We start from the raw sequence: 57,671 nt of genomic DNA on the forward strand, positions 1-57,671 counted from the left end.
CGCCACCAACGATGATTACTTTCTTTTTCATTTTCATTTCCTCCTTACGAGAAAGATCGTATTCGAATGAATAGACTATTCAGCCATTCATTGTGTCCATTTTGTCCGACTTCAAACAAATTAGGCATGAAATTATTCACACAAAACATCCAATACTGATGAATGAAGGTATCACCTTTACCGAAAATGGTTAAAATGTCGATAATAATCAAAAGATTTGAGGGTGAAAAAATGTATATTTGGTTAGGATCTGTTATACTTACCGTTTTCCTTTTTACTAGAATCCCTACAGTCAAAAAGTCCATTCATGTAAGGAATAGTTTTCTCGTAAAAAAATGCTCCATCATCATTCCTGCCAGAAATGAAGAACAGACGATTGGAAATCTATTATCAAGTATTCAGAAGCAATTTATTCAGCCGGTTGAAGTGATCGTTGTAAATGATGGATCGAAGGATCGGACGAAGGCTATAGCCGAAGAATTTGGAGCAACAGTCATAGATACTCCTCCTCTTCCAAATGGATGGAACGGAAAGTCTTGGGCTTGTTGGAATGGGGCGGAAGCTTCAAAGGGGGAATTCTTACTGTTTGTTGACTCAGATACATGGTTCGAGCAAGCAGGACTTCTTAGAATATGCGAGACTTATCAACGACAGCAATGTCAGGGGGTTCTGAGCATTCATCCCTATCATAAGATGAATAATGGATATGAAACATTATCCATGATGTTTCATTTAATCGTATTCGCCGCAACAAGTGTCACCCATCTCCTTTCAGGGTTGGTCAAACCTTCGGGTGGGTTTGGCCAGTGCTTCCTGTGTTCAAGAGATGTATATCGGCGAATCGGTGGGCACGAAGCAATCAAAGGAAATATGGTGGAGCATTTTGCTTTAAGTCAACGTGCAAAAAAGTGTGGAGAATTAGTAGAAGCAGTCAGCGGAAGCAATGCCATATCCATGAGAATGTATGGGAACGGGTTAAGCGAGTTATTCCACGGGTGGTCGAAGAGTTTCGCTTCCGGGGCAAAATCCACAAACATCATCCTTTTGGGATTATCTTCTTTGTGGATTACCTCTCTCACTTCTTTTGTTATACATTCGCCGGTAATGGTATGGACAGACCCCTATATTTATTTGTTTCAGTACTTGTTTTTAAGTGTTTACTTGTATTTCATCCTTAGTAGGATTGGAAATTTCACCATTTTTGAAACGCTCCTATTTCCAGTCCATATTCTATTTTTCGTGATGACCTTTTCCCACTCGGTGTTTACAACGTTTTTTACGAAAGACACAAAGTGGAAGGATCGATACGTTTATATAGAGAAAGGGAAGGATGAAAAGATGAAATGATCATCCATTCGAACCATTTTACAAATAGTGAATAAATTTTTAAAAATTAGACCATTTTAATGATAAGAACCGAGGAAGTCCTCCACTTCAATAGCCATACATCACCTGATTTGCTCGGTTCCCTCTTGTAGTTCCCTCCTTCTTTCATTTACCCACTATGCAGATATTTGTCGAACAAATAAGTCTCTTCTTTTTCTCATCATTATGCTAAACTTATGGCATCAATAATGAGGAGGAAATAACATGCAAAAAACGTTCAAAACACTTTCACCATTTCAAGGAGGAGTGAACGTTTAAGTTCCATATACATGAAACGACGCTCCTTCTTCCGGGACAAATAGTACAATAACAGGAAGTAGGAGACATATATGAACAAACGAACGATTGCATCCCATAATATACGGATGCTATTTTGGATTTCTTTTTTTGGTACGATCAGTTTTCTTCAACCAGTCTTGACTTTATTCTATTTTGAGAGAGGATTAACTTCTTCTCAAATTTTGATTCTACTCATGTTTTGGAGTGGAGCTGTTTTAATTGGAGAAGTTCCAACCGGAATGTTTGCTGATCGGTTTGGGGCAAAGTATTCCTTTTTATTTGGATCTGTGCTTAAGATCCTAAGTATTGCGCTTCTTTTATTTGCCTATGAGCCTTGGTTGTTTTTCTTATACAGCTTTATAAATGGGTTTAGCGTGACTTTTTTTTCCGGGGCGGATGAGGCACTTATCTATGACTCTCTCAAAGAATCCAATGAAGAAAATCGCATGGATCATGCAATGGGAAAAATTCAATCTGCTACTTTTATCAGTATGTTGATTGCGGTTATATTCGGTTCTTATTTAGCTCAAGATTTAGCTGACAGCCAATTTAATCTACTTATTATCTTAGGCTTGGCATTTCATTTAATAGAGGTATTCTTCGTCCTTAAAATTAAGCAGCCCTCTATGGACTCCTTCACAAAAGAGAATCCTTTTTCTCAACTTAAAAGTGGTCTGCGAGTGATTCGTCAAGCACCGGAGCTTTTGCTGATGTTTCTAAACGTAACATTGGTCTTCATTCCAGCAGGAGCTGTTTATCAATACTTTGATCAGCCATTGATGAAGGAGGCTGGATTGCCTGTTTATTTAATTGGTGTTTTTTATGCGATTTCGGCAGTCATCGGTTATTTCGCTTCTAATTCCATCGGATGGATGACTGAAAGGGTTTCGAGGGTGAAGCTGATGAGTGTATCTGGTTTGTTAGCCGTAATAGGTTTACTATTATCCGCTTTATTTGGTTCATCATTATGGATCGTGCTGGGATCTTTTTTCGTATTAAGACTCGTTCGAGCCATCCGTTATCCGATATACGCTCAATTAAGCAATGATTTGATTCCATCCGGGATCAGGGCAACAACCATCTCCTTGCTATCGATTGTAGATTCTGGCCTGGACCTTATGGTGTTCGGAGTGTTGTCCATTATGGCAGTGACAGGATATTCATCTGTATTGATCGGATGTGCTTTCATCGCATTTATCGGCACGCTCCTGCCTATTAAATCCGTAAGTATACAGAAAGGCCAGCAAAATGTGAGACAAATAGAATCATAATACAAAAGAGTGCTGACAGTCATGGTCAGCACTCTTTTATATGTTTAAGGATAGGGAGGGTCCACTCTCTCAGGGGGAGCCTCCTCGCTATTTTCATTACTTTTTCAAGTATGTCCAGCCCTCTTCTTGATAAACCCGGTCTTCCTTCATGAGTTTTCCAAGAGCCCGTTTAAAGGAAGCTTTGCTCATATTAAAGCGATCTTTAATTTCATCCGGTTGGCTCTTATCCCAAAAAGGAATAGCTCCATTTCTTTCTGCAAGATACTCAAGAATGACCTCCGCATCGTCCAGCATTTTGTCCTGCTTTAACGGTAAGAACGAAACATTTAAGTTCCCATCATCCTTAACGTCGATTACTCTCCCTTCAACCAGCTCTCCCAGTCTTGGCTCCGCTTTGCGTTCATTCTCGTGAACGAAGCACCGATATCCTTGTTCGGATAGGAAGAAGGTTCCGACTCTAAGAAGCCGATACACTCGTCCTTGCACTTTTGCGTTCATCATTTCTGTAGATGCTCTTCTAGAGACTTGTTCAATGATATTTTCAGTGGCTAATCTTCCGTATAAGCGGTCCTGCTTATCACGATTAAGTGTTAAAAACAACTGATCACCCGGGTTTGGCCAAAGTTCCAGGAATTTTGGAAGATCATCTGCTGAGACTAAAATATCCTTAGGAAGGCCAATGTTAACGAAAACGCCCAAATCCTCCCGTTTATCCACTACTTCAGCCCATCCGTAAGCACCGACTTGTACTTTAGGGATACGCATTGTGGCCGTAAGGCGAACATCCTTATCATGATAAAGAAACACCTTCACAGTATCTCCTTCTTGAACTTCTTCTGTTATCTCAGAATGGTGCAATAGCACACGATCTATTTCATTCGTTAGAAAGAAACCATAAGGTACTTCATGATCAACGAATAAATCCACTACCGTACCTGGTTTTAAAGAAGACATTATTCTATTTCCTCCTATTTCATTTAAGTATTAACTTAAGTTCTCTCTACTCAAGTTTTGTATTCACTAAATATAGCTTTTTTCAATGGTTATGTATAGTCCATGAGGCGATTTTAATAATAAACCACCAATTTAGAAAATAATGAATTCATGAATATTTATTGCTTCCATTGACCTGATGAAAGTGACTTGATATGATGCTTCTAATTCAATTATAACAAAATCTCATACACCTTGTATAAGTTCAAGAATACGGCTTGAACGTTTCTACCAGCTACCTTAAATGGCTTGTCTACAAGAATAAAGTAATTCTTTAACAATTATTTTATCCTGTAGATATAACTCTGGTTGCTTTTGAACCAGAGTTTTTTTATTTTATCTTCTTGGAGGGTTATAATACATGAAAACATTCTTTCAATTTGCTGAAAGAGAAACAACTTATAGAAAAGAAACTTTAGCAGGGGTAACGACCTTCCTTTCAATGGCCTATATTCTTGTCGTCAATCCAATCATTCTAAGTCAGGCGGGGATGGATAAAGGCGCTTTATTTACAGCTACTGCCCTGTCGGCGATTGTAGGTTCCCTTTTAATTGGGATACTTGCAAACTTCCCGATAGGTATTGCCCCCAGCATGGGACTTAACTCTTTCTTCACCTTTTCAGTTTGCATAGGAATGGGCGTTCCTTGGGAAATTGCACTGACAGGAGTATTTGTTGCAGGCATCATCTTTATGATCTTAAGTGTCATGAAAATACGCGAGAAAATCATCAATGTCATTCCACAGGATTTAAAGTATGCGATTGCAGGTGGAATTGGATTCTTCGTAGCGTTTATAGGTTTTAAAAATGCCGGACTTGTGGTTGCCAATCCAGAAACCTTTGTCTCAATCGGAAATCTTTCTTCTCCCACTACACTTCTTGCAGTCTTCGGGTTCGTCATTACATTGATGATGTTAGTTAGAGGCATTCGAGGCGGAATATTTTACGGAATGGTCGCAACCACCGTCCTTGGTATGGTTAGTGGGAAGATCGACGTGCCACACTCAATTATTGGCAAGGTTCCTAGTTTAGAGCCTACATTTGGAGTTGTTTTTACTCATTTAGGTGACATTTTCACCCTTGAAATTATGGCGGTGATCTTCACATTCCTATTTGTAGCATTCTTTGACACTGCAGGGGCATTGATTGCTGTTGCCAGTCAAGCGGGTATAATGAAAGATAATAAGATTCCGAATGCAGGTAGAGCTTTGTTAGCTGATTCCGCTTCAGGAGTGGCAGGAGCGATCTTTGGGACTTCAACGACAGCCTCATTTGTAGAATCCTCTGCAGGAGTAGCCGTTGGAGGCAGAACGGGATTCACTTCTATAGTGATTGCATTCTGTTTCTCTATTGCTCTCTTCTTTTCACCAATATTATCTGTTATTACTCCTGAGGTGACAGCCCCGGCATTGATTATAGTCGGTGCTTTAATGGCTACTGAAGTGAGGCATATTAACTGGAGTCGTTTGGAAATCGTCATTCCTACTTTTGTAACAATCATTATGATGCCCTTAACCTTCAGTGTTGCAACCGGGATTGCCTTAGGGTTTGTCCTTTATCCATTAGCGATGATCTCGTTAAAAAAATGGAAAGACGTTCATCCAATCATGTACATCCTTTGTGCATTATTCATTGTTTACTTTGCTTTTTCTTAAAAGCTCATGTCGTAAATTTTTGTTGCTATTGTAGAGGAGAAAGCAGTAGTTGATTTCCGCTCCAGGATGCTCCAATCAACATTCTGAGGATGTATCCTTAATCGAAAACAATTAACACAAGCTTTTTAACAAACAATTTCATTTAAGGTAAGTAAAGATTGATTGTGTTAGGAAGATGAATTACTTCTGGTACACCTTGAAGCTCTGTCACAAAGATCCTGTTAAAGATGGTGAGGGGAACTGCGCAGACTCCGGCGGATTTTGGGCGTGCCGATACCCCGTTCGTCTAAGCTGAGGAGGCTCGGTCGAACGATAGCTGCAAGCGGAGCAGTTCCCCTCACCATCCAGCATAAACTGGTTGACAGAGCCTTGGCATATTTTATTTTAGAAAACAACAATCTTTGCGAAAAGATCCCTTTAAAAAGAGAGAGTGATTGCCTGATTATCACCTTTGCAATCACTCTCTTTTTTTCTATGGAAGTTTATGAAAACTTCTCACCTTTTCGTCGGAAGGAAGCAGAAACGTCATCATCCCCAGTAGTGGGAGAAAGCTGCAAAGTATCATGACGAAACGAATGGTGTATAGATCTGCGAGTCCCCCGAAGATGACTGCACCTACAGCTCCCATTCCAAAGGCAAGTCCAACGGTTAGTCCCGACACCATTCCAATTTTTTGTGGCAAAAGCTCTTGTGCATACACAACGATTACACTAAAACTTGAAGACAAAATAAACCCGATGCAAAAGATAAATGGATAAACAATACTTAAAGATAAGTAAGGTAAAGCAAGGGTTAACGGGGCAGCCCCCAACATTGAAAAAAATATGATATTCCTTTTTCCAAAGCGGTCTGAAAGCGGCCCTCCCAAGAAGGTTCCCAGTACTCCCGCAAACATAAATACAAAAATATATGCTTGCGCTTCTTTAATGGAAAGACCGTAATCGTCAATTAAATAAAACTGATAGTAATTGGATAACCCGGCTCCGTACCACGAACGGGCAAACACTAAAAATACCACTAATACCATTGCCCACTTAATTCTTGGATGAATCGGATTTTTCTTCACGTTTGTCTTGTTATGTCGGTTCATCTTTTCATTCGAACGTAATTGTTCCGAATACCAATTAGATACATGATATAAAACAATGACCCCCAGGATAGCTACAATGGAAAACCATAATGCCCCTTTTTGACCGAATGGGACAAAAATAAAGGCCGTAATCAATGGGGCAAGTGACTGCCCGGTATTCCCACCTACCTGATAAATCGATTGAGCCAGGCCCCTGCGGTTTCCGGCTGCCATATATGCTACCCTTGAACCTTCGGGATGAAAGATGGCAGAGCCGAATCCGATGAATAACACAGATAAGATTATCCATAAAAAATGACCGGATAATGCAAAGCCCACTAAACCGATTAAGCTTGAAAGCATTCCTAATGGAAGTAGATAAGGTTTTGATCGTATATCCGCATAATAACCGAATACCGGTTGCAACAATGAAGAAGTCATATTGAGCGCAAATGCGATCCAGCCAATTTGGGTATAACTCAACTGCAAGGACTTCTCAATGATCGGAAACATGGCCGGAACAACTGCCTGTAACGTATCATTGATAAAATGACCGGAACTGATGGCTAATAAAATACCGTAAATGGTAGGATTCTGTTTGGGCAGGGTTTTCACAGCAGGTTGCGTCAAACATTGTCACTCCTCCCTATTATTTCGTTACTCTAAATAGTATACTGAATTCCCTGTCCATTTCCTACAGGCAAATAAAAAAAGCCGAAGCAATGTTCGACTTTTCACCATTAGGATTATCCTCTGTTCGGAAATACTCGTTTCAGCATATCAGTAATTTCTTCTCCCAGACCCTCAATCGGTTTCCCATTCTCTGCTTTGTTCGCATAATCCCTCATGCGATCAGTGAAATCAGGATTAGTTGAAATATAAACATTATTTATATTTCCGTTTTGACTTTTCACTTGATCCGAGATCTTTTTCTCCAGGTCCTTTGAGACCTTTCCATTCATATTATCTTCAAGTACCGCCGCTACATACGCGTTTTGATCTGTTGTCAATACATATGCGCTTTTTACTTCATTAAGACTGACCACTTTATTTGCCTCTTTTTCGGCCAGTGAATAATTCTCTCTCCTTGTTCCGTCATTTACATACTCACGATTATTCACATAATCACGATTAGCCTGATTGTTTTTGTAGTTCACTTTTTCCAAATTACGGTTATTCATTTCTTGTCCTTCTTCATTCATGTCATTCCCCATGCCGCAACCTGTTGCAATGCTCATGAACATTAATCCCAATAGGGATATCAATAGATATTTTTTCAAATTTACTACCTCCTAATTATTATTCATCCTTACTATCCCCACAGCACTTTAAAACTATTCAAGGACTGATTTAGCGTTTAATTCCACTCACAATTAGGGAAAACTCATTATGTAGAATGTTTACGGAGGTGGAGAAATGTTCCAGGCTGCTTTATGGGGAGGGATTGTTAGTTTATCCCTCCTAATCGGTGCTGTTATGGGGATTTATTTGGACATATCAAAACGAATAGTCGCTTATATCATGGCATTGGGAACCGGGTTGATCATAGGTTCTGCCACCTTTGATTTACTAAGTGATGCAGAAGGGAAAGCGGACCTGCTCCACCTCACATCTATGTTCTTACTAGGGGCGCTCTTATTCACTCTTTTCGAAATCTTCATTTCAAAGAAAGGTGGAAGTGAAAGAAAGAGGTCAAAGAAGAATCCCCATGGTCACTCAGGATTAGCTATTTATGTAGGAACGATAATGGATGCAATACCCGAATCCATCATTATTGGAGTCAGCTTTATAGGAGACCAACCTATACAATGGGTGTTTATCATCGCCATTTTCATCAGTAACTTACCTGAATCATTATCAAGCAGTATCGGTTTCAAGCTTGATCAATATAGTACAAGTAAAATTCTTACCCTATGGGGAAGCGTAGTCGTTCTCTCATCCCTTAGCTCCTTGCTCGGGTATATACTCTTACAGGATGCGGCAGAGAGCATATCTTACATAATCGGAGCGTTCGGGGCAGGCGGATTATTAGCCATGGTATCCTCTACGATGCTGCCAGAGGCGTTTGAAGAAGGAGGTCCCATTGTCGGATTTCTGTCTTCATTAGGTATCATACTTTCTTATATACTGACAAACTTGTCGTAAACCATTTCCTTTTAATCCCTTTGGTATCGTAAAAACGTCCTTAAGCGATTGCTTAAGGACGTTTATTTTGTTTATTCGTCATGATCTATGGTTAAACCTTCAACAAATCGTTTTCCCATCAGCTTATCTTTTTTCCGGTTTTCTTTACTGTTAAAAATAATATCAAAATCATAACCATCAGGATATAGCTCTTTCGCCGAAACATAAAGATCCAGACGTTTATGATTAATTATTCTTTTTTCACTTTTAATTTGCACGGTGTAATCACCTCTATCATCAGGTCCTTCGTATACAATCCCGAATTCTCCACTCGTTGAAATCTTAACATTATCTCCTTTATTAAATAATGGACCTCCACTCTCCCCCTTTGAGGAAGATTTACTATGGTTCCTTTTTTTATATTTGTTTACGATAACCTGCTTTTCCAACTCCTTCTTGGCATGATAATCGATTTCTCCCAGGTCATAGCATTTCTTTTCCCTATACGTAATTTCATGGGCTTTTTCAATGATTTCAGGGTGCATTCCCAGCTTTAATGCAATGGCAAATGCTTGACTATCGCCTCCCTTACCCACTATGAGCTTATAAGTAGGTTGTAATGTATCAATATTGAATTCCATACTCCCGTTCACGAAGCCTTCATGCTCTTCTGCGAAATGCTTTATTTCACTGTAATGGGTAGTTGCGAGTATCGTGGCTCCTTTTTCATATAATTGATCCAGGATGGCTGTGGCCAGCCCCATTCCTTCTAGGGGATCCGTACCGGAACCAAGCTCATCTAACAGAACCAAGGTTCGATCATTTGTATTCTTTAATATATCGATAATATTTTTAATATGGGAGCTGAATGTGCTTAAATTTTGCTGAAGGCTTTGACCATCCCCAATATCTAAAAGAATATCTTGATAAATACTGACTTCACTACCCTTTTCTGCCGGAATATGAAGACCGCATTGGGTCATGAGGGTGAGTAGGCCCACCGTTTTAATGGCGACTGTTTTACCTCCAGTATTCGGGCCGGTTATGACTAACGCATGAAAATCCTCACCCATCTGAATGGATAATGGCACTGCCTGTTTTCCAAGCAGGGGATGAACCGCATTTGTTAAATGTATTTGATGATTTTCATTTACAAGTGCGCTCACACCATCAATGGAGCGGCTATATTTAGCCTTTGCAAATAGGACGTCGTAATGCACCATCGTTTCAATCGCCAGCTTTAATTGTGGTTCGTACGTTTGAACCAGCCCTGTTAGCATCCAGAGGATGTTCTCAACTTCACGATCTTCCTCAAGCTTATAGTATAGAAGCTGATCTTGCTGAATGCTTAATTCCTCAGGCTCAATATAGAGAGTCGACCCTGAAGCAGATGAATCCAAAACGGACCCTTTCATTTTCCCTTTATATTCTTTCTTGATAGGGAGAACATACCTGCCATTTCTCTGACTAACAATCGATTCTTGTAGGAATGATTTATATTTAGCTGACTTTACAATCGATTGAATTTTATCCTTTAACCGATCCTCTTGAATCCCCATTTGTTTTCTGATCCTTAACAACTCTTTACTGGCGTGATCGTCCACTCTCCCATTACGGATGCATCGATTGATTTCTTCCCCAATTTCAGGGATCTCTTCAATCGAATAAACATATGAAGATACCCTTGGAGCCACCCACTGTTTATCCTCCATGAATTTCTTAATTTTTTTACACGCATCCAGAAAATAATAGAGGCTGGTAAATTGATCTGGTTTCAATGGCACCCCTTTATTCAGGTTTGCTACAATGTTTTCCACGCCATCCAAAGCATGAATCGGTATACTCGCACTTTTCTCCAGGATTCTTACGGCTTCCGCTACTTCACCTAAACGCATTTCAATTTGGCGTTTATTGATTGATGGCATTATTTTCATCAATTCCTTTTTCCCTTCTTCTGTAAGGGCATACCGTGACAGTTCTTCCTTGACTTTGTTAAATTCTAATGTTTGAAATGTCTTTTCGTTCAATGTTTTCTCCTCCATATAAAAAAATAGACCACAACGAACAATGTCCATTGTGGTCTTACTCACTCGTATACTGACTTGCCAATAATAATCGCATGTGTCTACGTAAAACGTGAATCGTTCATAACCAGAAGCTAGAAACGACTTCACAGATTTCCCGATTCATGTACACAAAAAGAGCTGTGCACAAAGACACAGCTCTCCTATTAAAGGGTTGAGTATGCTATGACCATTGTTCTTAACTACACTTTGTAGGCAAAGCTAAATAAGCTTATTCAATAACCTGTTTTTAAGGCTATTGCCTGCAAAATGTCCGTATTCATTTCACGGTTAGTTAAGAACGACACCTAACATAGAACATACTCCCTTTGTATACATTAATTAAATTCATGAATAGTTTACAATGTATGAGATTCATTGTCAATAGGCTACTGTAAAGACCTTTTATATTGGAACCTTTTCCATTGAAAACGGATAAAACAACCGATACAGAATCCCCCAAGCGCGACGGTCGCTGCTAGGAATACCATTCCTGAGAAAAGGTAGAATCCTGTACTCCATCCAGCCAGAGCACTCATGATCGCTGCTCCTAAGCAAATCACGGCAATCATGTTGTTAAATCGCTGCTGATCAGCGTCTTCAGGAGGATACGATGAAAGCTCTTTCTTTAAGAATTTCCTCCCTGCCTTTATGACGGGATTGAACTTAAATATCATAGCCGATAACCCCACCATTAATGGAAGCAATATGAAGAATTCTATTTGAAACACCCATGAAATGGCTACAGTAGAAACGATGAACCACTGATTTAATTGAACTAAAGGTTTCGGTATTGAATTGAGTGAAGGTGAACCCACTTTTAATTCCCACCTTTCTGATTGGAATTTATGTAATTATAGTGTAGTGGATTCATCAGAAAAAATCAAAAGAAAAAACCGAAAGCAGCCGCCCATTTTTTGGCTGCTTTCAGTTCTCATCATTTATAGGTTCCTTAGTATTTCTGCATGACGCTGTTCATCATATGCAGCCCTCATAAATCTCCGTTTGGCTCTTGGCTCGGTAAGTCTGTTGGAAATAGACAAATAAAAGGATACCGTTTCACTTTCATCTTTAATACTTTCTCTTATCCCTTGCCGGTAATTTGAAGGCAGGTCTCTTGGATTGACTAAATTAATGGGTGGGTATCTACCTGTTAGTTGCAAGTACGATTGTGTAAATCCATTAAAGTGACGGATCTCGTCCTGCCTTATTCCCAAGATTGCTAGCTTGGCTGTATCATTCGGGGCAAGCTCTGCCAGTTGTGTATAGTAAGATATAGCTAAAAATTCATCATTAATGGCTTTTTGTATATCTCTTCTCAGTTGTCGATCGATTTGACGGTCATCCTGATTTTCAAAGTAATGTGGATATTGATCGTACATCAAACATCTCCTCCTAAAGCATAGCCTTTTACAGACTATGCCTGAAGCCCATCCATAGTGATGCTCTGCATCATTTCATTAGCTCGTATCGATGCCGTACTATTCAGGAGTCATCTTCATTATAAGCTGAAGAATTTCTCACTGTTCCGGCTAACACTCTATCTTTTTAGCATACTCGCGTGTTATAATCTTTTAGATTGAGTATTAGGAGGTATATCACACATGATTCAAGTATCAGATGTAAGCTTACGTTTTGGTGATAGGAAGCTATTCGAAGACGTGAATATAAAGTTTAATCCAGGGAATTGCTACGGACTTATCGGAGCAAACGGTGCTGGTAAATCAACATTTTTAAAGATTCTTTCAGGAGAAATCGAAGCTCAGACCGGCCACGTATCAATGGGTTCAGGAGAGCGACTTGCTGTATTAAAGCAGGACCACTTCGAATATGAAGAATATGAAGTGCTGAAAGTTGTCATTATGGGGCATACCCGTTTATATGAAGTCATGCAAGAAAAAGATGCCATCTACATGAAAGAAGATTTCTCTGATGAAGACGGCATGAGAGCTGCAGAATTAGAAGGTGAATTCGCCGAGCTTAACGGGTGGGAAGCTGAATCAGAAGCTGCGATCCTGTTAAAAGGCTTAGGAATCAACGAAGATCTTCACACGAAACAAATGTCCGAACTAACAGGTGGAGAAAAAGTAAAAGTATTATTGGCACAAGCACTATTCGGCAAGCCAGATGTTCTTTTACTGGATGAGCCTACCAATCACTTGGACATTCAAGCGATTCAGTGGTTAGAAGACTTTTTAATTAACTTTGAGAACACAGTCATCGTAGTATCACATGACCGTCACTTCTTAAACAAAGTATGTACACATATTGCTGACCTTGACTTTGGAAAGCTCCAAGTTTATGTCGGGAACTATGATTTCTGGTATGAGTCCAGTCAATTAGCACTTAAAATGGCTCAAGATCAGAATAAGAAGAAAGAAGAAAAAATCAAAGAGCTTCAGGCATTCGTTGCCCGATTTAGTGCAAATGCATCTAAGTCGAAACAAGCCACTTCTCGTAAAAAATCGTTAGAAAAAATCTCATTGGATGATATCAAGCCAAGCTCACGTCGTTATCCTTATGTACAATTCAAGCCTGAGCGTGAAATCGGAAACGATGTTCTACGTGTAGAAGGTCTTACAAAAACGATTGATGGAGTAAAGGTCTTAAACAACGTGAACTTTATCCTGAATAAAGAAGACAAAATCGCACTTGTCGGAGCCAACGAAATTGCTAAAACGACTCTTTTCAAAATCCTTGCAGGTGAGATGGAGCCGGACAGCGGCACATTCAAGTGGGGAGTGACGACAACTCAAGCTTACTTCCCGAATGAAAACTCCAAGTACTTTGAAGGAAATGAACCTTCCCTTGTAGACTGGTTACGTCAATACTCACCGGAAGATGAGAGTGAAACTTTCCTTCGCGGATTCTTGGGTCGCATGCTTTTCTCAGGGGAAGAAGTATTGAAGAAGCCGAGTGTTCTTTCAGGGGGAGAAAAAGTTCGCTGTATGTTATCCAAGATGATGTTAAGTGGATCAAATGTTCTTTTATTAGATGAACCAACAAACCATTTAGATTTGGAGTCTATCACTGCATTGAATAATGGATTGATTAACTTTAAAGGTGCGATGATCTTCGCCTCCCATGACCATCAGTTCATTCAAACCATTGCGAATCGCATTATTGAAATCACCGAAGATGGTGTCATCGATAAAGAAACGACTTATGATGAATTTCTTGAGATGAAAGCTTCCATGAAAGCTTAATGTGAACCAGAAAAAGCAGGTAGCCTGATGGCACCTGCTTTTTTTTTTCATTCATATTGACCGTGTTTAACCAAGTATCCTTTAATCTGAAAATAGCTTATTTTATTCGGTAATTCCTCTTTAATGGGCTTTAAGAGGTCCGTCCCTACTTTCTGGACTGCGTCTTCAATAAGTGTTTCTTCTTCTTCTGTAAAGAGGATGGTCCAGTCATTCGTGATGCGTTCCTGATAGGCTCGGATAATGTGATTTTCAATCGTTGCTGTACTCATTCCTCTTTCTTTCGCAATTTTTTTTATATCCAAGTGATCTTTGAACAACTCATAGCTGATTAAATAGGAAGCCGTGTCAGATTTACCTGTCTTGCGTGGTGGTGCAGGTTTGAACACTTCGACTTCACGCTCTGGATTTTCAACTAAAAAGGAAGAGATTTCATTGATGAAAACTTCTCCATACCGAATCATCTTGTTTTCCCCCACCCCGCTCACTTGGAGGAATTCATCAGGTGTTTTCGGCATCTTCACACACATATCCTGTAAGGATTTGTCGGAGAAAATAACGAATGGGGGGACTCCTTCAGAATCTGCAATTGATTTACGGAGTGTTCGCAAGGTCTGGAACAAGCCATCTTCTTTAGGGATGATGGCCGAAACAGTAGGCTGAACCTTTCTCGTTATGCTTCTTTCCCCCATTAACACCTCTTTGCCTTTTGATGAAACTTTCAGGATAGGAAAGCTCCCCCCCTCGACTTGTATGACCCCCTCTGAAATCAAATAATCGATGAACAGTCCGACATCCTTCTGTGATTGTTCCTTCATTAATCCGTATGTGGAAAGCCGATCGAACCCCCATTCCAGGATCTTTTTGTTCTTTGACCCCGTTAGTACACCGCTGATGAGTGAGGTTCCAAATCTTTCATTCATTCGCATCATACAGGATAATACCATTTGAGCTTCTTTCGTTACATCCTCGGATTCCCTATCATCCAAGCAATTGCTGCAATGACCGCATGCTTCCTCTACTTGTTCTCCAAAATACGCTAAAATGTAGTTCTGCAGACATGCTTCTGTATGGACAAAATCAACCATTTCGCGTAATTTCTGCATCTCATTATCATGTAATTCCTGATTTACGATATTCTGGTCAATGATATACCGTTGTGTCTGGATATCCTGTGGTGAAAATAATAAGACACATTCGCTGTCCACTCCATCACGACCTGCCCTACCAGCCTCTTGATAGTATCCCTCCATATTCTTCGGAATTTGGTAATGAATCACAAAGCGTACATTTGATTTATTTATCCCCATCCCAAATGCATTGGTCGCAATCATGATGGTAATGGAATCATTCAGGAAGGCTTCCTGCTGTTCCTGCCTTACTGTGTCAGACAGCCCGCCATGATATTTCCCGACGGAAAATCCCTTTTTATCAAGATAAATATAAAGGTTTTCAACTTCCTTCCGTGTTGCACAGTAAATGATGCCGGAATCCTGATGATTCTTTTGTACATACCTTTCAACCCAACGCTTACGATCTTCACCTTTTACAACCTGGAAGAACAAATTCGTCCGTTGAAAACCAGTTATTACTTTATATTGATCTGGAATGTGTAAATGATGAAGGATATCAGCTTGTACCTGTGGAGTTGCAGTCGCGGTCAGAGCGAGAATGGTGGGATTTGATTGTAGTTGATTAACAGCTTTATAAATCCCTAAATAGCTTGGTCTGAAGTCATGACCCCATTGGGATAAACAATGGGCTTCGTCAACAGCTACCAGGGGAATGGGTAAAGAATTGAGGAATCGAATGAATCCAAATGATTCTAATCTTTCAGGAGCAATATAAACGAGTTTGTATTCACCTGAAGAAATCTCTTCCATCCTGGTCTCTACTTCACTATTCGATAGTGTACTATTAATGTAGGTTGCTGGAATCCCTTGATGAAGTAACGAATCCACCTGATCTTTCATTAAAGATATGAGTGGAGAAATAACAAGTGTAACTCCATCAAGCATTAGAGCAGGAATTTGGTAACAGAGCGATTTCCCTCCTCCTGTCGGCATGATCCCTACTGTGTTTTTCCCATCAATTATGTATTGAATAATACTCGCTTGTCCATCTCTGAATTCGTCGTATCCAAAGTACTGCTTTAATACTTTTTTTGCTTCTAGAATCACATTTTCCCCTCCCAATAGATCTTACTATTCCTTTATTGTATTCCAGAACGGGGAACGTGCCAATAGGGTTTCCCATTTTTTAAACAAAAGGCCGTACATTCTTAAACGCAATGTACAGCCTTATCATTAGATTAAAACCACTTGACTGTTTTTTCTTCTTTATTTACTTCAACAGGCTTCGTCAGCTTCCAAAAGCTATCCCATACAGTATCTTTACTCTCAGTTGAAGAACTTTTAACTTCTTTCTCTTTCTTGTTAGACATGGTGCTACCTCCTTTAATACATAAATACATTACATCCTATTCAAATATAAAAAAAGAGTTTAATAATTTTTTCAAAAACACCTCATTATATGATGCTCATTTTGCCTTGACTAGAAAAAAGAACCAATCAGTATAGATTGGTTCTCTACGATTCACTAGGATGATTTAATTGTAGGATGTGGATTGTCTACAACTTGTAATACCTTTGTAGATGTCACCATATCTTCTTTACAAAGCGGACACTTAGGAGTATCTTCACTTTTGAAGTTATCTCTCATCCAGCCTTTACAATCTTCGGCGGAACAAGCCCAAATCTTTGTATCCTCTGTTTTAATCTCTTCCTCAACTTGATTTCTACGACCAAAAGCCATTGAACGTCCTCCTTTAAGGTAAGTAGGATTTCCTTGCTATGCTTTCTAACAGGAAAATAATGATTGTGGTAATTTATGCTGCAGATAGTATGTGGTCATTTATGTGTAGCCAGTGTAATCGTAAAATTTCTGCGATTGTTTCCATTATACCATACTTGACTCCAATTTAATATATGAACTCCTCAGGAAAGGTAACAAACGCACCATTATGTAATGAAGGAAGAAAAAAGGTCCTTCATCATTTTTTCTTTCTGTTTCTGGAAGAAGGGGCCTTTACTCCACCTGATAATTCCTGGTTGGTCGTCCCTTGTCCTTCCACTTGAGAAGAACCCAGCACAGCTTTTGATGCATCTTTTTTCTTCTTGCTCATCTGCTTCACCTCCACTCCTACCTTGCCCAAAACCTTTACAGAATATGTATATTTCAACCACCTTTCTCTTTGATAAAGGGCACTTTTCGCAATGGTTATCGTTTTTAACATAAGATCTGCTAGGGCTCTGTCTATTGGTGTGTGCTGGATGGTGGGGGGAACTGCTCCGCTTTCCGCGGACGTTCGGCCGAGCCTCCTCAGCTTAGCCGAACGGGGTCTCGGCACGACCGTACTTCCGCAGGAGTCTCCGCAGTTCCCCTCACCATCTATAAGAAAATTGTGACAGAGCTTCATAGTGACAAAAACAACTATCTAAATGAAACAGCCTTTCAAAAGATTTTTTACGGTTTGGTGCTTCTTACATTAAACAAAACAAAGGGATTTTTGATCCAGGAAAATAATTCAATGATCCACCAACATATATTTGTCTACGATTTCTATAGGGGAAAATCCCATCTTGTAGTGTTTTTGCACTCCTATTTAGATAGTATGTTTTTGGGAACAAACTATCTAAATAGGAGCTTTTTTTGTGTTTGTCTATCTATACCTATAGCCAGTAATAATGTAGTATCACAGAGTGGATTGGAGCGGAAGGCACTTGACTCCTGCGGGTAATAGAGGAAAGGAAGTGCCTGGAGCGGAAAGGAACGGTCAACATTTTGTTCACAAATCACTTATCCAAAACAAATTTACGTTTTTGAAAGTTGCGCAAAACCTATGGGTGACACCCAGAAGGAGCAGAATTACAAGTAGGCTCACCACCCGCCTCGCTATAGCGGAAACAACTATTACTTTCTTCTGTATAATCGCCACTAAGTTTACTAAAAGATCCTAGATGAAAAAATGCCACCTTGTGATTAAGAACAGGATTCATGGGAAGTCTAATCTATAAATTGAGGTTTAGGGTGTTGAATTCTGTGTTTAGACGTAGAGAAGTGAAGAAAGATATTGAAAATGGGTCCCCCCATAGCTTTGATATAGAAACATTTCATAAAGAAATCCTTTCATTGGTAAGCAATAGTGAAGATTTGGTATTCAGAATCATTACAATAGGCGAACAGAAGCTTGCAGTAGTATATTTTGATGATTTAATCAATACTACAGCGATGCAGGATAGTATCATCAGGGCTCTTGAGGAATCCAAAGGTGACCTGAATTATCAAATGATCCAGGATACGATTAATATTGCGAAACTTACACAGACGAATCAAATTAATGACGTTGTAAATAACATCGTCAATGGAACTGCTTATATTTTCAAGCAGGGTGATACCCATGGGATATTAGCGGATGTTGCTGATAAAGGTACAAGAGGGTTGGAGAAAGCTGAAACAGAATCCCTTGTGTTTGGTCCTAAAATTTCTTTCACAGAATCCATCACGAAGAATTTAAATCTGATTCGTTCTAATATTAACGATCCTAAACTATGCGTTGAAACATTCATGATTGGCTCAAGAGCGAAGAAAAAAGTTCAAATGGTTTACATAAAAGACATTGCTGAAGAAGAGAACGTAAATACGTTCAGACAGAGGATAACTGAATTAGAGGTTGATAGCATTGTTGATTCTACTGTCCTGGCACAGATGATTGAAGATAATTCCTATACGTTCTTCCCGCAGTTGATTACAACTGAGCTACCGGACCGCTGTACCATCTCACTCCTTCATGGAAAGATCTGTTTACTTGTCGATCGCAGTCCTACAGCGGTCATCGGACCATCTACTTTTATGAATTTCTTTGAATCGACGGAAGACATTTATATGAGATGGAATATGGGAACGTTCTTAAGATTGGTTCGCTTTGTGGCAATCTTCTTCTCCATCCTATTGACACCTGCTTATGTGGCGGTATTAACTTACCATTATGAGGTGATTCCATCTGCTCTTCTGGTTTCATTAGGTCAGTCACGATCTAACGTTCCATTTCCGCCTTTTTTTGAAGCTCTATTATTGGAATTCATCATTGAGCTCCTAAGAGAGGCTGGAGCAAGATTACCAACAAAGGTTGGGCAAACAATGGGGATTGTAGGTGGTATCGTCATCGGTCAAGCGTCAGTGCAAGCTGGGTTCACCAGTAACATTTTAATTATTATCATCGCGATATCCGCCTTGGGCTCCTTCACTGCTCCAAGCTATGCAATCGGAACAGCTGTGAGAATCATCCGTTTCCCAATCATCATCATGGCCGGGTTATACGGTGGTGTGGGAATCATGTTTTGCCTCTGTTTCATTCTCATTCATTTACTGAAAGTGACAACATTAGGCAGACCTTACTTATCACCAATTTACCCATTTAGGTTTGCAGACTTCAAATACAGTCTATTCCGCTTACCCTATCAGTATCTAGTCCAACGTCCCATCTCCAATCACCCTATAGATCAGGGACGAATCCCTGAGAAGAAAGCAAAAGAGAAGAAAGACGTTGATGAGTAAAGGATGAATTGAATGAATATTAATGTGAATCCAAAGGAACGGTTAATGTTTAATGCCTTTTTGATCATGTTTATCTTACACACTGCCCAAACGGGAGTCGGGATTGCAGGGCTGCCAAGAGTTATTTACATGGAGGCGAACAGGGACGCATGGATTTCTGTCGTATTAGCTGGAATTCTCGTTTCGATTGTTCTATATCTCATGATAAAAATGCTTGAAACTTACGATAGTACCGACTTGTATGGCATTCACTTAGATATTTATGGAAAATGGATCAGCAAAGGATTTAACATTCTCTACATTGGATATTATCTCAGTGTCACCTACGTGATCTTAATGAACTATATTGAGATGGTCCAAGCCTGGATATTCCCCAAAATGCCCACATGGCTCTTGATGGGGTTATTGATTTTTTTAATGGTTTATAGTGTGTTGGGGGGAATTCGGGTAGTCGTCGGAATTGCTTTTTTAGGACTCATCCTTGCCTTCTGGTTAGTATTCATGATCTACACCCCCATTAAATATATGGACTTCAATCATCTTCAACCTGTATTAACATCCTCCCCCAAACAGATACTGATGGGTATATATAAATCAAGCTTTACCCTCATTGGCTTTGAATTGGTGTTATTTGTGTACCCTTACATCAAGGAAAAGAAAAAAGTACTAAGATATGGACTTATCGGTGCAGGATATTCCACCTTTCTCTTTACGGTTGTGACCGTTGTAAGTATCGGCTTTTTCTCAGAAGATGCCCTTATAAAGACCATCTGGCCAGTCCTGTCCATGTTCAAGATATTGAGGATCCCAAACTTGGAGCGATTCGAATTCATTGCCGTCTCTTTCTGGATGCTCGTCATCCTTCCAAACATTTGTCTCTATTTTTGGACAGCTTCAAGAGGAATGAAAAGGGTATTTAATGTTTCGCAAAAAAAAGCCATCTACCTCTTCGCTATCCTGCTTTGGATATTATCCCTATGCGTGCAGGATCGTATCACGATGAATACCATTACAGACAAAGTTGGTACTACTAGCTTTATTCTTTCGTTTGTTTATCCATGCTTCCTGTTCATCCTGGTTAAATTGAAATACATTTCTAAGAAGAAAAAGGGTGTAGATGTATGATTAGAAACATCATGCTCCTCCTGCTTTGTCTTTGTACATGTTTCTTAAGCAGCTGCGTGGAGCAAAAATATTTAGAAAAGCTTGGATTGATCACTGCAGTTGGATATGATCAGGCTGAGGATGAAAAAATAACCGGGACAATAGTACTCTATCAGTTTAACCCGGCCATGCAGGATGTTGAAAAGGTCCTCATAAGTAAGTCAAAGACCAGTAAAGGAATCCGTCTCTCACAGAATTTAGAAACCGATCATAAGCTTGTTTCCGGTCAGCTGAGGATAACAGTTTACGGAAGAGAGCTTGCAGAAAAAGGGATTTCCCACTTGGTTGATACGTTGGAACGGGATTCTTCCATTGGGAATATGGTGTACTTGACAATAGCTGATACGACTGCCGAACAAATCCTGAATTATCAAATGACGGAAAGACCTTCGAATATGGGAACGTACTTATATAATTTGGTCAGGCAAAACGTTGAATCGGAGTTGCTGGTTTCTCCAACACTACAAGAATTCATCACCGACTACGGCAGTGTTGGCAAAGACCCCATCCTGCCATTGCTAAAGGCAACAGACGGGAAGGTTGGAGTGGATGGGTTCGCATTGTTTACAAGGGATAAATTCATTAAAGACATTAAAAAAGACAAGATTTTTTTTATTCGATCTCTTATGGAAGATTATAATGCCGGCAGCGTCGAAGTGGAACTACCGGTAGAAAAGTTCAAACCTTACTTAACAAGTGCTCATCTTGGCCACGAAAAAGATAAGGTTTATATTATGATTGATAGTATAAAATCATCTCATAAGATAAAAGCGGAGAAAAAAGCAACACCATCCTTTGAAGTGAAATTGAAGATCGAATCACGTTTACTTGAAATGTCTGAAGAAATGAAGTTGTCAGATCCAAAAGCGTTAAGATTGCTTGAAGATGAGATTGGGGACTATATCGAAAAAAACATTAAAGAAATTATCTTGATGCTTCAAGAGCAAGGCACGGACCCGATTGGATTTGGAATGGAATATAAAAGTATAAGGGGACACGAAGATTTATCGAGGGAAAAGTGGGATAAACTGTACAAGGATGCTTCTTTTCATGTGAAAGTAGAAAATAAAATCATTCGCACAGGAGTGATTGATTGATTAAACCTAAGGGTCCATCCAATAAAGATGGACCCATTTTTATTATTGTTGAATTCGATCTGTGATTTCATTGATGACGGACTCATCCTTTATTTCCATCGGTCGGTCATTTTCAAAAATGATCAATCCGTAATAGACCTGTAGATCATCGTCACACGCTTCGCAAAAAAACTCTTCACCCGGGTCCCAAAAAGCAATTGAGTGCAACCTCTTACTTTTTGACTTACGATAGCTTTTACTCAGTCGTCTCATTTCTTCAAGAAACCTTTCGATTGCTTCATCCCTGTTATCAAATGTCCACTCTTGAACAATATCTTTTTTCCAGCCTTCAAAAAACCACCAAGGCTCTGCATCACTTTTTGTTGTCATGACTCTCCATGTATTATTCAATGCTTCACCCTCCTTTTTCCCATGTTCAAATTGTACATAAAATACGAACGAAAGAAAAATATTTAACTTATACTACTCTAAATTATTGACAAGTTCCCCCCTGTACAAGCATAGGAATATTAGAAAGGCTCTTTTCGTAAACATTTTTGTTTTTTAACATAAGCTCTGCCAAGGCTCTGTCAATTAGTATGTGCTGGATGGTGAGGGGAACTGCTCCGCTTTCCGCGGACGTTCGGCCAAGCCTCCTCAGCTTCGCTTCCGGGGTCTCGGCACGCCCGTACTTCCGCAGGAGTCTGCGCAGTTCCCCTCACCATCTTTAAAAGAATTTTCGTGACAGAGCTTAAAGGTGTGCTAGAAAAACAATGTAACTGGAAAACAGAAGTCTTCTTCCTTAAAAAAAATCAATCTCTACTCACCTTAATTGAGGTTGTTTGCTAAAATTCTTGTTTTTATTTATTTCGTTTAAGGATACATGCTCGGAAAGTTGATTCTCGCTGCAGGAGGCTCGACTCCTGCGGGAATAGATGGACAGGTGAGACCCCGGAGGCGCAGCCGAGGAGGCTCACCGCCAGCCCCGCGGAAAGCGAGCATCCTGCAGCGGAAATCAACTACTACTTTCTTACTGAAGATAACCACAAACTTTGCGAAAAGAGCCATTAGAATAGACCTATTTGGATTAAAGCTAATTATAAGAGGGAGGAAAAACATTTGAATTTTATTGTATTGAAGAAAGGCTCCATCATCGCCATATTAGTGACCATTATGATCATTACTGTCGGGACGATATGGGCATTATCCTCTAAAAACTCCTATCCTACCGTCTCATTATCAGATAAGACGGGTGACAAACAAGTCATCCAGCTGGTCACTGGGGAATTCAAGTCTGAAACAGCCTCAGGAAAAAAGATTGAGGCCTATCGATGGGACCCTGGAACGATTGTAGTAGAAAAAGAGCTGCCTGTAGAATTACGGATATACGGAGTCAACGGCATGGAACATCCATTTTATATTGAGGGAACGGATATTAAAGGTACGGTGAAAAAAGGAGAAGAAACCGTAGTAAATGTGTCGTTCTCAAAAGAGGGAACGTATAGACTGATTTGTGAAACACATGAAACCATTGATCGTAATGGTCCAATGATTGCGTATATTGTAGTTGATTAATGTATGAATGTGGGCTCTCTAAAGGTGGAATTTCGCCACTTGGGAATCTTTCAAAATGGGTATGTCATCATCTTAAAATGCCATACCCATTGCATATCCAGCCACTCCAAATACAATTCCAACGAAATAACTTCCGAAGAAATAAAATAGCCCCCTTTTCACTTTCCCCTGGAGAAGCCTCAATACCTCCCAGTTAAAGGTTGAGAAAGTAGTAAATGCTCCACACACTCCGATTCCGAAAAAAAACATAGCATTCTCTTCGGCACCACTTCCAACCAGTAGCCCCAAAAATAAAGAACCCCATGCATTAACCAATAGGGTCGATTTCGGAAAATTCGAACTACTGAACCGCTTAACAACGTTCGCAACCAAATACCGTCCGATTGCCCCTAGGCTTCCCCCTAATGCTATCAACCATATGTTAACGCCCATGACTGTTCACCTTCCCTTTTCTTCCTGATACAAAACCCAGCCATGCTAAAAGGACACCACCAATAGAAGTTATGGTCATATACACGAAAAACATGCCCCACTGCTTCTGCAATATAAAGGTGATCAACTCGATACTAAGTGTCGAAAACGTTGTAAAAGAACCCAAGAACCCTGTTGCAATAAGTAAATACGATTTTTCATATTTAGAAGACCATCGACTATAGAAATAAGCTAATAGAAAGCTTCCCAGTAGATTCGCCGTTAGTGTTGCAAACGGTAATCCATTTTGAATCGTCCAGAGGTAACTAATTCCCCACCTGCACAAACTTCCTAACGCTCCACCTATCCCGACTAATAGATATTTCATCCTGTATAACATCCCTATTTAATAAATTATTTTTTTGAATCCTTTTGTTCACTTATTCGTATGTACAATTACCATAGTTTCTTATTCCATTTAGCTGTATACTTTAACTGGAATAGAGTTTATGCTTTAACCATTCATTTTATCAGTAAATAGAAGGAGTTTTCTCCAGTGACATTTATCATTATACAAGACTTATTAGACTTTTACTTTAGTCCATTACATTTAACTATAGTATTACTATTTATCGTCGCTATGATTTGGAATCACATCCCTGGCACATTTCATCTATGCGTACGCCCCTATGATAAGAGGGTTGAAGGACCAAATATCATTGCCAAGTGTGTTGAGGCTAATGATATAATTCCTATCGGGATCAAGTTCATTACATGCATGAAAATTCAATTTTATCATACCGATAATGACGAAGAATCCTCTTCTGTTTGTTTTTAACCAACAAGCATTTATACAGAGGAGGAATTATCATTGAGAAAAATTTCATTCATCATGCTACTGGCATTATTCACTCTGTCAGGGTGTCAAAGTGCAACAACTGAAGGAGCATTCTTTCACGACTATCTTGTTAACCCCTTTTCGTTTCTTATCCATGAAATAGGTACCTTCCTGGATGGAAACTTTGGTCTTGCGATCATTCTCATTACAATTTTCATACGTCTCGTCCTTTTTCCTTTTATGCTTAAAACGTATAAGAATCAACAGGATATGAAAGGGAAAATGGCTTTAATAAAGCCGGAGATGACGGAAATGCAAAAAAAGATAAAAGAAGCGAAAGATAAAGATGAACAGAAGAAATTGCAGCAAGAAATGATGATGCTTTACCAAAAACATGGAGTGAATCCTCTTAATATGGGATGTTTACCTTTGTTAATTCAAACACCCATATTAATCGGGTTATACTATGCGATTCGGTCATCATCTGAAATCGCAAGCCACTCCTTTCTATGGTTTAATTTGGGACAGCCGGACTATATAATGGCCATAATTGCTGGATTGGTCTATTTAGCCCAAGCTCGGGTATCTTTGATGAATATTCCTGCAGAACAGCAGGCCCAAATGAGAATAATGAGCTATCTTTCGCCCATTATGATCTTTATTTTTTCATTTAATGCGCCAGCTGCCTTACCCCTATATTGGACAGTGGGAGGGGCCTTTCTCATCTTACAAACGCTGATTGGTAAGACTCTTTATCATCATCAACCATCATTAGAAAAACAAGAAAGTCAATGAAAAAAGGGAGCCCGCAAGCTCCCTTTTTTACATTTAAAAGATTATTTTTTGACAGATCCTATTCTGAAAATGGAAATTCCCATAATGAAAAGCAGGATCATGTAAATAAAAAACGGGTAAAAAAGGATTTGTTGACGTAATTCATCTCCGAAAAATAATCCTGAGCTTTCACTCGAAGCAACTGAGTTTTTATGTGTTACGGGAGATTTCAACACGGGAATGAGCTTTTTTGAAGCCATTTCTTCCTGATCTTCGTTATATAGTGTTAATACTCCATTTCGATCCAGGCTCTCAGTAAACTTCCCATTCGCAGGCTGAGTAAATTGGAAATCCTGATTAAGCTCAAAAGAAGTATCCTCATAGTGAAAGACCGAATCCTTTGGAATAGAGCTTCTGGTGAAACCACTTAATCCATAATCAAGTAGTTTCCTGGTATCTGAGTAGATAGCTCTCTTCGACTGAGCCTTCATCGTAACAACGACCAGAGAAAGATTTTTATTTTCAGCGGAAGTCACAAGCGTATGTTTGGATTCATCAATGAACCCATTCTTCCCTCCGGTCACTTCCGGATAAGGAAGTTCCCCTTTCACCATCTTATGATGATTATAAAGAGTAGTATTCCATCCCTCAGTCGACCAATCAATTGACTTCAAACTAAAAAGCTCTTGAAATTGTTTGTTCTTTAAAGCATAGCTAGTAATCACTGCCATATCATAAGCCGTTGTATAATGATTTTTACCGAACAGTCCATGAGGGTTTTCAAAATTCGTATCCTCTACGCCAATTTCGTTTTTTAAAAAAACGTTTAATTTTCCAACAAATTGCTGAACGGAGCCCTCGGTGTGTTCAGCAATGGCAACCGCTGCATCATTACCGGAGTTGACCATCAGCCCTTGTAGTAACTGCTCCAAAGAAACCCTTTCTCCTGCTTCCAAGTAAACGGTGGAGCCTTCTGTATTACTTGCTTTCTCACTTATTACCACCTCGTCATTCAGGTTGGCATGCTCGATTGCATAAATAGCTGTAGCAATTTTTGTAATACTTGCTGGATTCATCCGTTTAGTCGAATTTTTCGAATACAATATACTCTTTGTTTTAGAATCTATAATGATAGCCGAATCACTAATGATATTTTTAGGTTTTTTTACATTATTTTCTTGAGCTGATACGATAGAGGCAGTAAAACAGAATAAGATCAGAACAATGAACCATTTTTTCATATATCCACACACCTGTCTTGTCAATGTACTTACCCATTCTATCAAAAATGTTTTTTATTTAATCATGAATCTGAGAAATGTTAAGAAATTGAAAGAATGGTGTCAAATCCTGACATCGATTTCAGACTTTGTAATAATAGGTGTCTATATTTCCATTTCACCTTCATTTACAATAAAATAAGAGTAACAATATGAAACCTTTTTGCACATGAAATCGTATTTAACGTAAGCATCTTTATTAAGGGGTAGATGAAATGAATACATTTCTTCAATTTTTAGTAAGAACAGTCATCTCATTCAGTATAGGGACCAGTAGTTTTATCGCCTACTTACTCCTGTTTGACTTAGGATTCCCTCTTACATCCTTGTCAAGCCTTGGTACGGGTATTCTCCTTTTCTTCCTTGTAAAAGGACTCCAGAAGAGATGGTGGCTGAAAAAAAATGGACTTTCCTCACAGGAATTTCGATATATTAACAAGAATTTAAAAGAAGCGAAAGAAAAAGTAAAACGCCTTCAAAAACAACAATTAAGGGTTAGGTCACTTGGTGCCTTTAAACAGATCCTCGAATTGAACAGATTGAGCAGAAGAATTTATCAACTCGTAAAGAAAGAGCCGAGAAGATTCTTTTCTGCAGAATCATTTTTCTTCTACCATCTGGATTCTGTTGTTGAAATTACAGAAAAATATACATTCCTTGCTGCACAACCCGGGAAAAACAAGGAAGCATTTTTATCACTTCAACAAACCCGTACTACACTTGATGACCTGACAGGGTCATTGGAAAAAGACCTGCAAAACGTATTGGCTAATGATATGGATACACTCCAGTTTGAACTGAACTTTGCCAATCAACATTTATCTCATAAAAAAGACTTAAAATAGATATCGGAGGTTTTATGATGGAGCAACGAAATGAACAATCTGAACTGGACCTGCTGCTTTCCAACCCGTTTGGAGATGAAATGCCTGCTGTAAGTGAACAGACAAAGTCTCCTTTGCTACTCGACCGCTTACCAAAAGAACAGCAGGAAAAGGCAAAGCAATTAGCTGCTCAGATCGACTATAAAGACTATGAAGCGATTTTAAAATATGGAACTGCCGCTCAAACCCAGCTTTCCACTTTCTCCCACTCCATGCTCGATCATGTACAAAAACGGGACATCGGTCCAATTGGCGATGTATTGGGAGATTTAATGAAAAAGCTCGAGCAAATGAATCCGGATGAGCTTAACACCAAGCAAAAAGGTGTTTTCAAAAAGCTATTCCGTAAAGTCTCTTCCTCCCTGCAGGAGGTCCTTTCCAAATACCAAAAGATCGGCTCACAGATCGATCGCATTTCTGTCAGACTCGAACATTCAAAAAAGACCCTGCTTGATGACAATCGACTATTGGAAACCCTGTATGATAAAAATAAAGACTATTTTCAAGCCCTGAATATGTATATTGCAGCAGCTGAAATTAAACGTGAAGAGATTCAACATACACTTCTTCCTTCATTACGCAAGAGGGCGGAAGAAACGGATGACGAGTTAATTTACCAGGAAGTCAATGATACGATGCAGTTTCTGGATCGGTTGGATAAACGTATTCATGATTTGAAGCTAAGTAGACAAATGACCATTCAGTCTGCCCCCCAAATACGCCTAATTCAAAATACGAACCAGGCACTGGCCGAAAAAATACAGGCATCAGTACTCACAGCCATTCCTCTTTGGAAGAATCAAATTGCCATAGCACTGACTCTTCTGAATCAGCAAAAGGCTGTAGCCGCTCAGAAACAGGTTTCTCGCACCACCAATGAGCTCCTTCTGAAAAATTCAGAGATGCTCAAAACAAATAGTATTGAAACTGCGAAAGAAAATGAACGTGGAATCATTGATATTGAAACGTTGAAGAAAACACAGGAAAACCTTATTTCCACCATTGAAGAAACATTGGCCATACAAGCAGAAGGACGCCAGAAACGTCAGCAGGCAGAACAGGAAATGGTCACGATGGAAAACGACTTAAAACAAAAACTCATTGAAATCAGAAAGTAAAAGAGGAGCCGATTTGGCTCCTCTTTTACTATTTTTCCTCATTATGGACAATGCTATCGGTTATATCATCATATTCTTTTTCAGCAATGGAGCTTGTGATGATTTCTTCTTTTTCCAGTTTTGCGACAGCCTCATATTCTGCGTATAGTGCGTGTTTTCTCAGAGTCGTAAGCTGATCTGCTTTTATTACTGGATTTTTTTTGAATAAATCATCCAATTGGGCTTTTAACATGTCGATTCTTTTTGTATACATATCGACAAGCTCATTGGATACTGGATCTGTAATATAAAGCTTTTGTTTTACGCGATGGATTTCTCCAATGGCTGTTTCATATCTGTGGAGTTGACTGAGCAATTTTTCAAATTCCACATGTCCCCCTTCTTTTGGTTTAATCCCTAAAAAATTGATCAAGGGTTTGATTGTCAATCCTTGGATGACAAGGCTGAATAATACCACACTAAACCCAAGAATCAAGACGTCTTCTCTTCCTGGGAAATCTCTCGGCAGGCTGAGGATCAAGGCGATTGATAACGATCCTTTCAAGCCTCCCCAATTCAAAATATGCTTCCATTTATGAGGGAAGTTCCCGATGAGAGATAAACTTGTATAGACTGCAATACTTCTTGCCAGGAGTACTAAGAGAATGGCTGCGAAAATATATGGCCATTTTTCAATAAAATCTATCCTCGTTATTTCAAGTCCGACCATTAAGAAAACAAGGGAATTGGCAAGTAACGCGGCTACATCCCAAAAACTATTTATGTTCAATTTTGTTGTAGGGCTCATACCGATTTTTCCGCCGTAATTACCGAATATAAGAGCTGCAATTACGACCGCGATAACCCCTGAAGCATGGACGCTCTCTGCAAGGAGGAATGAACCATAAAACAAAATCACACTAAATATAATTTCCAACGGATAGTCATCGAAGTACTTCGTTAAAACGGAAAACGCATAACCGAGGGAACTTCCAATAATGACACCCAAGGATACTACCCGGATGAACTCCCAGATACCACTCCCGATTCCAGACCAGCCTGCATCAATATAGGATAGTAAATAATAAGCGGATATATTGAACAATACAACGGCTAAACCATCATTAAATAAACTTTCGCCTTCAATGACAACCTCCAACCTCTTCTTTACTCCTACACTCTTAAATATGGATAGTACACTGACAGGGTCTGTTGCACTCATCAATGCTCCAAAAACAAATGCTGCCGGAATAGAAAAGTCAAAGAGGTAATACGCTGAAAAGCCGATAATTAAGAACGAAATGAATGTTCCCCCAAAAGCCAAGGCAATAATCGGCTCCTTATTGGCACGCAAATGGGTAAAAGGCATCTTCAAAGCTGCTTCACCCAGAAGCGCTGGTAAAAATAATGTGATAATGACAAAATTAAAAACTTCTCCTTCTGTTATAAAATCCTTGAGGGGCCCAAGGACTGGTATATTGAATAACCCGATAAGGGCACCTACAATGACTAGGGCAATTGGATATGGCTGTTTGAATTTCTTGGCAATTGCCGTGATGCCTGCTGCGATCATCACTAAAATAAGTCCCAGTTCAAAAATATGGTGCATATCTAACTCATGCATAATCTCCGTGACCTCCCTTTCTTTATAATTTTTTTCTCATCATTTTATTTATTAACCTTCCCTTCATCATGAATACGACTCGCATTTATATGATTTTTCACCATACAAAAAAGAATGACCTTCTACGATTAGTGAGAATAGTCATTCTTTTATTATACATTTTTTTCCTCTTTTTTCGAACTTGACGGATTTTCCACTTACAGATTCTTACCAAACCATGGAGAGAAAACTTGTTTCTTAGTGGTTTTTTCTTGCCTCCACCCTTTTTGATTCAAGATGTGATTCATCCTGTGATATTCATGAATCGCTGCATTCATATCAGAAATATTGTTCATCTTATCCATCCCCTTTCATTTTATTACTTTCAGTATATTGCAGGTAAAGGTAATCCGAATGAGATGGGTGATTGATTTTATTTCAGCCTAAGGACTGATTTGAATTCCTCCTCTCCCCCCAAAAAAAGACGACTACATGGTTCCCATGTAATCGTCCTGGTTCTTCATCTAGATACTTTTGTACAAAAGCTTCCGTAATAAAGGAAATAACACTTCAGGGAGTTCTTCTACATCTGAAACAAGAATACTGTAATTTCCATAAATGTTCTGAATGGTTTTTCTTTGCCCCTCTTCTATTTCTCCGTTCGCTAAAAAGACGTTAATGACTTCAATTCCTTGTTTTCTTGCGTCTAATACAGCCTCATGAGTATCAACAATCCCGTTTTGCTCGTAATCCATGGCTGCTGGCTCACCATCAGAAAAGACAAGAAGGAATTTTTGTTTTTCGTTCCGTCTGAGGATCCGTTCTGTCATTAACCGAATGGCAAAGCCGTCCCGATTATCTTCTTCAGGCTGGAGCTGCATGATTTCTGAGCCACTGTTAGGTTTTAAGGAAGAATAGAAGTCCAGTACAGGATTCATGTAATTTGGTTGACTGGCCTTGGTGGCCCTGTTGGTATCTTCCCAGAAGCCGATAACCTCATGCGGCACGCGAACGGACTTTAACGATTCATGAAATAACGTAATTCCCAGCTTGGTTTGATCCATTTTGTCATACATAGAACCGGAACAGTCTACCAATAGTGAAAACACGGCATCTATTTCAGAAGATGGATTCAGTTTTTTATAGAAAAGTCTTGGATTATCGTCAGTAATAAACCGCAATAACTTTTTGTTCAGCCTACCGAAGTGCAAATCACTTCTAGGCTGGATTCGCTTATGCTCCAATGTTTTCTCGATCATTCTTTGAAGCTTCTTTTGATAAGGAGCGATTAACCCTTTGTTAAGGTTATACAAGTGCTTGTCTTCTGAAGTAGGAATGGTTGGCGAAATAAAGTGAGGTACAGCAAAGCGATTGTCCTTTCCATACTCACCTTCCCCTCCACCAAGTTCCTCTCTTTCTTGCTCCTGCGCCCTCACATTATGGTACTGCTCCTGCTCCGTTTCTTTAGCTGAGCCCTGTACCATAGCCATTGCCTGGTCTCCATCATCCCCTTCACGGACACCTTCGCCCATTAGATCGGATTGACTTCCTTGATCTAAGTCAAACTGAAGGAATGACTCCCCTTTGTCACTCGTTTCCCGGTGCCAGGTACGGAATTCTTCATCTATCACTTCTTCCTCCCCTGTGCTTTCTTCTTCCAACACATCCTGATTAGCAAGGGGATCTTTTCTCTTTAAATCGTCAAATGTATCAGTAAACATTTCCTCCGTGTTATACACATCTTCAGGTAAATGGAAGTATTCATTTAACATATCTTTTCTAACAATCTCATCGATTACGTCTACCATTTCCAAGCAAATTCTTACTACATCTTTTGTGTTACGGGTTTCAAAGAAGCGGGTGATTTGCCGATGTAAAAAGGGCATTGCTAAATCAATATCCTCACTTATCCGAACAGGTTCTTCTAAAGGAGATTGTGCATGGAGAAGAAGGAATATTGAATTAAATAGTGCATCTGTGAAAACACTTTTCGTAATATTTACTTTAAGCTGCGCCTCGAAGTGCTGGCGATATAATTTTCTTCTCGTTTCAAATGACTTCTTTGTTCCCGGACGCTTGGATTTACAAATTTCCTCTAAGCGAGCTTCTTCACCAATGACAAATAACTGCTTGGCAAACCGGGGAACAGAAGTTGCTTTCACCTTCTCAATATAATCGATAACATCATCGTTTGTGGTTTCATGAAGATTACCGATTGTCCTTAAATAAATATCACTTTTCAATCCATGTACTTCTTCTTCTTTTTTTCGGTGATCCCAAAAATGACTGACATAAACCGTTCCTTCTTTATAATCCAGATAAGAAAACGGTCCGTATTTCAAGTTCATATCGGCATTTTTGGAAAGTGTTTTCGTCAAATCAGCCATTTCCATTACTAAAAAAGAGTCTATGGTTTCATCATTAAATTGAATAAATCGATGCATTACAAGTCCCTCATTCAAATAAGGTTTCAGCTATATTTTTAATAGCCGCTTTTTCTCGTTCATCTTCCAGTTTATCAACGATTCCGCGTTGTATAGCCCTTTTTGCAGGCAAGTGCACGGCTAAATCACAGGCATCCAATAGGGCACGTATGGAAGCCGCTTCCTCTGAAATTTGGCCATTTTTCACTTGAACCAATAAATCCGAAGACAAGTCTACAAATTGAGTAATAAGCTTAGAATCGGACAGCTTGCTTTGACTTTTAATCACACTCTTTAACGTTTCCCCTTCGATATATGGCACATCGATTACAACAAAACGATTTTTTAACGCTTCATTTAACGGGACCGTGCCTACATACCCTTCATTGATGGCCGCTATTACACCGAATGTAGGGGCGGCTTTAACTATTTCCCCTGTAAATGGATTCGTTATACTTCTGCGGTAATCCAACACACCATTTAAGATCGGCAGCGTTTCAGGCTTGGCCATATTAATCTCATCAATATAAAGGAGATGCCCATTTTTCATCGCTTGAATAACAGGTCCCTCAATGAATTCAATGGTGTTTTTCCCGTCTCTTTCGCTGATTGTTTTATAACCCAGTAATGCTTCTGCATCTAAGTCAACCGAGCAATTTATACTGTGCATCGGTTGAGAGAAGATGGATGATAAGGTATCAGATAGCTTCGTTTTCCCTGAACCAGTGGGTCCTTTAAGAAGAAGATTTTTCCCTAAAGACAGAGAAATGATACTATCTTCAATAATATAGTCTTCACTAGCGGTATACCCTCCTTCTCCAATTAATGAAGAATGCTCAGAAGAAGAGAATAATCGCTTTCTCTCGTTTATTATATAAGTAACCGATTCTGGTAATAATCGTTCAACATTCATTTAAAGACATCCTTTCCATTTCACATACTAGACATTCTACATGTAATAACGCTTACACTGCAAAGGCTCTGCCTAATTTTGTTGCAAAGAATATATATTTTAGTCCTGGACTAGCAACCAATTGATATACTAAAATGTTAAAAAACACCCATTATCGGGTGTTTTTCAGCTTCTATACTTTTAAATCATATCGAGTGAACCCTCGAGATACGTACATACCAGCTTTTTGATAAACGATGGTTGCGTCTGTATAGCTATCACTGTCGACTGATAGAGCTGCTGTAGTCATTCCTTCGTCTTTCAATTTTGAAAAACCATAAAAGAGCAAATAGTGGGCGAGCCCTTTCCGACGCCACTTTTTGCGAATCCCCAAATGAGAGATTTCCCCTAATTTTGTTTCATCGTTAACCGTGCAAAAGACAAAACCTACAAGGTCATTCCCTTCTCTTAATACAAACCAGAGGTCAGGGTCAAATGAAGGACGAAGAAAACGCTTCTTAAATTCATCCAGGCTGGATGGATGATAATCAAAGTGGTCTGAGAACACCTCTTCAAACACCTGATGAAGACTCTCAGCGTCGGTATCGGGATTGAAACTAGATATACAATAAGATGAAGAGACGGATGCATTAGATAGATTTTTTAGGTCTTTTTTCATCTGGAACCAATAACGGGTTGGTGTAAAGCCATATTTCTCAAAAGCCTTCTTCTCTTCCTCAAGATTAGCAGATAGGATAATGGTTTTTGAGTCGGAATTTGTTTCTTTCTTTCTCCTGGCTGATATAAAAAGCTCTTCCGCCAACTCACCTATATAGAGATCCATATGAACGTTTGGAAGGGCAATGAGTAATGAAGGTAAACGGTGATCTTTTTCAGTAAGAATGGAGATGGCTACTAAATCCCCATCATGCCACAGCCCTCTTCGGTCAGCTTCAGGAATAGATTCAATCATTTCTTGAATATCAGCCTCACTCGTTTGAACCTCTCCATATACTTCCGTTTCATAACTCTTGAACAGGTTAATGAGAGATGCATGGTCCTCCATAGAAATGATTCGCTTACTAAATGAGTGTTTCATTCTCTTCTCCCCATTTGCACCATATTTTAGTAGCCATCAAAAAAAAGCCGGTTTCTTCCATTAGAAGAAACCAGCCAGAAAGGGGTGGCTTACACTTCTTCAAAGTACTCTTTGTAGAAGCCTCCCATTTTCCCACTTTCATCGATGACGAAGTAATACTCTTCAGATTCGTTTTTCACTTCGTATTCTTTTCCAATGGTTAAAACATTTTCAACTGTATATTTCTTTGCGTCCGTATGTACACATTTTACCTTTTTCCCGGTATTTTTTTCCGTCCAAGTTTTGTGAATCAATTTAATAACCTCCTTTATGAATGTACTATGCTAATAGTATATTCTTACAGAGCTATAAGTTCAACTACTAACTGATTTGTCATTTTTTTGTGAAACTACCACTTTCAATAAGAAAATATGGTATATTATAGGAGGAATTTGTAGGAGAGGTTCGATTATGGTGAGAGACGGATTAAAAAGAATTGGAATGTTCACTTTAGTATTGATGGTTTTTTACATGAGCACCCACCGACCTAATGAAGAACAATTTTATTCATGGCTTTTGGATGAATACAATATTGAATGTCATGAATCTATAACCTGTACGAAGAAACTTGAAGGAAATTCTTATTCAACCCTGATTGAAACAGGCTCAAATGTTAAAAATGGCTACTTGCTATTTAACACAATCGGTAAAATATATGAGGATGAAAATGGCTCAAGGACCACAATTAAAGCGTTGGGTGTATTCGGGAAGTATTTTACTATAATAAAAGATGAACAAGATAGATAGACTGATTAAAGTAGAAGATATCTTTGATCAGTCTTTTCTTATTTTCTATAGCGTACCTTTTTCCATTTCGAGGTATTAGAGGTTTTTTTCAAGGTAATAACAATACTGTACACGATAACCCCGATGAATAAAATGGAGAAAATGATTCCTGCCTTCACGCTCACTTCTTCCAGTAATCCCTGAAAACTTTTTGGAAAATACCTCCCAATCTGAAAATACACAAATCCCCAAACAAAAGCAGACGGAAGAGCATATAAGAGAAACTTCATGAAAGAAATCCCTTTTGACGTTCCTGCAATATAAGGCATGAATAATCGGATGCCTGGTATAAAATAGCTGAACGAAATGGCAAATGGACCATACTTATTTATCCATTTTTCACCATTGTCAATGAGTTTCCTTGATTTATCCCCCTTCATAAATCGAGATATTAATCTTGTTCCGAAATATCGGCCATTTAAAAAGGCGAAGATTCCATAGGAGATTAATCCACTATACATAAAGAAAAAGGAGGTATACAGGTTGAAATTTCTCCATTCAGATAAATATCCCGATAGTGCAGCAGCGAGTTCGTTAGGTACCGGTAATCCTAAAAAAACAATCCAGCTAAAAAGAAACATGGCGATATATCCAAATTGATCGACCAATTGTAGTAAAACATCCATCGTACTACCCCATTTCACACAAAGCGACTATTTTTTCCTGCTTACCGCGCCTTTCTATTCACTACCCAATATTGATAGGTTGAAAACGTTTGGAACCCTAACCTCTTAAGAATGGGAGCAGAGTGGCCGACTCTGGCCTGACAGGTAACAAACCGACATTGCGCCCGTTTTGCCATTTCCAATCGATGGGCCACTAATGAAGAATATACTCCTTCATGCCTTGCTTCTTGGAGCACCCCTCCTCCATTGAGGTAAAGGAATTCATGATCACGGCTGAACCGATAATTTCCGTATCCAACGGGAAGCCCCTCCTTATTGTAAGCTAATGTGAACCCTCCATCCGTTCCCCATTTGCTCATAAACTCTTTTCTTTGTTTAAAGATGACCGGCTTGTCTTCTTCCCGATATCCCCATATGGAGGAACTGATTTCTACAAGATCATGGATGTGAAGGTCACTTTCAACTCTAATGACTCTATGAGAAGGTGAAGGAATGAAGTGACTCTGATTCAGATCAAATACCAGTCCCTCATAATGCTCTTCCATCATACCATCATGTGATTGGAGGAATTGCTCTTCCTGATCGATAAGTGGCTCCCTAATCCACATACTAAAGGATGCCTTTCCATAAAAGCCTTCAATCATCTTCCATTTTTCATGAAGTTCATTCAAATCGTTTATAATGAATTTAGGTACCTTATTAGCAAAGACATTTTTCAACTGTTTATTTTTGATTGCAACGATTCCTTCACTGTGTAAACTATCCACTTCACTCGGTATCAATTGATCTGGATAGTCCCAGTGATGTGATTCTATTGCAGTGAATAATAGATCATTACTTACCTTCATGACTTCACCTCCCGGAACTCATTCGTACATTTATTCTTCTTCGTTGAGAAGATTCTGCACCTGATCTTCTGTCATCCCTATTCCAACTAATTGTTGCTGTAACTTCTCATGATAGGACTTGCTTACATGTGGCCGACTGCCACGTAGAATCTCTTTTGCATAATGATCTGGGGGACAAGTTTCCTGACACTTACCTTTCACAATAAAGGTCAATACGTCCTTGTAAAGCTTCCCGCCAATCCTTACGTCGATGAAAGCTGCTCTATACCATCCAGGGGCTACCCCTTCTCTCGTGAACAAGTATTCTACTGCTTGTTGAGGGATATCATATACTACCCCTTCCATTGTACCTCCATCCTCAATAATGTCTCCCCGGCCACCATCATGTACTTTAAAGAGATACTTCATAGAATATCCTTCCAGAACTCCTCCACCAAGACATTTTTTGAAATGGTGGTCTACTTGCGCAAATTTAAAACGCTCATCATCCATGCACGAACCATACGCAAAATAAAGTATTCTATCAGGCTTGTCATTTAGAAACTGATGTACTTTCCAATCTCCTGATTGAATTTCTTCATGGAACAATTCTTCGTTTTCGGAATAATACACAAAAGCTTCCTGCGGTCCATTATCTGTATGAACCAGTTTAAGCTTTCGTAAATAAAGGTTGTCTTCACGTTCTTCGATGAAATCCTCCAACTCATCCAACTGTGATAATATACTGGAGTTAATTTTATATAATTCGCCATAAGTGGTCCCATTGCCTTCTTTTAGTGCGGGGTATCCTCTTTTTGTATCGTAAAGAACACCTTCCACCCAAGCTTGTTCCCTCATCAATATGGCTTCCTTTAATAAAAAATGATTGCTTTCGTGTTTTCTTAACGTCCCATAAACAAAAACGTACACAGATAATCCCCTTCCTGTTGATTACATAATTATATTATTGTTAATTAATTCGTACGGCTTTCCTTTATTTTAGCAAATAGTCTCTGAAGTTTCAGTTATCTACTACTCCTATTATACTTTTATATACGTATAAAAAGGACATTCCCGATGAATTGGGAATGTCCTTTTTTAAGGAAGCGTTTTCAAATTTCTAATTACTTTTAGGCAGGGCTGCTTCTTTCGCCTGCTCTCTTAAACGAAATTTTTGAATTTTCCCTGAAGCTGTCATTGGGTAGGAATCAGTAAACTCGATATACCTTGGAATTTTATGACGGGATATCTTCCCTGTACAATATTCTCTAATCTCTTCTGGTGTTGCGGTTAGACCTTCCTTCAAAATAATCCAGGCCATAACTTCTTCACCATAGACTTCATCAGGGATTCCAATGACTTGAACATCTAATACCTTCGGATGGGAATAAAGAAATTCTTCAATTTCTCTCGGATAAATATTCTCACCGCCTCGAATGATCATGTCTTTTAATCTTCCTGTAATTCTACAATAGCCGTGTTCATCCATGACCGCTAAGTCTCCAGTATGCAGCCAACCTTCAGAATCTATGGCTAACCGGGTAGCCTCTTCATTCTTGTAGTACCCCTTCATGACGTGATACCCACGAGTACACAACTCACCCTGTACCCCATGGGGGACTTCCCGGTTCGATCCAGGCTCCACAATCTTTACCTCTACATTTGGCAAGGCTTTTCCAACCGTTTCTACCTTTAATTCAATCGGGTCATGGGTACGTGTCTGAGTGATGACAGGTGAAGATTCTGTCTGACCGTAGGCAATGGTTATCTCATCTGCCCCCATTTTATCCATGACGCCCTTCATTACTTCGATCGGACAGTTACTTCCCGCCATAATTCCAGTACGCAAATGGGACAGATCGTATTGATCAAAGTCTGGAAGGTTTAACTCGGAAATAAACATGGTTGGCACCCCGTGAAGACCAGTACATTTTTCATCCTGCACCGTTTGGAGAACCTGTTTCGGATCGAACTCCTGTAATGGAACCATAGTAGCCCCAACCGATACACATGCAAGTGTACCCAATACACATCCGAAGCAATGGAAGAATGGAACAGGAATACATAAACGGTCTTCGTTCGTCAATCTCATGCACCCGGCAATATTATATCCATTATTTACGATATTAGAGTGAGTAAGCATGACTCCTTTAGGAAATCCTGTCGTGCCTGACGTGTATTGCATGTTGATGGCATCATTGGGGGACAGGCTCGAAAGTCTTTCATCCAACTTACCTTCCTCAACATCATTTCCTCTATCCATAATATCCTGCCAGCTATATGTACCTGGATATGCTTTCTCCCCTAAGACAATGACATTCTTTAAATAGGGGAGTTTTGAACTCTCCAATTCCCCGGGTTTAGACGTTTTTAATTCAGGACATATTTCATACAACATGTCTATATAGGAAGCCCCTCTGAACTCTTCCATCAGAATAATCGTTTTACTGTCAGATTGCTTTAATAAATATTCTAATTCAGCAGTACGATAATTAGTATTTACGGTTACCAGTACAGCTCCCATTTTGCCCGTCGAAAACTGACTTACTAACCACTCAGGAGTGTTAGAAGCCCATATCGCGATATGATCTCCTTTATCGATCCCAAGATCCATAAACCCTTTTGCAGCCTGCCTGCACTGTTGGTTAAATTCATGATAAGACCATCTTAATCCTCTGTCTGCGTAAACGACCGCTTCAACCTCAGGCTGTATACGAGCTTTTTCTTCTAGTAATTCACCAACAGTTGTTTGTATTATCTCCGACAAATGGATATCCCCCTTTATGTGTATTCATGTTAAGCCTGGAACCTTACAGTATAGGTAGTCAAAGAGGTTAAAATTTCAGTTCCTTATGCGTGTAATATTATCACAAAAATTAAAATTTTCAAACTAATTAATCGTGATTATTTTTGTCTTTTATTAATCTAAGGTGAATAACTATCGATAGGAGTTAGATGACAAGTTTCTACATGACTTTGATGAATCCAACTTTTTTATATAGACAAAAAACGCCTTCTCTAAACCTTTTTCTACATAAAAACTAAAAATACTACTTTAGACGTAATTTATAAAAAAACCTTTTCAAATGAGTGATTTCTATGTAGAATAAATAGAAAATATAGAAAATTCTATATTTTATACATTCCTGGGAGGTTGGTCATGAAAATCTTAAGTAATGAACAGTTGGTGGCAGCTTATCGTGATGCTGAGAAACAAGGGAATGATCAAGACTGGATTTTGCTTCTTAAGAAAGAAATTCGTAACCGAGGATTGAAACCTTTTAGGAAATCTTGACAATGAAAATTAAAAAAGAATACTAGGTTATATCTCACCCCCTGAGATGCAATTTTTACGACAGACTCATCTTCACTTGAGTCTGTCTTTTTTCATTTCTATTCAATTTAACTGGGCTATTGATTTCAGCTCCAAGCTCTCTAATCAATAGATTAAGAAAAATCAACAACATATGTTGAATCACATTCATTATAGAACATGCCTTAACTGTGTTTCTTAATTTTGGATCCATGATATTCCACCATTTGTTTGAATTGCTTACTATCCAATAGCCCCATCTTATGAAATAGATATGAATACTGAATCACTTTTTTTGAATTGAAGTTCTTCATCATTACATCTTCCCTCCTTATTCATGTCCGAGAGTTTCCTTTAGCAAACTTTATTTTAGTTATCCATATTTTATTCTCTTAGTAAAAAAACGTGAAAAAAAGCTGATCCATCATCCACTTATGGATGTATGAATCAGCCAAACATTCATCTATTCTTATTCAATCAGGACTAATTAGCCTTCAAGTAGTAAGTCTTCTGGATTCTCAAGTAAATCTTTCACCATTGCCAGGAATCCAACTGCTTCTTTCCCATCAATGATTCTGTGATCATACGATAAAGCAATGTACATCATAGGGCGATTTTCCATTGTATCTTTATCAATGGCCACTGGGCGAAGCTGGATTTTATGCATTCCTAAAATCCCAACTTGCGGTCCGTTTAAGATTGGAGTGGATAGTAATGAACCGAATACCCCACCATTTGTAATCGTGAATGAACCACCTTGCAGATCCCCAAGAGATAATTTGTTGTTTCTGGCCTTAGTAGCCAGTTCCATAATTTCCCCTTCAATTTCTGCAAAGTTTTTGCGTTCACAATCGCGTACAACAGGTACTACCAATCCATCATCCGTAGATACGGCTACCCCAACGTCATAAAATTTCTTAAGGACAACTTCATCCCCATCGATTTCTGCGTTCACGTATGGGAACTTTTTAAGAGCCGCTACAACTGCTTTTGTAAAGAAACTCATGAAACCAAGTCTTACATCGTGGTCATCAAAGAATTTATCCTTTTTACGTTTACGTAGCTCCATTACTTTACTCATATCAATCTCATTAAACGTTGTAAGCATGGCTGCTGTTTGCTGAACCTCTACTAAGCGTTTTGCAATCGTTTGACGACGGCGTGACATCTTCTCACGAACAACCGGCTTTCCATCAGCTTTTTTCGCGGGTGCCTTCTTCTCTTGAACGGAAGGTTTAGATGGAGCTTCAGCCGGCTTACTGCTATAAGCTTCAATGTCCTGCTTACGAACACGCCCTAGAGGATCTGTAGGCACATCGGAAAGATCGATACCTTTTTCACGTGCCAACTTACGAGCGGCAGGAGAAGCGATTGGACGATTCTTTTTGTCCTCTTTCGCTGGTGCTTCTTCGGTTGCCTCTTCTTTCTTCTCTTCCTGTTTAGGAGCAGGTGCTTCTTCTTTTGTGTCAGAAGTGGCTGGAGCTTCTCCACCTGCACCAACAATGGCAATAACCTGACCGACTTCGACCGTATCGCCTTCATCAGCTTTAAGTTCTTGAATCGTACCTGCTTCTTCAGAAATGACTTCAACATTCACTTTATCTGTTTCCAGCTCAACGATGTATTCGCCCTTTTCCACATAATCCCCTGGCTGTTTTAACCATTGGGCGATTGTACCTTCTGTAATTGATTCTGCTAATTCTGGAACTTTAATTTCTGCCACTGTGATGTCCTCCTCTTTCTTATCGAGTTAACGCTTCGTTAATAATTCGTGATTGTTCTTTTTTGTGTACTGTTGGTTCACCTTCTGATGGACTGGAACGTCTGCGACGACCGACATAATGCACCTCAACACCCTCAGGAGCAATGTCACGGAGTCGTGATTCTGCAAATGTCCATGCTCCCATATTCTTAGGTTCTTCTTGAATCCATACGATTTCTTTAAGGTTTGAATATCTTTCCAGAATGGCTGATATATCACCTTTAGGGAAAGGATAAATTTCTTCTACTCTAAGAATGTGTAACCAATCATTATCATCGATATTTTGAAGCTTCTCTTCTAAATCAATCGCAATTTTCCCGCTGCATAATACAACCCGTTCAACAGCCTCATGCTTCTCACCAAGGCCCTTTTGCTCAAGGACTGAATGGAATTCTCCATGGGCTAATTCCTCTGCTGTGACAGCTGCAAATTGATTTCGGAGCAAGCTTTTCGGCGTCATAATGACAAGTGGTCTTACTTCTTCTTTTTGTAAAATCGCAGCTTGACGTCTAAGAATATGGAAGTATTGACCAGCTGTAGAACAGTTGGCAACCGTCCAGTTATATTCTCCACCCAGTTGCAGGAATCGCTCTAAGCGGGCACTTGAATGTTCTGGACCTTGACCTTCGTATCCATGTGGTAACAGCATAACTAGGCCGGTTTTTTGCCCCCATTTTGCACGGCCAGCTGAAATGAATTGATCGAACATCACCTGTGCCATATTGGAGAAATCACCAAATTGTGCCTCCCAAAGAACCAACGTCTCTGGTGCAAACACATTGTACCCATACTCATATCCAACAACAGCTGTTTCAGTAAGAGGACTATTAAGAACAACAAACGAAGCATGACTGTCCTTTATATTGTGTAAAGGAATGTATTCTTCTCCGGATTTTTCATCATGAAGAACCAGGTGGCGTTGAGCAAATGTACCACGCTCGGAATCCTGTCCCGTTAATCGAATCGGCGTTCCATCCTTCAAGATAGAAGCAAACGCCAACGTCTCTGCATGGGCCCAGTCAATTTTTCCTTTTCCTTCAAAAACCTGGCTGCGTCGTTTTAAGATGCGATCCAATTTCTTGAACACATTAAAGCCATCCGGCCATTGAAGCAGTTCATCATTTAAACCTTCAAGCTTCTTAAAATCCACACTCGTATTAATTTCCGGTAAGCCATTTGCTACGTACTCAGGTGGAGCAAGAACGGTATCGGGATCATCGTCTTTAGCCGGTACCTTATCGTATGCCGTTTTCAATTCTTCTTCGATGTCGGTATCCAATTTCTCTACATCTGCTTCTGTGACGATTCCTTCTGAAATCAATTTTTCAGCATATAGTTTCTTAACATTTGGATGGTTTTGAATGACTGAGTACATTAATGGATTCGTCACCATCGGTTCATCCATTTCGTTATGCCCAAAACGGCGGTAGCCGATCAAATCAATGACAAAGTCTTTTCCAAAGGTTTTACGATATTCATAGGCGAGCACAGCTGCAGCAAGACAAGCTTCCGGATCATCTGCATTGACATGGACAATAGGAACTTCAAAGCCTTTGGCAGTATCAGATGCATATTTCGTCGAGCGGGAATCACGGCTTTCAGTCGTGAAACCGATCATATTGTTCGCAATCAGGTGAATGGATCCACCCGTGTTATATCCACGTAGTTGACTCATATTTAATGTTTCAGCTACAACACCTTGTCCAGGGAAGGCAGCATCTCCGTGAATCATGATGGCATAGGAAGATTCCGGTGACTGCTCTGGATAACCCTTATCTTCACGGACTTCTTGTGCAGCACGTGTGTAACCAGCCACAATCGGGCTCACAACCTCTAAGTGACTTGGGTTATTCGCCAGAGTAACACGAGCTCTCGCTGTTGACGACTGTAGAGGTGAGATTTCGCGATCAGCACCTAAATGATACTTAACATCACCTGTCCATCCATATGTAATCCCAATTGAACCTTCTGAAGGAATCAGATCCTTGCTTGGGGCATGTTGGAATTCGGCAAAGATCATTTCATACGGTTTACCAATAACATGGGCCAACACGTTTAAGCGCCCTCGATGTGCCATGCCGATATTGACTGTTTTAGCACCTGATTCAACTGAATAACGGACCATTTCGTCCAGTAAAGGCACCATAGAATCCAGTCCTTCTATGGAGAAACGCTTCTGACCAACAAATGTACGGTGAATATATTTTTCAAATCCATCCACTTCGGCAAGCCGTTTTAATAACGCCAGTTTCTTTTCCTTAGAAAGAGGAGTGAAATAGGATTCTGATTCAATCTTTTCTCTTAACCAATTCTTTTCTTCAAGCTCATGAACATGAGCATATTCAAATGCCAATTTCTTAGTGTAGACCTGTCTTAAATGATTGATTGCCTGCAAGCCATCCTTTATGTGTGAAGGTGCATTCGGGCATAAGAAATCAACAGGAATCTGCTTTAAATCTTCTTCAGATAAATTAAACTCAGATAGTTCAATTCTTCTTGTGTCTCTATTTCGGTCATTAAGGGGATTAATATCCGCAGCTAAATGACCATATGTACGAATATTATCTGCTAACTTGACTGCAGCTACCATTTTACTTAACGCAGTCGGTTGTGCCGGCAGTGTGAATGATGTATCCCCATGCTGGGCACTAGCGATTACTTGTACGTCTTCAGCTGTAGGAGGGCCCCATTGTTCGAATAATTCTTTCAATTCAGGATCTACGTCTGTCGGATCCTCCAGGAATTGTTCATAAACCTCCATTACATAGCCTAGGTTAGGTCCGTAAAACGATTGCCACGGTTCCCCTTTTGCCGATTGCTTTTTCATTGTGAAAAACCTCCAACTATTTTGCCAGTTAGTATAATTTGGGTATCATGTATTCTTACAATTTCAAAGCCATATTTCATTATGCAAGAATAGTAATTTTAAACACATAAAAACGCTTACAAGGACATTTTATCACTGTGCAGTAGTAAGATAAAGTCTTTATGACAAATTTCTCAAAATTTTGTTTTCCGTATTTTAATTATGATTATTACTTATATTCCCATAATAAATTACAAGAAAACCTTTTTCTATATCGACTATTCTGAAATAATATTTTATTAAGCGCTTTCTCTTTCACCTTCTTGTATCCCTTATATGAGGGTGCTTTTTTCATAAACCATCTTACTACTGTTACTAAAAAAAACCAAATATTTTTTGTTATTTTTCATAATTTTTTATAGATTATTAGATTTTTAGAATGTTAGATAAGCCTTATGTGTTTAAATTTTCAGCGCTGACCCTATATTACTTTTTGTTTCTTGCCTCCTGCCTATGAACTCATCGCCCATGCATTGCATACAATATAACAATCATGGCAGATGGCCTATATAGATTAAAGTGAGGTGGTTCACATGTTCCCATGGAGTTTATTCCCTTTCAATAAAGACATGAAAGAGCAAATGAATCAGATGAATCCGAAAGAAATGGATTCCTATATACAAGGTATGATGAAAAAAATGTTCCCGGGCGGATGGGACGGTATGATGAATCCTAATGATATGATGAGCGGGGCGCAATCCTTTATGAATCCGTTGGGCAATCAAGGGGAGAAATCTCAGCGGGGTCAGTCTTCACCTTCTTCTAATTCAATACCTGCAAATGTCTTTGAATCTTTTGAGGATATTTACATCCGGTTTCAAGTTCCAAGTGAGGAGTGGATGAAGCAATTGAGAATATTCCATACGTCGAATCAGGCAATTATCGAGAACATCCCGGGACATGAGGAAAGACAGGTCATCACACTCCCTTGTCTAGTGAAAAAAAAAGGCGCAGTGGCTCAATACAAGGACGGGATATTAGAGCTGAAAATACCTAAAAGCATCGACATGCAATATACAGAAATAGACGTCTCTGATAAATATTGAGACGTCTCCTCTCGTAGAATACATTTAATGAGCATACTTAAGAGAGATGCGAATAATGGTACCTGCGGGCTCGTTTCTTAAGGCTAAGATTTCACCGTTGTAGTTTTGAATGAGCTTTGATGCAATGGCTAACCCCAAACCATAACCGCCTTTTTCACGACTTCTGGCCTTATCCACGCGGTAGAACCGGTCAAAGATCTTAGGAAGATCCTCTTCTGGGATTCCGATCCCTTCGTCTTTCACTTCGATCATCACATCTTCTTCCAGATTCACTAGCTTTATTTCAATGTTTGAATGCGTATCAGAGTATTTAACGGCATTATCTAACAGGATGATCATAATTTGTTCCAGATGCCTTGGCATAATAGTCACCATTGTTTCATGATCCAACTCATCCAAGCACAGAAAAGTGTGTTCTTGATGTAGAAATTTAAAGTCTCTAATAACCTTATCAACCACTCTTTGTGGATTGGCACGAACGGTTTGAAGGTCAAATTTCTCACGATCCGCTCTAGAAAGTTCTAACAATTCCCCTATAAGCCTTTTCACTCTTTCAAGTTCTTCCAATGACACCTGTAAAGATTCTTCCAGAATCGTCGGATCTTTTTTTCCCCATCTGTTCAAAAGAGCCAGGTGTCCTTCTAATACCTGTATGGGCGTTCTTAATTCATGTGATGCATCTTCAACAAATTGTTGCTGTTGCTGAAAGGATTTCTCAATTTCGCTCATCATCTTATTGAAAATTTGTGATAGGTCACTTATTTCATCATGTGCCTTCACAATCTCTACTCTCTCGTGAAATCCTTTCCTTTCAATCGATCTCATTGTTTCAGAAAGCTTATTTAATGGACGTACAAAGCTTTTAGCCATGAAATAGCCGATAATTGCACTGATCAAGAGTGCTAATACCCCCGTGATGGTCATCATCCAGAACAGGTTCTTCATGATCTTTTCATATCGATTTAAAGGCTGGATAATTTCAATATATCCATTGAATTGATTCGATCGTATCGGAGATCTCCCAATGAGCATTTGATTTTTCTCAGATTCTATGAGTGTAACTGACGTCTCTCCAACGGGATGAAACGGTACGTAAAAAGCTGATTCATCTTCACCCCGTATTTCCAATACTTGATTCCCCTGATTATCTAAAACACGGATAGTCTGGTCCTTTTCAGCTATTTGTTTCATCAAATCCCGGCTATCATAAATGTCCTGGAGCTGTATATTTGATCCTCTTTGTTTGAAAAACACCGTAATTTCATCCAGTACACGACCAAAATTATTTTCTTCTTCATCCACCATCCACTTACTGATTGCATGATATTGAAAAAAACTAAATAAGAAAAAGGCAAGAAATATGGCTGAACCAGCGGCTAACGCCCACTTCACCTTAAGGGAAGAGGGCTTAAAACGATTCAGGAATGTATTCATGTCCTCATCACATACCCAGTACCCCGTACAGTTTGGATGTAGCTATCTTCGTCGGGCGAATCAATTTTATTGCGTAAATATCTTACATAAACATCCACTACGTTCGTTTCAACCTCGGTATCATACCCCCACACTTTATTGAGAAGGACTTCACGGGTCAAAACAATATTTTTATTCTCCAAAAATGCGAGTAAAAGGTCATACTCCCTTTTCGTAACCTCGATTTCATGTTCAAGCTTAAATACTTGCCTTGATTCCTTTTGAACGGTGATATCACGGTAATGATAAGTTGTTTGAGTCGAAGCTGCTTCTTCATTTCCGGCTCGTCTGAATACGGCCCTCAATCTCGCTAACAGTTCTTCAATAGCAAAAGGCTTTACGATATAATCATCCGCACCGCTGTCCAATCCTGATACACGATCCATTACACTATCCCTTGCCGTTATCATGAGGATCGGAATCGCTTTCACTTGCCGTATTCTTCTGCAAACCTCAAGTCCGTTTAAATTCGGCAGCATAAGATCCAATAAGATTATGTCCCAATCCTCGTTTAAGCCTTTCTCTAACCCTCCTCTTCCATCATGGGCAAGACCCACTTCATATCCTTCATATTTAAGTTCCAGTTCAATGAACCGGGAGAGATTTTTTTCGTCTTCTATGACTAAAATTCTTTTCACATAAATCACCTGCTCTAAAGGCTAATACGTCTTATTTTATTTTACTTTTGCTGAAAATAAAATCATTAAGCGCTTGAAAGATTTCAATACCTTGATACGTCATTAATGTAATGGCAGTAAAACTGAAAAATAAAATAGGAATTATTCGAATCCACATGGTTCTTACCTCCCTTTTATCATTACCGTCATTTTCCTCCACATTCATTAAAATTGAATGAGAAAAGGGTAAGTTTTCACTTAGAGAAGAAAGAAATTATAAGTTTACATAATGATATTATAATCAAATAAATAGATAGTATGAAATTACTCCTGTTGAAGAAAATAAGAGTTGTATAAATAAGAATGAGGTGCACGAAATGGAAAGTAAGAAAAAATTGGATTTACTTGCGTTATCCTCTATTCCTTTAGTTATGACACTTGGGAATTCGATGTTGATCCCTGTTCTTCCTCAATTAGAAAAGGAGCTTAACATTACGGGATTTCAATCAAGCTTGATCATCACCGTTTACTCCATCATAGCCATACTCTGCATTCCAATTGCCGGTTACTTATCCGATCGTTTCGGCAGGAAAAACATTTTAATACCCAGTTTAGTCATTGCGGGAATCGGTGGCCTCATTTGTGGATTTGCTTCCTTATACGGTTCGAACTCCTATATTTTTGTCATTGTAGGAAGGGTTGTTCAAGGAATTGGAGCAGCCGGTGCCTTCCCGGTCGTCATCCCTACCGTCGGTGATCTGTATGAGGACGATGATCAAATCACCAAAGGATTGGGCTTAATCGAGACATCTAATACATTCGGCAAAGTTCTAAGCCCGATACTTGGTGCATTATTTGCTGCATGGATTTGGTTTATTCCCTTCTTTTCCATACCAGTATTTTCACTTTTATCCATAATACTGATCGTGGTATTTGTAAAAGTCCCGGCTAAAAAAGGGGAAGTAGCGAAACAAACCATTAAGGAATTTGTTCATGAGGTGGGAATCGTCCTTAGGAAGGAAAAGAAATGGATCTTCGGAATCTTTGTGATCGGAATCATTTCCATGTTTACTTTATTTGGATTTTTATATTATTTATCAACCCGCTTAGAGCAGGCTTATGGAATTAACGGCGTAATGAAGGGACTATATTTGGCAGTCCCACTCCTTTTTTTATGCCTTACCTCCTATATAACCGGAAAAGTGATCGGAAAGAGCAAAGACAAGATGAAGTGGGTCATCGTATTTGGATCCCTATTGAGCTCGGTCGCTTTCATTCCATTAATTTTGACTGAAGGATTAGGGGTCATCTTGAGCATATTTTCCATTGCTGGTATCGGAATGGGCGCAGCCCTTCCCTGTTTGGATGCATTGATAACAGAAGGAATCGAGAAGGAACACCGTGGAACCATTACCTCCATTTACAGTTCAATGAGGTTTACAGGTGTCGCTTTAGGTCCCCCTATAGTAGCGTTGATTGAACCTTTTAGTACCTTTATGATTTTCATCCTTCTATGCCTATTTTCCAGCCTGGTCGGAATGCTTTTCATTAAGGTTCCGGAAACTCCCCAGCAAGCTGTCTCAACTAAAAAGGCTTAAGGATTCATTCCATGATGAAAAAACGGAGCAGAAATGCAGGCTCCGCTTTTTCAATTGCACACCCAGATCTGCTGAGTAGAATAAAGAAAGCTCCTCCTTTACAATCCCGACATGTTTATTTCGATACACAATGTGGTAGATATATCCATAAACATGATAGGGATCGTAAGGGAGGAATATATATGACCTGGATAATCGTGATTGCTACTCTTTTTGTACTTCTCATTCTGGCTGAAGAAGTCATTAATTATTTTCTACGTACAAAAGTAATTGAACATCACCCCAAAGCGAAAAGAAACGAAGGAAAGATGAAATCTTTGTTTCATAAAGTAAAGCTTAAACTGACTCATACACAGTAAGTAGTACTACATAGACTAAAAGGTGGAGAAGTTCTTCTCTGCCTTCCATTTCAATCACTTCTTTGACACAATATGCATTGTTTCATTCGATTGATGTGATAACATATCTTTAACCTCTTGAGGAAATAATTGTACTTCTGAAAGTTCTTCAATGGGAATCCACTTGTATAATAAACGATCCCCTTCCAGCCCATGAAAGGCGTCCTTTTGAAAAATTGCCCGATCTGCAGTTTTCACTTTATAGTAAAATCCAATTTCATGGAAATCCCATTCTTTATATGGAAAGAAATTTTCGTTCACCATGATCAATTGTTCTACATGAACTTCAATCCCCAGTTCTTCTCTCATTTCTCTCTTTAAGCTTTCCTGTGATGCTTCACCCATGACGACTCTTCCACCGGGCAACGACCAGTAGCTGTCTTCCACTTGTTTATGTAATAAAATATGGTCCTGTTCTATCCAGACGGCCACTACCCTGTAATTAAAAACGTTTTGGTTTTGTTTAAACACAAGATCCATTCGATCCCTCCCTCTCTTCATTCTAACCAATAGAGCCCAATTTTGTTTAAAAATAGACAAAAAGAAGACAAAAGCTTCAGCAAAACTTTTGTCTCCAAAGAAAAGAAATTAGAATGGGTCTTACATAATAAAGATTTAAACAAAAAGAAAGCTACCCCACTTTCTTTTGTTTAGGAGTGATATATCCTTATTCATAAGCAAGATTCATTTTAACGTGTGAAAAGGTGAACCCCATTAGAGCAAGATTAAAATTTGATGAGAAAATCATTCCCCCCCCCTTAATTCTCCACTACTCTATCAGAAAAGCATCCTGATTGAATATATGATATGATAAACAAGAATTCAGAATGTTACAATTCATTCTAGTGGATGAAAGGATGGAAAAATGAAAATCGATTTAAACTGTGATTTAGGAGAAAGTTTTGGTACATATACAATTGGACAGGATGAAGAAATGATGAAATTCGTTTCCTCCGTCAATGTCGCTTGCGGATTCCATGCGGGAGATCCCCTCGTAATGAAACAAACAGTCACAAATGCATTAAGTCACAATCTAAAGATTGGTGCTCACCCTGGATTACCTGACCTTCAAGGGTTCGGAAGAAGAGTGATACATATCACTCCTGAAGAAGCATATGCCCTTGTACAATATCAAACAGGCGCACTTCTCGCTTTCGTCAAGGCACAGGGAGGCAAGTTGTCACATGTTAAGCCTCATGGTGCCCTCTATAATATGGCTGCGAAGGATTCCGAACTGGCTGCATCTATTGCTGAAGCAGTATACGACCTTGACCCTGAATTAACATTGTTCGGCCTTTCTCAAAGTGAGCTGACAAAAGCAGGAGAGGAAATCGGGTTGCATGTTGCTCATGAAGTATTTGCCGATCGAACTTATCAATCTGATGGTTCATTAACTCCCCGTTCCCTTCCCAATGCCGTACTTCATGATGAAAATGAAGTCGAAAAGCAAGTCTTACGAATGGTGGAGAAACAAGAAGTAGTTTCAACAGATGGTGAGGTATTATCAATTAAAGCGGATACCATTTGTCTTCATGGAGATAACATGGCTGCTTTAAACCTTGCTAAAAGATTATTTGAAAAGTTAAGTTGAATCATTTAAGGGCTATATTTAGCCCTTATTCTATGGAGAATGTATAGAAGATAGGAGAAGTCTCTAATGAATAAGACTTTACTACTCGAAGGCTTCCGCTGGATGTTCATCTTACTTGTTGCTTGCGTTATTATAATATATGGCTATCAGCGGTTCCTTTTGCACTCTAGCATTGAAACATCTCTACAAACCGTATCTCCCGACTCAACCATCATTGGAATCATTCAAACTCATACCACTGATAATAAAGAAAAAGTGTATGAAGCCCTATACAGGACAAAAGACGGAAAGTGTTACAGAGCTTCATTCGAACGTAATGGGCATACATTCATAGGAAATCAAGATGCATCATGTGAATAATAGGAGTAGACCGATGAAACGAGCCATTCATACTTTCCTCAAACGGAATCAGCAGAAGAAATTTGTAGTATCAGAAAAATTCATGATCCACTATGGGATAAAACCCCCTCCCCACATTACGCTCGTTTTCCCGTTTACTGCGAACATACCAACTTGTGAAATTTGTTAATGAGTACGGCTGGTTTTAAGAAAGCCTTTTAGTGGAATGTAGAGGAATGAGACTTACATAGAAAGGGTCATTGCTATGATAAAAACTCTTACAATCGATACAAAAAAGCGCGATGAAATGATTGATATCACCACGTATGTCCAAGAAGTCGTCAACCGTGAAAAAATGAAGGAAGGCGTTGTCGTGGTTCAATCCTTACACACAACAGCCGGAATCACAGTGAATGAAAATGCGGATCCCGATGTGAAAACAGATTTTCTACGTCGATTAGACGAGGTATACCCTTGGGAACATACTCTCGACCTACATGGAGAAGGAAACACGGCTGCTCATTTAAAGACAAGTACAGTCGGACACTCTCAAACAATCATCGTCAGTAATGGGAAACTTCTATTGGGAACTTGGCAAGGCATCTACCTATGTGAGTTTGATGGGCCACGGTCTGGAAGAAGGGTTTCGATTAAAACAATTAAAACTGAATAAGAAACGAAAAGACTCGGGGGGCATTTCCTCGAGTCTTTCTATTCGATAAAACGTTCTCTTATGTTTTGCGAAGGCAGCTTACAACTCTCTTGTTTTCCAAACCATTTGTATCTATTCATGGCAATCCATCTGTAAACCCTATCTCTTAAGGGCTTAGGAACGATTATGCATGTAGTGAAAAACTTCCATGGCCATGTCAAATGAGAGCACACCTTTAAAGCAGCGGTTGATTCAACATACGCTTTATGATCTTCAATTAATACAAAGCTATCTGTTGTATAAGGAATGTTGTGCTTCTTCAATAATTGTTGACCAATATCGCTTTGTAAGGAAGCAAACTGGTAGATTCCTTCAGGATCACGTTCAATAATAAATCGAACACTACTATTGCAAAAATTACATATGCCATCAAACAAAATTATTGCCATTGAAATCACACCGTTTCATGAATCTCCATTTATGCACTTCTCATTATAATAGAATTCAAAACGTCTTTCCAGAAAGTTACCTGCTATCAAACTTTATGAATGCTCTGATAGGTGACCTACTTCGTTATAGGAATGAACTGCCCATCGTTTATTTTTCATATGGAGATTGGTCAGGCAACCGTTAAATAACTTCACATGCCCCAGTATTGCCTCCTCTGCATGAAACTCCCGTAATACTGCACTGATGACAGCACCGTGAGCAACTAACAGTACCCTCTTGCCGTGAAACTGAGCATGAATATGGTCCAGCCCTACCTGTACCCTCTCGACCAACTCTTCGTACGGTTCCATATTAGGAAAGATAAAGTCAGGATATCGCTCTTCTCTTTCTTCACGGGACAGTCCCTCCCCCTCACCAAAATGGCGTTCCTTGAAATGATCCATTTCCACTATTGGCAGTTCCAATGATTCATTGATAATATCCGCTGTTTTTCTGGCTCTCATCAAAGAAGTGGTTATGAGAACATCCCATTGTGATTTCTTCAAAAATTCTCTGCATTCTTCTGCTTGAATCTTTCCAGTTTCATTTAATGGTATATCTGTTTGACCTTGTAATTTACCCAAGAGATTCCATTCTGTTTGACCATGCCTTACTAAACATATATGAGTCATTCCATTTACTCCTTCTGTTAAAGTTGCTGTTTATAATGTGCGTACATTATCCATGCTTTAAGAAGTATAATTCTACTAGATTTTATGATATACTATATTACCATTAAAAGAGATTATTTTGAAAGTTTTAAATAAATGAGCAGTATAAGGAGTTGACTGAAAAGAATGAGAGATGAATTATTATATCTGGGTCAAGAAATCGTTTCACATAAATCCGAAATTGCTAAATGTATAATTGACTATCAGGAACTACGTTACTCTGAACAACTTAAGTTTTCAGGTTTGCAAATGGAGAAGATCACAGAGTGGAGAGTTGAATTAATACAAATACTGGGTGAATCTTTATATGAAGATCAAAAGGATTCTCTCATTAAAATAAAAGAGTGGTCTCTGAAAGTTGGGGAAATAGCCATAGAAAGAGGTATCTCCCTAAACGACTCTCTAAAAACTCTTTCCACATTCCGTACGGCCATTTGGGATTTTTTCAATGAGCAAATCGACAAACAAATTTCAGCCTCCATTATGCTGCAATCAAACAAAAAGATAAATCCCTTACTCGATGAAATTGCTTATCTTTTCAATGAGTTATTTATTAAGCAACAGAAAGATCAGTTGGCCCTAGTTCATACTGCTATGGATGAACTATCAGCACCGATTGTGCCGATAGCTGACAAAATTGCGATACTTCCTCTTATCGGGGACATTGATACTCATAGAGCCAGCTCTGTTATGGAAACGGCACTAAAGAAAAGCTCTGAATTACAACTGGAATATTTATTTATTGATATATCCGGTGTAGCCATAATGGATACGATGGTTTCGCATAATATCTATCAGATTGTAAATGCTTTAAAAATGATGGGTGTCCAATCGGTATTAACCGGCATCCGTCCTGAAGTTGCCCATACTTTAGGGAATCTGGGCATTACCTTCGACGATTTAAAAACAAGCTCAAGCTTAAAACAGGCTCTTGAGGATATCGGATTCAATCAATATGATGTTGTCCTTCCCATATAATGAAAACCAGAAGCCATATTGCATCATGGCTTCTGGTTTTTTGGTTTGCGGAAAGCGGAGCAGTTCCCCTCACCATCCAGCATATACTGGTCGACAGAGCCCTCGAAGATTCTATATTAGAAAACAACAATCTTTGAGAACAGAACCTACACAAACACTAGGCACTCTTATTTATTTTATGATGAAATAATAGTTGAATGCTTTGGACAGCCATATATATGGGAATCGACCAATACATTTCATACCCTTTATCGAAATGGAATATACCGATTTTGAGCGTGAACCATTCCATCAAGAGAGAAAAAGCTGTCCAAATCAATAAATAAGCAAGATTCATGATCCCTCTTATCTTTAGCTTTTTATATATGTATATGAAGAAATAACTATAAGGGCCATACATGATGTAACTTACAAAGTCAATTGCCTGGTAAGCGGAACTGTCATTGACATCATAGAAATCCCATGGAGGAATACTTATCGTATGATCATAGAACATTCCTATAGATATGCCATACATATAATAACTTAACCCTTCAAGGAATGAGAATATTTTTGGCGTAATCCAGATCAATAAAAGGAGAGCGATGAGACTAATGATGATAAACCACTCGTTTAAGTCAAATGACCTCTCATAGATTCTGTCCACTATCTCTCTCCTCCTTTTTCTGCAAATAATATAGCCCTAGCCCTATCCAAATACAAATCAATAAAAATGTACCATTCATGATAATTGTATTTAACAGGCTCCATTGAGGATACTCAAGGGTTTTAAAGTGTATATGGAGAATATCCAATACACTGATAAAGAATAGCAAGCATACGTATAATAAGAATCGATGAGTTCTATTTCCGTCATTCAAGTAACCATTCACCATGACAATCCCGACTAATGGCAAAATGCATTCCCGGTTTATCAATAAGCTGATGAATTGAGTGACGTCCTCTGAGGCCTTAATCCACTCCAGTTTATTGGTCATAATCGTAATGTAATTCGTTGAAATGATCGATAACACCATGAACTGTATGGAGTTTGAAGTGAATGAAAGCTTCTTTCGCATAAAACTGACAATATAAATCAGCATGATCAATATGGAAATGAAGAAAGGAAGAGACATTGATTTCTCCTTAGTTTTTTCTTACTATCCTTGCCTTAATCGACTCGTTACATAACCAAAATTGGGACAAGAGAGTTCGGAAGTTTGTATTAATTTAGCAAAGGGAAAAGAGTAAAGGAGAATGAAGGAGGTAATTTGATGAAACATGAATCTATCAACCCCAAATATGCAAGAGATGAAATAACAGAAGTCTTTGTTGATGGTTTGCAGCGTGACTTATCACCTGAAGAAGAAAGACTTATCTCAGGATGGACTCAAAGCTTTAACAAAGACGAACGTGCCACCATCATCAATCTTCTTAAAGAACTACTAAACAAGCATAAACGACATGACTAAACCAAAAAGAGAAAAGGCCAGCCTGGATTAAGGCTGGCCTTTTCTCTTATATAGTAATGTTCCTCTTACATATCACTTGTCAAATCTAGAAGTTTATCAATATCAATGCGATAGATTGGGCGATTTATATCCTCTTGTCCAAGTTCTACGGTATCTTCTAGTACATCATCAATGTTCATACAAATACCTCCCAAGTTGTGTGTCTACTCTGCATGGCTACAAGCCTCTTGCCTTCTTATCAAAGAATACGAAAGAAGGACACCATTCATGGGGGTACTTTTAAATTATTTTATCACAATGAATTGTAGGTAATAATCTGAAATTTGAATCAAATCGATCATTATGTTAATGTTAAACAACTATTGATTCTACCTAAATAATAATAAATGGGTAGAATAGCTTTCTCCTTAAAGGAGGCATTTCTATGAAACGATTTTCCATGCTTCACGTTCCTCAGGATTATAGACATAGAGGGCGTCCAGCTATTACCGTTCACGTTCTGCCTGTTCATAAAGAATATTTCGCGATAGGTAAATCATTAAAAGGGAACGGTCGGGCTGCAAACAACAATGAAAAACTAGCCGCATATTATGCGTATCTAGATACTTTAAAATAAACGCTTCTCTCTATAGAATAATTTACTAAAAAAGCTGATCAGAACCTAACCTGATCAGCTTTTTTGTAATCACTCTCAAAGTATAGAGAGATGGACTGAGTTACCCTGTTAAATTTCACAAGGAAGAGAGTTCCTTACACGGGATCATTCTTCTCGTGTGCCATTTTTTCTTTTTAGCAACGCTGCTCACCCTATGCATATCTGTTGTTTATAATCATTCAGCATACACTGGTGGCTTCTCACAATAGTATCAGGTAGTTCCTCTAAGTTACAAAACTTAAGTTGAATGGATTCAGAGTGTTCTGCTTTCATTTCTCCATTGTAATCATTTGTAAAGTAAACAGTGGTGACTACATAAAATTCATCTCCATTTTCAGCTTTAATGTATTGATCCGCACCAGAATACACGGTTAACAAGTTTAACTTACCTAATGTCAGATTCGTTTCTTCCTTCACTTCTCTTCTCGCGGTCTCTTCCGTTGATTCTGCCAATTCCATCAATCCCCCAGGCAGTCCCCATGAACCATTGGGAAATCTCCGTTGCTGCAACAGCACTTCCTTTTTCTCATTTAAAATAATGACCACCGATCCAACTAAAATAAGGGGGCGCGTTCCAACAATTTCTCTTAATTCTTCTATGTAACCCATTGATCAATCTCCTCACTGAACCAGCTAATGTAATGAAACACAGACCGAATTAGAACGTTTTATATTGACAAGCCTCAAAACCATTTCCATCTAAATCCCAGAACTCAAAAA

The 57,671-nt window shown here is 39.1% G+C and carries 60 protein-coding genes and 1 riboswitch (2 of these 61 cut by a window edge); of the genes, 23 read left to right on the forward strand and 37 right to left on the reverse strand.

Features of this window, described 5'->3' with window-relative positions; translation table 11 throughout:
- Window positions 1-31 carry the beginning of a phytoene desaturase family protein gene (locus tag ACOSV2_RS06165; RefSeq protein ID WP_428974389.1) on the reverse strand. 1,475 nt of this gene lie to the left of the window's left edge, so only the first 31 of its 1,506 coding nucleotides appear in the window; it begins with the start codon at window positions 29-31; its stop codon lies off the left edge, out of view.
- Window positions 32-231: 200 nt separating this feature from the next.
- Between ACOSV2_RS06165 and ACOSV2_RS06170 the strand changes: the two genes are divergently transcribed.
- Both ACOSV2_RS06170 and ACOSV2_RS06175 read left to right on the forward strand, forming a co-directional pair.
- Entirely contained in the window at window positions 232-1,347 is a 1,116-nt protein-coding gene (locus ACOSV2_RS06170; RefSeq protein WP_428974390.1) for a glycosyltransferase, read from the forward strand.
- 368 nt (window positions 1,348-1,715) lie between these two features.
- Complete coding sequence (locus ACOSV2_RS06175) at window positions 1,716-2,936, forward strand: MFS transporter (RefSeq protein WP_428974391.1); 1,221 nt, start codon at window positions 1,716-1,718, stop codon at window positions 2,934-2,936.
- A gap of 96 nt (window positions 2,937-3,032) precedes the next feature.
- On the opposite strand, the gene ACOSV2_RS06180 is transcribed toward ACOSV2_RS06175, so the two are convergent.
- Window positions 3,033-3,890: a CvfB family protein gene (locus tag ACOSV2_RS06180; RefSeq protein WP_428974392.1), complete on the reverse strand. Its 858-nt coding sequence runs from the start codon at window positions 3,888-3,890 to the stop codon at window positions 3,033-3,035.
- A gap of 214 nt (window positions 3,891-4,104) precedes the next feature.
- Window positions 4,105-4,205, forward strand: a riboswitch (purine riboswitch).
- Between the two features lie 85 nt (window positions 4,206-4,290).
- Here ACOSV2_RS06180 and ACOSV2_RS06185 point away from each other — a divergent pair.
- Window positions 4,291-5,583, forward strand: a complete 1,293-nt coding sequence (locus ACOSV2_RS06185; RefSeq protein ID WP_428974393.1) for an NCS2 family permease — start codon at window positions 4,291-4,293, stop codon at window positions 5,581-5,583.
- 472 nt (window positions 5,584-6,055) lie between these two features.
- On the opposite strand, the gene ACOSV2_RS06190 is transcribed toward ACOSV2_RS06185, so the two are convergent.
- Window positions 6,056-7,267, reverse strand: a complete 1,212-nt coding sequence (locus ACOSV2_RS06190; protein WP_428975072.1) for an MFS transporter — start codon at window positions 7,265-7,267, stop codon at window positions 6,056-6,058.
- Between the two features lie 131 nt (window positions 7,268-7,398).
- On the reverse strand, window positions 7,399-7,932 hold the full coding sequence (locus ACOSV2_RS06195; RefSeq protein ID WP_428974394.1) for a YhcN/YlaJ family sporulation lipoprotein: 534 nt from the start codon (window positions 7,930-7,932) through the stop codon (window positions 7,399-7,401).
- A gap of 136 nt (window positions 7,933-8,068) precedes the next feature.
- On the opposite strand from ACOSV2_RS06195, the gene ACOSV2_RS06200 reads away from it, so the two are divergent.
- On the forward strand, window positions 8,069-8,797 hold the full coding sequence (locus tag ACOSV2_RS06200) for a ZIP family metal transporter (RefSeq protein ID WP_428974395.1): 729 nt from the start codon (window positions 8,069-8,071) through the stop codon (window positions 8,795-8,797).
- Between the two features lie 71 nt (window positions 8,798-8,868).
- Here the strand turns inward: ACOSV2_RS06200 and ACOSV2_RS06205 are convergent, their stop codons facing one another.
- From ACOSV2_RS06205 to ACOSV2_RS06215, 3 genes are all read right to left on the reverse strand, one after another.
- Window positions 8,869-10,803: an endonuclease MutS2 gene (locus ACOSV2_RS06205; RefSeq protein ID WP_428974396.1), complete on the reverse strand. Its 1,935-nt coding sequence runs from the start codon at window positions 10,801-10,803 to the stop codon at window positions 8,869-8,871.
- 425 nt (window positions 10,804-11,228) lie between these two features.
- Window positions 11,229-11,657 (reverse strand): DUF4395 domain-containing protein, encoded by a 429-nt coding sequence (locus tag ACOSV2_RS06210; protein WP_428974397.1) that lies wholly within the window; start codon window positions 11,655-11,657, stop codon window positions 11,229-11,231.
- Window positions 11,658-11,780: 123 nt separating this feature from the next.
- Complete coding sequence (locus ACOSV2_RS06215) at window positions 11,781-12,221, reverse strand: ferritin-like domain-containing protein (protein WP_428974398.1); 441 nt, start codon at window positions 12,219-12,221, stop codon at window positions 11,781-11,783.
- 222 nt (window positions 12,222-12,443) lie between these two features.
- Between ACOSV2_RS06215 and ACOSV2_RS06220 the strand changes: the two genes are divergently transcribed.
- Window positions 12,444-14,045, forward strand: coding sequence for an ABC-F family ATP-binding cassette domain-containing protein (locus ACOSV2_RS06220; protein ID WP_428974399.1), 1,602 nt, complete (start codon window positions 12,444-12,446; stop codon window positions 14,043-14,045).
- Window positions 14,046-14,092: 47 nt separating this feature from the next.
- Here the strand turns inward: ACOSV2_RS06220 and recQ are convergent, their stop codons facing one another.
- From recQ to ACOSV2_RS06240, 4 genes are all read right to left on the reverse strand, one after another.
- Window positions 14,093-16,222, reverse strand: coding sequence for a DNA helicase RecQ (gene recQ / locus ACOSV2_RS06225; RefSeq protein WP_428974400.1), 2,130 nt, complete (start codon window positions 16,220-16,222; stop codon window positions 14,093-14,095).
- A 131-nt stretch (window positions 16,223-16,353) separates the two neighbouring features.
- Complete coding sequence (locus ACOSV2_RS06230) at window positions 16,354-16,485, reverse strand: hypothetical protein (protein ID WP_428974401.1); 132 nt, start codon at window positions 16,483-16,485, stop codon at window positions 16,354-16,356.
- A gap of 155 nt (window positions 16,486-16,640) precedes the next feature.
- Entirely contained in the window at window positions 16,641-16,856 is a 216-nt protein-coding gene (locus tag ACOSV2_RS06235; protein ID WP_113967979.1) for a cold-shock protein, read from the reverse strand.
- 238 nt (window positions 16,857-17,094) lie between these two features.
- Window positions 17,095-17,226: a YuzL family protein gene (locus ACOSV2_RS06240; protein ID WP_113968047.1), complete on the reverse strand. Its 132-nt coding sequence runs from the start codon at window positions 17,224-17,226 to the stop codon at window positions 17,095-17,097.
- A gap of 917 nt (window positions 17,227-18,143) precedes the next feature.
- On the opposite strand from ACOSV2_RS06240, the gene ACOSV2_RS06245 reads away from it, so the two are divergent.
- From ACOSV2_RS06245 to ACOSV2_RS06255, 3 genes are read left to right on the forward strand one after another with little or no spacing between them, the layout of a single operon-like run.
- Window positions 18,144-19,658, forward strand: coding sequence for a spore germination protein (locus ACOSV2_RS06245; RefSeq protein ID WP_428974402.1), 1,515 nt, complete (start codon window positions 18,144-18,146; stop codon window positions 19,656-19,658).
- Window positions 19,659-19,670: 12 nt separating this feature from the next.
- Window positions 19,671-20,783, forward strand: coding sequence for a GerAB/ArcD/ProY family transporter (locus tag ACOSV2_RS06250; protein ID WP_428974403.1), 1,113 nt, complete (start codon window positions 19,671-19,673; stop codon window positions 20,781-20,783).
- Complete coding sequence (locus ACOSV2_RS06255; RefSeq protein ID WP_428974404.1) at window positions 20,780-21,919, forward strand: Ger(x)C family spore germination protein; 1,140 nt, start codon at window positions 20,780-20,782, stop codon at window positions 21,917-21,919. Before ACOSV2_RS06250 ends, ACOSV2_RS06255 begins: the two co-directional genes overlap by 4 nt.
- A 42-nt stretch (window positions 21,920-21,961) precedes the next feature.
- Here ACOSV2_RS06255 and ACOSV2_RS06260 read toward each other — a convergent pair whose 3' ends face one another.
- Entirely contained in the window at window positions 21,962-22,309 is a 348-nt protein-coding gene (locus ACOSV2_RS06260; RefSeq protein WP_428974405.1) for a DUF1033 family protein, read from the reverse strand.
- 708 nt (window positions 22,310-23,017) lie between these two features.
- On the opposite strand from ACOSV2_RS06260, the gene ACOSV2_RS06265 reads away from it, so the two are divergent.
- A complete protein-coding gene (locus tag ACOSV2_RS06265) occupies window positions 23,018-23,473 on the forward strand; it encodes a hypothetical protein (protein ID WP_428974406.1) in 456 nt (151 codons plus the stop codon).
- A gap of 72 nt (window positions 23,474-23,545) precedes the next feature.
- Here the strand turns inward: ACOSV2_RS06265 and ACOSV2_RS06270 are convergent, their stop codons facing one another.
- Window positions 23,546-23,905: a fluoride efflux transporter FluC gene (locus ACOSV2_RS06270; RefSeq protein ID WP_428974407.1), complete on the reverse strand. Its 360-nt coding sequence runs from the start codon at window positions 23,903-23,905 to the stop codon at window positions 23,546-23,548.
- Window positions 23,895-24,272, reverse strand: coding sequence for a fluoride efflux transporter FluC (locus ACOSV2_RS06275; RefSeq protein WP_428974408.1), 378 nt, complete (start codon window positions 24,270-24,272; stop codon window positions 23,895-23,897). Before ACOSV2_RS06275 ends, ACOSV2_RS06270 begins: the two co-directional genes overlap by 11 nt.
- Window positions 24,273-24,776: 504 nt before the next feature.
- On the opposite strand from ACOSV2_RS06275, the gene yidC reads away from it, so the two are divergent.
- Window positions 24,777-25,517 (forward strand): membrane protein insertase YidC, encoded by a 741-nt coding sequence (gene yidC / locus ACOSV2_RS06280; protein ID WP_428975073.1) that lies wholly within the window; start codon window positions 24,777-24,779, stop codon window positions 25,515-25,517.
- Window positions 25,518-25,558: 41 nt separating this feature from the next.
- On the opposite strand, the gene ACOSV2_RS06285 is transcribed toward yidC, so the two are convergent.
- A complete protein-coding gene (locus ACOSV2_RS06285; protein WP_428974409.1) occupies window positions 25,559-26,737 on the reverse strand; it encodes a D-alanyl-D-alanine carboxypeptidase family protein in 1,179 nt (392 codons plus the stop codon).
- 254 nt (window positions 26,738-26,991) lie between these two features.
- On the opposite strand from ACOSV2_RS06285, the gene ACOSV2_RS06290 reads away from it, so the two are divergent.
- The gene (locus ACOSV2_RS06290; protein WP_428974410.1) at window positions 26,992-27,621 is read left to right on the forward strand and encodes a 5-bromo-4-chloroindolyl phosphate hydrolysis family protein; all 630 of its coding nucleotides are present in this window, start codon (window positions 26,992-26,994) and stop codon (window positions 27,619-27,621) included.
- A 14-nt stretch (window positions 27,622-27,635) separates the two neighbouring features.
- Window positions 27,636-28,778, forward strand: a complete 1,143-nt coding sequence (locus ACOSV2_RS06295; protein ID WP_374053987.1) for a toxic anion resistance protein — start codon at window positions 27,636-27,638, stop codon at window positions 28,776-28,778.
- Between the two features lie 28 nt (window positions 28,779-28,806).
- On the opposite strand, the gene ACOSV2_RS06300 is transcribed toward ACOSV2_RS06295, so the two are convergent.
- From ACOSV2_RS06300 to ACOSV2_RS06325, 6 genes are all read right to left on the reverse strand, one after another.
- Window positions 28,807-30,381: a cation:proton antiporter gene (locus ACOSV2_RS06300; protein WP_428974411.1), complete on the reverse strand. Its 1,575-nt coding sequence runs from the start codon at window positions 30,379-30,381 to the stop codon at window positions 28,807-28,809.
- Window positions 30,382-30,578: 197 nt separating this feature from the next.
- On the reverse strand, window positions 30,579-30,716 hold the full coding sequence (locus ACOSV2_RS06305) for a hypothetical protein (RefSeq protein ID WP_428974412.1): 138 nt from the start codon (window positions 30,714-30,716) through the stop codon (window positions 30,579-30,581).
- 168 nt (window positions 30,717-30,884) lie between these two features.
- On the reverse strand, window positions 30,885-32,804 hold the full coding sequence (locus tag ACOSV2_RS06310) for a vWA domain-containing protein (RefSeq protein ID WP_428974413.1): 1,920 nt from the start codon (window positions 32,802-32,804) through the stop codon (window positions 30,885-30,887).
- Window positions 32,805-32,814: 10 nt separating this feature from the next.
- Complete coding sequence (locus ACOSV2_RS06315; RefSeq protein WP_428974414.1) at window positions 32,815-33,696, reverse strand: ATP-binding protein; 882 nt, start codon at window positions 33,694-33,696, stop codon at window positions 32,815-32,817.
- A 172-nt stretch (window positions 33,697-33,868) separates the two neighbouring features.
- On the reverse strand, window positions 33,869-34,774 hold the full coding sequence (locus ACOSV2_RS06320) for a GNAT family N-acetyltransferase (protein ID WP_428974415.1): 906 nt from the start codon (window positions 34,772-34,774) through the stop codon (window positions 33,869-33,871).
- Window positions 34,775-34,863: 89 nt separating this feature from the next.
- Window positions 34,864-35,067, reverse strand: a complete 204-nt coding sequence (locus ACOSV2_RS06325) for a DUF6501 family protein (protein WP_428974416.1) — start codon at window positions 35,065-35,067, stop codon at window positions 34,864-34,866.
- A 157-nt stretch (window positions 35,068-35,224) separates the two neighbouring features.
- Between ACOSV2_RS06325 and ACOSV2_RS06330 the strand changes: the two genes are divergently transcribed.
- Entirely contained in the window at window positions 35,225-35,560 is a 336-nt protein-coding gene (locus tag ACOSV2_RS06330; RefSeq protein ID WP_113967997.1) for a hypothetical protein, read from the forward strand.
- Between the two features lie 38 nt (window positions 35,561-35,598).
- On the opposite strand, the gene ACOSV2_RS06335 is transcribed toward ACOSV2_RS06330, so the two are convergent.
- From ACOSV2_RS06335 to ACOSV2_RS06350, 4 genes are all read right to left on the reverse strand, one after another.
- Window positions 35,599-36,225, reverse strand: coding sequence for a DedA family protein (locus tag ACOSV2_RS06335; RefSeq protein ID WP_428974417.1), 627 nt, complete (start codon window positions 36,223-36,225; stop codon window positions 35,599-35,601).
- Window positions 36,226-36,266: 41 nt separating this feature from the next.
- The gene (locus tag ACOSV2_RS06340) at window positions 36,267-37,073 is read right to left on the reverse strand and encodes a GNAT family N-acetyltransferase (RefSeq protein ID WP_428974418.1); all 807 of its coding nucleotides are present in this window, start codon (window positions 37,071-37,073) and stop codon (window positions 36,267-36,269) included.
- Between the two features lie 30 nt (window positions 37,074-37,103).
- Window positions 37,104-37,982: a gamma-glutamylcyclotransferase gene (locus ACOSV2_RS06345; RefSeq protein ID WP_428974419.1), complete on the reverse strand. Its 879-nt coding sequence runs from the start codon at window positions 37,980-37,982 to the stop codon at window positions 37,104-37,106.
- 190 nt (window positions 37,983-38,172) lie between these two features.
- A complete protein-coding gene (locus tag ACOSV2_RS06350) occupies window positions 38,173-39,810 on the reverse strand; it encodes an AMP-binding protein (protein ID WP_428975074.1) in 1,638 nt (545 codons plus the stop codon).
- A gap of 402 nt (window positions 39,811-40,212) precedes the next feature.
- On the opposite strand from ACOSV2_RS06350, the gene sda reads away from it, so the two are divergent.
- Window positions 40,213-40,347, forward strand: coding sequence for a sporulation histidine kinase inhibitor Sda (gene sda / locus ACOSV2_RS06355; protein WP_044336757.1), 135 nt, complete (start codon window positions 40,213-40,215; stop codon window positions 40,345-40,347).
- A gap of 203 nt (window positions 40,348-40,550) precedes the next feature.
- Here the strand turns inward: sda and ACOSV2_RS06360 are convergent, their stop codons facing one another.
- The 3 genes from ACOSV2_RS06360 to ACOSV2_RS06370 all read right to left on the reverse strand — a co-directional run bounded on the left by ACOSV2_RS06360 (window position 40,551) and on the right by ACOSV2_RS06370 (window position 44,954).
- Window positions 40,551-40,682 carry a hypothetical protein gene (locus ACOSV2_RS06360; RefSeq protein WP_428974420.1) on the reverse strand — a complete coding sequence of 44 codons (132 nt, stop codon included), beginning with the start codon at window positions 40,680-40,682 and terminating at the stop codon, window positions 40,551-40,553.
- A gap of 170 nt (window positions 40,683-40,852) precedes the next feature.
- Window positions 40,853-42,088, reverse strand: a complete 1,236-nt coding sequence (gene odhB / locus ACOSV2_RS06365; protein ID WP_428974421.1) for a 2-oxoglutarate dehydrogenase complex dihydrolipoyllysine-residue succinyltransferase — start codon at window positions 42,086-42,088, stop codon at window positions 40,853-40,855.
- 19 nt (window positions 42,089-42,107) lie between these two features.
- Complete coding sequence (locus ACOSV2_RS06370) at window positions 42,108-44,954, reverse strand: 2-oxoglutarate dehydrogenase E1 component (RefSeq protein ID WP_428974422.1); 2,847 nt, start codon at window positions 44,952-44,954, stop codon at window positions 42,108-42,110.
- A gap of 572 nt (window positions 44,955-45,526) precedes the next feature.
- Between ACOSV2_RS06370 and ACOSV2_RS06375 the strand changes: the two genes are divergently transcribed.
- Window positions 45,527-46,039, forward strand: coding sequence for an Hsp20/alpha crystallin family protein (locus ACOSV2_RS06375; protein ID WP_428974423.1), 513 nt, complete (start codon window positions 45,527-45,529; stop codon window positions 46,037-46,039).
- A 24-nt stretch (window positions 46,040-46,063) separates the two neighbouring features.
- Here ACOSV2_RS06375 and ACOSV2_RS06380 read toward each other — a convergent pair whose 3' ends face one another.
- Both ACOSV2_RS06380 and ACOSV2_RS06385 read right to left on the reverse strand, forming a co-directional pair.
- Window positions 46,064-47,473, reverse strand: a complete 1,410-nt coding sequence (locus ACOSV2_RS06380; protein ID WP_428974424.1) for a HAMP domain-containing sensor histidine kinase — start codon at window positions 47,471-47,473, stop codon at window positions 46,064-46,066.
- Window positions 47,470-48,150: a response regulator transcription factor gene (locus ACOSV2_RS06385; protein ID WP_428974425.1), complete on the reverse strand. Its 681-nt coding sequence runs from the start codon at window positions 48,148-48,150 to the stop codon at window positions 47,470-47,472. The genes ACOSV2_RS06380 and ACOSV2_RS06385 overlap by 4 nt, the downstream gene beginning before the upstream one ends.
- 356 nt (window positions 48,151-48,506) lie before the next feature.
- Here ACOSV2_RS06385 and ACOSV2_RS06390 point away from each other — a divergent pair, with 356 nt between their 5' ends.
- Both ACOSV2_RS06390 and ACOSV2_RS06395 read left to right on the forward strand, forming a co-directional pair.
- Window positions 48,507-49,727, forward strand: a complete 1,221-nt coding sequence (locus ACOSV2_RS06390) for an MFS transporter (RefSeq protein WP_428974426.1) — start codon at window positions 48,507-48,509, stop codon at window positions 49,725-49,727.
- A gap of 182 nt (window positions 49,728-49,909) precedes the next feature.
- Window positions 49,910-50,086, forward strand: a complete 177-nt coding sequence (locus ACOSV2_RS06395) for a hypothetical protein (RefSeq protein WP_428974427.1) — start codon at window positions 49,910-49,912, stop codon at window positions 50,084-50,086.
- A 54-nt stretch (window positions 50,087-50,140) separates the two neighbouring features.
- On the opposite strand, the gene ACOSV2_RS06400 is transcribed toward ACOSV2_RS06395, so the two are convergent.
- Window positions 50,141-50,605, reverse strand: a complete 465-nt coding sequence (locus ACOSV2_RS06400) for an NUDIX hydrolase (RefSeq protein WP_428974428.1) — start codon at window positions 50,603-50,605, stop codon at window positions 50,141-50,143.
- Between the two features lie 385 nt (window positions 50,606-50,990).
- On the opposite strand from ACOSV2_RS06400, the gene ACOSV2_RS06405 reads away from it, so the two are divergent.
- The 3 genes from ACOSV2_RS06405 to ACOSV2_RS06415 all read left to right on the forward strand — a co-directional run bounded on the left by ACOSV2_RS06405 (window position 50,991) and on the right by ACOSV2_RS06415 (window position 52,728).
- Entirely contained in the window at window positions 50,991-51,716 is a 726-nt protein-coding gene (locus tag ACOSV2_RS06405; protein WP_428974429.1) for a LamB/YcsF family protein, read from the forward strand.
- A gap of 66 nt (window positions 51,717-51,782) precedes the next feature.
- On the forward strand, window positions 51,783-52,076 hold the full coding sequence (locus ACOSV2_RS06410; RefSeq protein WP_113970985.1) for a hypothetical protein: 294 nt from the start codon (window positions 51,783-51,785) through the stop codon (window positions 52,074-52,076).
- A gap of 244 nt (window positions 52,077-52,320) precedes the next feature.
- Complete coding sequence (locus tag ACOSV2_RS06415; protein WP_428974430.1) at window positions 52,321-52,728, forward strand: secondary thiamine-phosphate synthase enzyme YjbQ; 408 nt, start codon at window positions 52,321-52,323, stop codon at window positions 52,726-52,728.
- A gap of 38 nt (window positions 52,729-52,766) precedes the next feature.
- On the opposite strand, the gene ACOSV2_RS06420 is transcribed toward ACOSV2_RS06415, so the two are convergent.
- Entirely contained in the window at window positions 52,767-53,156 is a 390-nt protein-coding gene (locus ACOSV2_RS06420; RefSeq protein WP_397554069.1) for a thiol-disulfide oxidoreductase DCC family protein, read from the reverse strand.
- A gap of 93 nt (window positions 53,157-53,249) precedes the next feature.
- Window positions 53,250-53,828 (reverse strand): histidine phosphatase family protein, encoded by a 579-nt coding sequence (locus tag ACOSV2_RS06425; RefSeq protein ID WP_428974431.1) that lies wholly within the window; start codon window positions 53,826-53,828, stop codon window positions 53,250-53,252.
- Between the two features lie 165 nt (window positions 53,829-53,993).
- Between ACOSV2_RS06425 and ACOSV2_RS06430 the strand changes: the two genes are divergently transcribed.
- A complete protein-coding gene (locus ACOSV2_RS06430) occupies window positions 53,994-54,845 on the forward strand; it encodes an STAS domain-containing protein (protein WP_428974432.1) in 852 nt (283 codons plus the stop codon).
- A gap of 157 nt (window positions 54,846-55,002) precedes the next feature.
- On the opposite strand, the gene ACOSV2_RS06435 is transcribed toward ACOSV2_RS06430, so the two are convergent.
- Window positions 55,003-55,491 carry a hypothetical protein gene (locus tag ACOSV2_RS06435; RefSeq protein WP_428974433.1) on the reverse strand — a complete coding sequence of 163 codons (489 nt, stop codon included), beginning with the start codon at window positions 55,489-55,491 and terminating at the stop codon, window positions 55,003-55,005.
- On the reverse strand, window positions 55,475-55,960 hold the full coding sequence (locus ACOSV2_RS06440) for a hypothetical protein (RefSeq protein WP_428974434.1): 486 nt from the start codon (window positions 55,958-55,960) through the stop codon (window positions 55,475-55,477). Before ACOSV2_RS06440 ends, ACOSV2_RS06435 begins: the two co-directional genes overlap by 17 nt.
- Window positions 55,961-56,098: 138 nt before the next feature.
- On the opposite strand from ACOSV2_RS06440, the gene ACOSV2_RS06445 reads away from it, so the two are divergent.
- Both ACOSV2_RS06445 and ACOSV2_RS06450 read left to right on the forward strand, forming a co-directional pair.
- Window positions 56,099-56,296, forward strand: a complete 198-nt coding sequence (locus tag ACOSV2_RS06445) for a hypothetical protein (RefSeq protein WP_428974435.1) — start codon at window positions 56,099-56,101, stop codon at window positions 56,294-56,296.
- Between the two features lie 424 nt (window positions 56,297-56,720).
- Entirely contained in the window at window positions 56,721-56,912 is a 192-nt protein-coding gene (locus tag ACOSV2_RS06450) for a hypothetical protein (protein WP_113970993.1), read from the forward strand.
- 186 nt (window positions 56,913-57,098) lie between these two features.
- Here the strand turns inward: ACOSV2_RS06450 and ACOSV2_RS06455 are convergent, their stop codons facing one another.
- On the reverse strand, window positions 57,099-57,560 hold the full coding sequence (locus tag ACOSV2_RS06455) for an NUDIX hydrolase (RefSeq protein ID WP_428974436.1): 462 nt from the start codon (window positions 57,558-57,560) through the stop codon (window positions 57,099-57,101).
- Between the two features lie 49 nt (window positions 57,561-57,609).
- On the reverse strand, window positions 57,610-57,671 hold the final stretch of the coding sequence (locus tag ACOSV2_RS06460) for a VOC family protein (RefSeq protein WP_428974437.1). 283 nt of this gene lie beyond the right edge of the window; only the last 62 of its 345 coding nucleotides appear in the window; its start codon lies off the right edge, out of view — the gene reads right to left on this strand; the stop codon is at window positions 57,610-57,612.

The organism is Rossellomorea sp. DUT-2, assembly GCF_052665285.1.

Excerpts from the sequence above, each read along its gene's own strand:
- ACOSV2_RS06440 (WP_428974434.1), bottom strand. The coding sequence starts at position 55,960 with ATGTCTCTTCCTTTCTTCATTTCCATATTGATCATGCTGATTTATATT.
- ACOSV2_RS06285 (WP_428974409.1), bottom strand. The coding sequence starts at position 26,737 with ATGAAAAAATGGTTCATTGTTCTGATCTTATTCTGTTTTACTGCCTCT.
- ACOSV2_RS06300 (WP_428974411.1), bottom strand. The coding sequence starts at position 30,381 with ATGCATGAGTTAGATATGCACCATATTTTTGAACTGGGACTTATTTTA.
- ACOSV2_RS06330 (WP_113967997.1), top strand. The coding sequence starts at position 35,225 with ATGGTGAGAGACGGATTAAAAAGAATTGGAATGTTCACTTTAGTATTG.
- ACOSV2_RS06360 (WP_428974420.1), bottom strand. The coding sequence starts at position 40,682 with ATGATGAAGAACTTCAATTCAAAAAAAGTGATTCAGTATTCATATCTA.
- ACOSV2_RS06315 (WP_428974414.1), bottom strand. The coding sequence starts at position 33,696 with ATGAATGTTGAACGATTATTACCAGAATCGGTTACTTATATAATAAAC.
- ACOSV2_RS06340 (WP_428974418.1), bottom strand. The coding sequence starts at position 37,073 with ATGAAGGTAAGTAATGATCTATTATTCACTGCAATAGAATCACATCAC.
- ACOSV2_RS06255 (WP_428974404.1), top strand. The coding sequence starts at position 20,780 with ATGATTAGAAACATCATGCTCCTCCTGCTTTGTCTTTGTACATGTTTC.
- ACOSV2_RS06180 (WP_428974392.1), bottom strand. The coding sequence starts at position 3,890 with ATGTCTTCTTTAAAACCAGGTACGGTAGTGGATTTATTCGTTGATCAT.
- ACOSV2_RS06235 (WP_113967979.1), bottom strand. The coding sequence starts at position 16,856 with ATGGCTTTTGGTCGTAGAAATCAAGTTGAGGAAGAGATTAAAACAGAG.
- ACOSV2_RS06310 (WP_428974413.1), bottom strand. The coding sequence starts at position 32,804 with ATGCATCGATTTATTCAATTTAATGATGAAACCATAGACTCTTTTTTA.
- ACOSV2_RS06295 (WP_374053987.1), top strand. The coding sequence starts at position 27,636 with ATGATGGAGCAACGAAATGAACAATCTGAACTGGACCTGCTGCTTTCC.
- ACOSV2_RS06370 (WP_428974422.1), bottom strand. The coding sequence starts at position 44,954 with ATGAAAAAGCAATCGGCAAAAGGGGAACCGTGGCAATCGTTTTACGGA.
- ACOSV2_RS06320 (WP_428974415.1), bottom strand. The coding sequence starts at position 34,774 with ATGAAACACTCATTTAGTAAGCGAATCATTTCTATGGAGGACCATGCA.
- ACOSV2_RS06305 (WP_428974412.1), bottom strand. The coding sequence starts at position 30,716 with ATGAACAATATTTCTGATATGAATGCAGCGATTCATGAATATCACAGG.
- sda (WP_044336757.1), top strand. The coding sequence starts at position 40,213 with ATGAAAATCTTAAGTAATGAACAGTTGGTGGCAGCTTATCGTGATGCT.
- ACOSV2_RS06240 (WP_113968047.1), bottom strand. The coding sequence starts at position 17,226 with ATGAGCAAGAAGAAAAAAGATGCATCAAAAGCTGTGCTGGGTTCTTCT.
- ACOSV2_RS06170 (WP_428974390.1), top strand. The coding sequence starts at position 232 with ATGTATATTTGGTTAGGATCTGTTATACTTACCGTTTTCCTTTTTACT.
- ACOSV2_RS06430 (WP_428974432.1), top strand. The coding sequence starts at position 53,994 with ATGAGAGATGAATTATTATATCTGGGTCAAGAAATCGTTTCACATAAA.
- ACOSV2_RS06415 (WP_428974430.1), top strand. The coding sequence starts at position 52,321 with ATGATAAAAACTCTTACAATCGATACAAAAAAGCGCGATGAAATGATT.
- ACOSV2_RS06250 (WP_428974403.1), top strand. The coding sequence starts at position 19,671 with ATGAATATTAATGTGAATCCAAAGGAACGGTTAATGTTTAATGCCTTT.
- ACOSV2_RS06215 (WP_428974398.1), bottom strand. The coding sequence starts at position 12,221 with ATGTACGATCAATATCCACATTACTTTGAAAATCAGGATGACCGTCAA.
- ACOSV2_RS06220 (WP_428974399.1), top strand. The coding sequence starts at position 12,444 with ATGATTCAAGTATCAGATGTAAGCTTACGTTTTGGTGATAGGAAGCTA.
- ACOSV2_RS06175 (WP_428974391.1), top strand. The coding sequence starts at position 1,716 with ATGAACAAACGAACGATTGCATCCCATAATATACGGATGCTATTTTGG.
- ACOSV2_RS06425 (WP_428974431.1), bottom strand. The coding sequence starts at position 53,828 with ATGACTCATATATGTTTAGTAAGGCATGGTCAAACAGAATGGAATCTC.
- ACOSV2_RS06290 (WP_428974410.1), top strand. The coding sequence starts at position 26,992 with ATGAATACATTTCTTCAATTTTTAGTAAGAACAGTCATCTCATTCAGT.
- ACOSV2_RS06375 (WP_428974423.1), top strand. The coding sequence starts at position 45,527 with ATGTTCCCATGGAGTTTATTCCCTTTCAATAAAGACATGAAAGAGCAA.
- ACOSV2_RS06395 (WP_428974427.1), top strand. The coding sequence starts at position 49,910 with ATGACCTGGATAATCGTGATTGCTACTCTTTTTGTACTTCTCATTCTG.
- ACOSV2_RS06270 (WP_428974407.1), bottom strand. The coding sequence starts at position 23,905 with ATGGGCGTTAACATATGGTTGATAGCATTAGGGGGAAGCCTAGGGGCA.
- ACOSV2_RS06275 (WP_428974408.1), bottom strand. The coding sequence starts at position 24,272 with ATGAAATATCTATTAGTCGGGATAGGTGGAGCGTTAGGAAGTTTGTGC.
- ACOSV2_RS06335 (WP_428974417.1), bottom strand. The coding sequence starts at position 36,225 with ATGGATGTTTTACTACAATTGGTCGATCAATTTGGATATATCGCCATG.
- ACOSV2_RS06390 (WP_428974426.1), top strand. The coding sequence starts at position 48,507 with ATGGAAAGTAAGAAAAAATTGGATTTACTTGCGTTATCCTCTATTCCT.
- ACOSV2_RS06380 (WP_428974424.1), bottom strand. The coding sequence starts at position 47,473 with ATGAATACATTCCTGAATCGTTTTAAGCCCTCTTCCCTTAAGGTGAAG.
- ACOSV2_RS06450 (WP_113970993.1), top strand. The coding sequence starts at position 56,721 with ATGAAACGATTTTCCATGCTTCACGTTCCTCAGGATTATAGACATAGA.
- ACOSV2_RS06405 (WP_428974429.1), top strand. The coding sequence starts at position 50,991 with ATGAAAATCGATTTAAACTGTGATTTAGGAGAAAGTTTTGGTACATAT.
- ACOSV2_RS06455 (WP_428974436.1), bottom strand. The coding sequence starts at position 57,560 with ATGGGTTACATAGAAGAATTAAGAGAAATTGTTGGAACGCGCCCCCTT.
- ACOSV2_RS06230 (WP_428974401.1), bottom strand. The coding sequence starts at position 16,485 with ATGTCTAACAAGAAAGAGAAAGAAGTTAAAAGTTCTTCAACTGAGAGT.
- ACOSV2_RS06185 (WP_428974393.1), top strand. The coding sequence starts at position 4,291 with ATGAAAACATTCTTTCAATTTGCTGAAAGAGAAACAACTTATAGAAAA.
- ACOSV2_RS06410 (WP_113970985.1), top strand. The coding sequence starts at position 51,783 with ATGAATAAGACTTTACTACTCGAAGGCTTCCGCTGGATGTTCATCTTA.
- ACOSV2_RS06400 (WP_428974428.1), bottom strand. The coding sequence starts at position 50,605 with ATGGATCTTGTGTTTAAACAAAACCAAAACGTTTTTAATTACAGGGTA.
- yidC (WP_428975073.1), top strand. The coding sequence starts at position 24,777 with ATGCTACTGGCATTATTCACTCTGTCAGGGTGTCAAAGTGCAACAACT.
- ACOSV2_RS06445 (WP_428974435.1), top strand. The coding sequence starts at position 56,099 with ATGAAACATGAATCTATCAACCCCAAATATGCAAGAGATGAAATAACA.
- ACOSV2_RS06200 (WP_428974395.1), top strand. The coding sequence starts at position 8,069 with ATGTTCCAGGCTGCTTTATGGGGAGGGATTGTTAGTTTATCCCTCCTA.
- ACOSV2_RS06420 (WP_397554069.1), bottom strand. The coding sequence starts at position 53,156 with ATGGCAATAATTTTGTTTGATGGCATATGTAATTTTTGCAATAGTAGT.